The organism is Diaphorobacter caeni (assembly GCF_015354245.1).
GTDB classification, from domain to species: Bacteria; Pseudomonadota; Gammaproteobacteria; order Burkholderiales; family Burkholderiaceae_C; genus Diaphorobacter_A; species Diaphorobacter_A caeni.
Genome location: NZ_JADKYZ010000003.1, coordinates 114443 through 171012 on the forward strand (window position 1 = coordinate 114443; position 56570 = coordinate 171012).

Consider the following 56570-nt stretch of genomic DNA (forward strand, 5'->3'; position numbering starts at 1 on the left):
GACCACCCCGAGACTGCTCGGGCCGAGCAAGCGGATGCCGGTGTCTTCGGCGATCTGCCGCAGCGCTTCCTCGCGCGCCGCGCCCTCGGGGCCGGTCTCGGAAAAGCCGCTGGCCAGAATCACGACCAGCTTCACGCCGAGCCGCGCGCATTCGCGCACCGTGTCGACCACGGTGTCGGTGGGCGACAGCACGAAGACGGTGTCGGGCACTTCGGGCAGCGCCGCGAGCGAGGGCCACGCCTGCTCGCCCTGCACCTCGGCGCGGTTGGGGTTGATCGGATAGACCTTGCCCGCAAAACCCGCGCGGCGCAGGAATTGCTGGGGGCGGCCACCGGTCTTTTTGGTGTCGTCCGATGCACCGACCAGCGCGACGCTGGCCGGATACAGCAGCGCCTTGCACAGGTCGGAGTCCTTGGATCGGTTTGAATTTTTGCTGTTGCTCGACATTGAAATCAGTTCCCGATGTTGGCCTTCTTGAACTGGTCGGCCCAGAAGGCCACTTCCTCGTTCAGTTCAGCCTTGAATTCTTGCGGAGAATTGCCGATCAAAACCGAACCCTGCGGAATCAGCGTGTCCTTGAAGATCTTGGACTTCACCGCCTTCTGGACCACGGCGGCCAGCTTGTCGACGATGACCTTGGGCGTTCCCGCCGGCGCGAGCAGCGCGTTCCACGAGTCCGACTTCATCTCGGGCACGCCGAGCTCCTTGAACGTCGGCACGTTCGGCAGCCCCTGCAGACGCTGAGGCCCCGCGATGGCGATGGGGCGCACCTTGCCGGATTCCAGATTCGGCATCGCGCCAGTCGACGTCATGAAGGCCACGTCGATCACGCTGCCCATCAGGTCGTTGATCACCCCGGTCGTTCCGCCGTAGGGCACGTGGACCATCTTGATGCCGGTGAGCTGCTCCAGCCGCAGCATCGCCATGTGCTGCGTGCCGCCCTGCCCCGTGCTGCCGTAGGACAGACCATCGGCCTTCTTCTTGGCGAGCGCCTCGAATTCCTTCCAGTTCTTGGCCGCCAGATTGGGGCTCACCGCCAGAACGCCGGGCGCGGACGAGATCTTGGAGACCGGCTCGAAGCTCTTGATCGGATCAAAGCGCTGCTGCGGGAACACGAATTTGTTCATCGTCAGCGGAGACGCGGCGATCAGCAGCGTGTAGCCATCAGGCTTGGCGCCAGCCACCATTTCGGAGGCGATGTTGCTCGTCGCGCCAGGCTTGTTCTCGACGATGAAGGAGCCCTTGAGCTCCTCGGACAGCGCGCGCGCCACCAGCCGCGCGGCCACGTCGGTGGGGCCACCCGCCTGGAAGCCGACGATGATCTTCACCGGACGCGATGGGTAGCTGTCTGTCTCCGATGCGTGAGCGCCCGAGAAGCTCAGCGCGCACAGCGAAGCGATGGCAAGGGTTGCGATTCTGCGTTGCATGATGGTCTTGTCTCCGTCAAAAGTGAATGCGATGCGCTTATTGCGCCTTGGCTGCGCGCTGCGGGAAGGTGCGCTCGAACACGCCCTCGGCGATGCGGTTCTTGAGGATTTCGATGGAGCCGCCCGCGATCATCCAGCCGCGTGTGCGGCGCACGCAGTACTCGATCAGCGCTTCCTGGCTGAAGCCCATGCCGCCCATCACCTGCAGTGCGTCGTTGGAAACATCCCAACCCGCCATGTTGCAGGCGAGCTTGGCCATGGCCGTGCTCTGCGCGCTCGGCAGGCCGTGCTCGCCTTCCAGTGCGGCCTTGTAGAGCAGCAGCTGCGCCTGCTCGAGCTTCATCCACATCTCGGCGAACTTCCACTGCAGGCCCTGGAACTCGCAGAGTTCGCGGCCAAACTGCTTGCGGGTCAGCGCGTGCTCGCGGGCATGATTGAACGCGTAGCGGCCGAGCGCCAGCGCACGCGAAGAGTTGCCCAGGCGCTCGACATTGAAGCCCGAAATCTGCTTCTTGAATCCGCCTGCGCCGAGCAGCACGTTTTCCTTCGGAATGCGGCAGTTCTCGAAATACAGCTGCGACCACTGCTCGCCGTTCATGAAGTTCGACGGCTTGCCCACTTCAAAGCCGGGCGTGCCCTTTTCGATCAGCACCGAGCCGATGCCGCCCACGCCAGGGCCGAAGCGCACGTAGATCAGGAACAGCTCGGCTTCCGGACTGTGGGTGGAAAACACCTTGCTGCCGTTGATGATGAAATCGTCGCCATCGGCCGTCGCGCTGGTCTTCAGCTCGGTCACGGCAGAGCCCGCATCCGGTTCGGTCATGCCCAAAGAGATGAGTTTTTTTCCAGCCAGCAGATCGGGCAGAAAACGCTGCTTCTGCTCGGCGGAGGCGTACTCGACAAAGGTGCGGATCGGGCCGAAGTTGCCCGCCTGCACGATGTCCGCGCTCTTGGGGCAATGCAGCGCGACCTGCTGGATCGCCAGCACCGCGTGCATCAGCGTGCCGCCCTGGCCGCCGTCTTCTTCAGGGAAGGTGATGCCCAGCAGACCTTGCTCGGCCAGCAGTTGGGCCGTTTCCCATGGATAGTGCGGAGAATGGGCACGCTCCAGCGCGCCGGGCGCCAGCTTGTCCTTGGCGAAGCGCGCGACGCTGTCCGCGAATTCCTGATGTTCCTGGGAGAGTGTGAAATCCATTTTCGGTTGCCTCAAAGCGGTGTGTGGTTCGATGGCTGGATGATGCGGTCACCACACCGCTTCCAGTTCTTCCCGTTACGCCGCCAGAAATAACCAAATCACATATCTAAATGACAACTCGTCTTCCCGCTCGCGGGCGTTTCCCTTGATGATCGGGGCATTCCTGCAAACTGCAGAGACAAAAACTCCCACTCTTTTTCGGAACCAGACCATCATGTTCGTCAGCGAAAAGCTAGGCCAGTACACCGCCGATTTCCATACCGCCGCCGTGAGCGATGTCGTGCTGCACCATGCCAGACGCGCGCTGGTCGACTGGTACGGCGCGCTGCTCGCGGGCTACCCGATGGCACCCACGCCGATGGTGGAAAAGTCGCTCGCGCTCGAACTCGACCAGGGCAAGGCCCGCCTGCCGCTCGGCCGCGCCGCATCGACGCGCGCCGCCGCGCTCATCAACGGCACGGCCTCGCACACCGCCGAAGTCGACGACATCTACCGCGAGGCCATCTACCACCCCGGCGCACCCACGTTCTCGGCGGCGATGGCCGTCGGTCAGGCGCTGAACGTGAACGGTCTGGAGTTCCTCAAGGCCTCCATCGCCGGGTACGAAACCTCCACCCGCATCGGCCGCACCCTGGGCCGCACGCACTACAGGCATTGGCACAACACCGGCACCGTCGGCACCTTCGGCGCGGCCACCGCGGCGGCCTATCTGCTGGGTCTGGACGCCGCGCAGACCGCGAACGCCATCGCCCTCTCCGCCACCTTCGCGGCAGGACTTCAGCAGGCCTTCAAGATGGATTCGCTGGCCAAACCATTGCACTCGGGCCGCGCGGCGGAGGCCGGCGTCACCGCCGCGCTGATGGCGCAGCAGGGCGTGATTTCGTCGCTCGATGTGTTCGAAGGCGAAGTGGGATTGGGAGCAGCCATGAGCAACGCTCCCGACTGGACCCACGCGCTCGATGATCTGCACACGCAGTTCAACATCAACTCGATGACCTTCAAGAACCACGCCTGCTGCGGCCACACCTTCGCGCCCATCGACGGCGCGCTCACGCTGCAGCAGGAGCACGGCATCGCGGCACACGACATCGAACGCATCATCATCGCCACCTACTCGCCAGCCCTCGCCGTGGCCGGGAACGCCCATCCGACGACGGCTCCCGAAGCGCGCTTCAGCATCCCGTTCGTAGTGGCCACCGCGCTGATCCACGGCAGCGTGCGCCTCGCCGCCTTCGCGCCGGAGCGCCTCGCCTCCCCCGCCATCCGCGCGCTGATGTCACGCATCGAACTGCAGGTCGACCCGACGGCGGACAGCAAATTCCCCGGCCAGCGCTCGGCCCGCGTCACACTCATCACGCGCGACGGCAAGGAGCATTCGATGCTGCAACCCACCCGAAAGGGCGACCCTGACATGCCGCTCACCGATACGGAACTGAACGACAAGTTCATCGAACTGGCCGTGCCGGTGCTGGGCGGCGAGCGCAGCGCGGCGCTGTCTGCCGCACTGTGGCGGATCGATGGCGCGGGGGATCTGTCGGCGATGTGCTGAACTACGGAGTCGAGCGCGGGAACATCCGGCCAACGTGGGTGTATGCAAAGTCTGGCATTCCGCTCGGCTGCTTGTGCAACCGGTATTTGTTCGCATACTCCAGCGTATGCGAACCTTCGGCGGGTTTGAAATAGTCGATGGCATCCGCCCGCAGCAGTTGCCAAGGACCTGCATAGCTGAAGTCGTGAGCGCTTTTCCAGTCGATCTCCCCCTTGAACATCTCCTTGATGCCAAGGCTGAGTTCCTTCATGTTCGCGTTCTTCATCGGGTCTGTGCGATCCGGTTCGTCCCACCGCACTTCACGCACTCGTATGCATTCCTGCCGAGACTCGGGGCCCTGTTTCGCGCAACGCTGGCGAGCGGCCTCCACCTCGATCACCACCTGAGTCCTGTCATCGCCGTACTTGGTCCGCTCCGTTGGTGTTCCATCGAAGTTCCAGCGCGATCCGTCTTCAAAAGAGAGCGTCAACAACGGCGGCGTGGAGCCCTTTGCGAGACTCAGTGTGAAGCTCCGGACTTGCGGCAGCCTCGCCTTCACGCGCTGCTCCAGACTCATCACATCATTGCCCTCTGATGGCACTTTTCCGTCTGCACGACCGCATCCTTTCAGTGTGGAATGGAAATTGTCGAAGCGAATGCCGCTTTCACCCGTCAAGGTGTATTTCCAATTGATCGAATTGCAGACACTCATTCCGCGATGGCCCGCATCGGCAAAGCCCATTTCCAGTGTCACCGGCCAATCCTCAGGCTGGCGTATCTCATCAAGCGGCTGCCCCTGTGCCGTTTCAGCTTTGATGAAATTCCATCGATAGGCAGCCAACCTTTCCGGCACGGATAACGCTTCCGTGATCGAGATTTCAAGCACGCGCTCCGCTGCATGACCGCGCGCTCCCATCAGTGCCGCCAATGCCGCCGTTGCAAGCACGAGGCGAGACGCCGGAATGCGCAGAAGAAACGATCCAAAGTTCATGTCGACGAGTTCCTGAACGTGAACACCCAGAATTCTCGCCGATCATCACTTCACACCCTTACTGCGGCCATTTCATCTCGCCCTTGACGACCTTGGCACCGAGCACCAGACCATCCTCCCCGGACAGGCCGGGGTAGCGTTGCTTCATCGCGGCGATCAGTTCCTGCGAGTCATTTGTCTGTGCGGATGCGCGCTCGAAATGCGTGAGATAGTCGGCCGTGAAGCGCACCGACTCCAGCCCCTTCGGCGCCTTGCCGTCCTTGAGCAGATAGTGACCGGGAACCACGGTGCGCGGCTGCAGTGCTGCGATGTCGTCCAGCGTTTTCTGCCACTCTGCGCGTGATTCGGGCGTCTGCGTGTCGGCCATCCACACATGGGCATTGGCGCTCACCACCACACCGCCCACCACGGCGCGCAAGCCGGGAATCCAGACATAGCTGCGCTCGGGCTGCTGGCCTGTCAAACCCTTGATCGCAAGGCGCTGGCCCTCCAGCAGCAGATGGTCGGTGTTCAGCACCTTCGGCACCACGATCTTCTGCGGTGCGTTGTCCTTGAGCATCGGCCCCCAGAAGGCCAGCTTGCCGTCCTTGGATGCCTCGATGGCGGCCACGGTCTGCGGCGTGGCGACGATGCGGGCATCGGGAAAGGCCGCCTGCAATGTATCAAGTCCGAAGTAGAAATCCGGGTCGCTGTGGCTGATGTAGATGGTGGTGAGCTTCTTGCCGCTGGCCTTGATTAGCGCAACCAGTTTCTGCGCATCGTTCTTCTGAAACTGGGCATCGATCAGGATGGCCTCGCGCGCGCCAGTCACGAGCTCCGACGACACCGCGAACATCGATTGCGTGCCGGGGTTGTAGACCTGCAGCTTGAGCTGCGATGCAGCCTGTGCGCTGCCCCAGACGGTGCACAGGCCCGTGAGTGCTGCAATGGAGACTGCGGTGAAGGTGCGACGCTGCATGAAGTGATCCTTGAATGGTTGTATATGCTGAAAGCATCAGTCTAAGTTGCGTAAAATCACTTAAATAGCCATTCATGCGCAATGGATAGTTGCATGAATCGATTCAATGAAAGACACACCATGGACCGCATCAGAGCCGCCGAAGTGTTCGTGACCGTCGTAGAACGAGGCAGCATGGCCGCTGCCGCCGAAGTGCTGGACATGTCCCGCGCCATGGTCACCCGCTATCTCGCCGAAATGGAAGCCTGGGCCGGCGCCCGCCTGTTGCACCGCACGACACGACGCCTGAGCCTGACTACCGCCGGCGAAGCCACGCTCGCACGCAGCCAGCAGCTGCTCATGCTCTCAGCCCAGATGCACGGCGCGGCGGATCTGGAAATCGATGAGCCACGCGGCAGCCTGCGCCTGGCCTGCGCGCCATCACTCGCACAGGCCAGCGTGGCCGCTGCCGTGGCAGGCTACCTTCAGCAGCATCCCCACACCACCGTGGACCTGCATCTGAGCTACCGCGCTGTGAATCTGGTGGAGGAGCGCATCGATCTGGCGCTGCGCATCACCGGTGAGCTGGAAACATCGATGATCGCCCGCCCCCTCGCCACCTGTCAGTCAGTGGTCTGCGCCGCACCGAGCTATCTGCAACGCCGCGGCACGCCAAGCACAGTGGCGGAGCTGTCGCAGCACAACTGCCTTGCCTACTCCTATCACGACCGCAACTGGTGGCGCTTCGAAGCCCGCGCCGGACAGCCCGCACAGGCCGTCGCCGTATCGGGAAACCTGGTGGCCGACGACTCGCTGGCCCTGCTCCAGGCCACGCTGCACGGAGCCGGCATCAGCCTGCAACCACGCTACAGCGCCGCGCCGCACCTGCTAAGCGGCGCGCTGATCGAACTGCTTCCCATGCAGGTGCCACAGGACCTTGGCGTGTATGGCATCTACCTGTCCCGCGACCGACAACCGGCCACCCTGCGCACCATGCTGGATTTCCTGGTGCACTGGTTCCAGAACGATGGCGAATGGCTGGCAGCACAGCGGAAATAGGGTTGGAGTTCGGGTCATATGGTTTGAGTGGAGTGCCTCAAAAGTTAATAAATTTAGCCTTATGCAACATAAGGTATTGGCAAACCACCATTGATTGCGTGACACTATGCTGCGAATGGCCGAATTGATTGCAATTTGAAACTTTGGTTACTAAATTAGATAGATTGATATGTCTGAACCAGCAACCCGCCTTTTGGAGTCGTCTCAACAAGGATCGTCTGGTGCATCCAGTCGTCAGTCAGTGCGCAGAGTCTCGCCCGGAGCGCTGCTGGCTTTGGGCGTAATGGCTTCCAGTGGCTGGACTTCTGTCCATGCGTATCAGGCCAATCCCGATTGGGCCGTTGGTGAGTTTGGCAGTGTAGTCACCGGTAGCGTTGGCACGAACGACGACTTTACCGTCGGACAACAGAGCTTCGTATCAGACTCACCCGATCTCGTGTTCACAGATCCGGCCAAGGGTGATTTCAGGATCGACACATCTCAACTAGGCACCAACCCTCAGAACCATTTTGGGTACCACATTTTCCCATATCGACTGGTTGGAAACAGCGCTGATTCATCGGCTTCGGTTACGCTGTATGTGAACGCCCAGAACAACACTCAGGTCAATGCAATGGCTGACAGCTATTCGGGAATACCGGCAAGTCGGCCTTATGTGTTTCAGCCGCAACCCAACGACACCTTCTCAAACACCATCACTAGCTTCCAATTTCTGGAGCAACCCGCCAATGGTCGGGTCATCAATCTGAATCCACCGAACACGGTTATTGACCTCTCCACCGCGAGCTTTCTCTACGTTCCCAACCCCGGATTTACGGGCAAGGATTCAGCCGTCTACTCGCTTGGAACCACGACCCCGAATCCGCAGTACCCGCGGGCAAACTCCGCCGCCGTGGTGACGTTTCAGGTAGTCCCCGCCCCTGCGCCAGTCAAGCCTCCTGCACCCGCTGCACAACCCGGGCAGAGTGGACACGCATGGGACGACTCCTATGGCATCTATCCCGGCTCGCATGTGCTGGAGGACGTGACACTGAACGACGAGTACCTGGACCCGGCGCAGTACTCTGACCTGACCACGACGCTCACAGTTACCGTGGAGCCTAGCCATGCCCAGACTTTTGTGTTTGGCACCAACGCCAGTGGCAGCAACCTTGCTGGAGAGTTCTATTACACGCCTAAGCCGGGATTCTTCGGAATACCGGATTCGTTCACATACTGGCAGCGCCAACAGGGGCGCAACAGCGCCAACACCCTTGTGGTGGTGAATACGTTCGCTACGGTGACAATCACCCCCGTCTCGCGCCTGAAAGATGACTCAGCGTCCGCTGTTGCCGGTACGCCGCTCCGTGCGGTGGTGACTGCAAACGATGACTTGAACCAGATGGCCAAGGGCAGGTTCCTGCAAGTGAAAGCGCCGTTGCACGGAACACTGACGTTTAACCCGGATGGCAGCTACATCTACACGGCTGACTCAAGCTACTCCGGTCTGGATGAGTTCACTTACACCCTGACTGAATTTGACAGCAACGACAGCCCGCTGGGAACCTATCCGCCGGTTACTGTGCGCCTCAATGTGACGGCTGCACCGCCACCGCCACCGCCGCCACCTCCAGCTGGGCCACCGCCTCCACCACCGCCAGCTGGGCCAGCCGATGTACAAGCAGTGCCGACGATGGACGTTGCAGGCTTGGCCGGATTGTCAGCATTGGTGGCAGGAGTTGCCGCGCTGACCACGAGACGGCGCCGCCGCGATGTCAAGCCGCAAGACGAGCAGTAAGCGCTTTTGTGCCAGGCCCTGAACTCCGGTTCAGTGTCTGGTGATGTGCGGTCAGTATTGCTGCGCAATGAGCGGTAGCTGCGTATTTCCCGCGAGGAAGCTGTGGTAGGTCGGCAGATCTGCATATTCGGCAAGGCGCGCACGCCAGATTTTGGATTTGCCCACGACAAACGCCAGCGGCATGCGCTTGGCCTGCGATATGGCCTGATGGTGCCGCTCGTCCCACACATTGGAGCCATGGTAGTTGTAGATATAGCACCAGCCATGGTGCCGCAAGCGCGTGATGCGGTGCCCCGCCGCGAGAATATCAAGGCTCAGTCCCGTGTCTTCGCCACGCGCAATCTCCGGGTAGAGCGGCATCCTGGCGCGTTTGCCCAAGAGCGTCCCTTGCACAAAGTTGAGCGGATAGGTCTCCCGATCCCAATCGTCCCAGCACAGTGTTTTAGCTTTCACAAAGCCATGCAATTGGTCGCTGAGAAAGCAGAAGTCAGCATCCGCTGTACGCAGCTTGTCCGCCTGCAGCGCCAGGCGTTGGGGATGGTAGCGATCGTCGTCATCCCATTGGCAGATCAGCTCCCCCCTGGCCCGTTGCACGGACTGGTTGCGAAGCGCTCCGAGCGATTGCCCGCCAGGCAAGCGGTGCACGGCGATGCGCTGGCGTGCGGCAGAGCAGACTGGAGCCGTTGCGATCCATTGCGCCAGCGCGTTGTCAAAGACTTCATCGCCATCGTGAACGATCAGCAGATCGCACGTGGCGTAGGTTTGCGCACAAAAATCGGCCACTGCAAGTCGCACCGAATCAAAGCGGGACGCCTGGGTCACCATCAAGCAACTGATATGCATAAATCTCGCTCGTATAACTGACTATGGATAGTAATATCTTCCATCCACAGCGATTGTCGGCGAGCCTTTGCAAAAACAAGTACGACAGATGAATGCCACCATACTGATGACCTACCGGGAGAGCAGTCCCGAGCGACGCAAAAATCTGCTGACCACGGTGCAATGGCTGGCAGCTGAAGCTCCCGCGGCAAAATTGCTGGTCATCGAGCAAGACAGCTATCCGCGCCTTACGGGCACGTTGCCACATCCCGAGCATCAAGTGCAATTTGCGTACAACCCGCACGGCTTCAACAAAGCCTGGGGATTGAATGTGGTCGCATGCATGGCGCGCACGCCAGTACTGGTGTTTACCGATGCGGACCTGATCGTGCCCGGCAGCCTGCGCAGCATCATAGATGCCTGCGCGCAACAGGCGCCCATAGCCAAACCGTACGACGATGTACGCGATTTGACAGAGGCTGAAAGTGCACGGGTGCACCAGGGCCACTACGGCGTGGAGCCCCCGTCAAGCCCGTCTGGCAAGCCTGGGCGTGAGGCCATCGGAGAGCAATTGCCTTTGTGCGGTGGCATGTTTGCGATCCGCAGTGATGCGTTTTTCCATATTGGCGGTTGGGACGAGCGCTTTGTCGGCTGGGGGGGCGAAGATGACGCCATGTCGGTCAAACTGCAGCGCGCCCAGATGCAGGTCGTTGTGCAGGCGGGAACCGCATTGCATCTTTGGCACCCACGGGCGACTGCACACATCGATCAAGCGCAGTACCAGCGCAATGTGGCAGTGCTCCAGAGCATTCGCCAGTGCAGCGATGCGCAACTGGCCCGAATGGCCGAGGTTCAGCGCCAAGTCATGGGCTACTCGGAGAAATATCGTCCGCGGGAGTCCGCACAATGACCATCCAACGTCGCAGCAAATCCATCGCTACCCCAACGACACCTGCGCCGCGCCCGGTCGCCACTGCGCCACAGGCAAGCGAACCGCATGTGATGATCGGCACACCCGCCTATGGCGGCATGGTGCATGTGGATTACCTCAATTCGCTGCTGGCCTACCAGCGGGAAGGCATTGGCTACACACTGACCACCATCGGCAATGAAAGTTTGATTACTCGCGCCAGAAACACGGTGCTCTCGTTGTTCTGGATGAACGAGGCTTACACGCACCTGCTGTTTCTCGACGCCGATGTGAGCTTGCCGCCGGAGTCTCTCAAACACATGCTCGCACAGCAGCGCGATGTGATTGGTGCGCCCGTCGCGCTCAAAGGTCGCGATGAGCGGGGCCAGCGCATGTTCAATGTGGGGCGCTGCGTAGGCGAGGCAGGCGAGCAGATGCTGGTGGAACACATCGGCACCGCCGCGCTGCTGCTCAGCCGCAAGGCCGTGGCGGCACTGGTGAGCAAGGCCATTGAAGAAGGCGGCGTATACACACCCTCCAAAAAGACGCTGAGGGGCGATTTCGCGGATGACGCGCTGATGTATGACGTGTTCCAGGTCGGGGTGGTCAATGGCGTCTATCTGTCTGAGGACTATTGGGTCTGTCGCCAGTTGCGGGAGTTGGGCTTTGACATCCATGTGCAGCCGGACATCATCACCCACCACCATGGGGTGATGGCAGCATGATGACGCCTTCACAGACCCTGCGCATCATCAGCTTCCTGGATCCGCGCGAACCGTCGGTGCAGACGGATCTGTCATGGCTTGCCGTGCGCCAGGTGCGCGCGCTGGTGAACGCTGACATGCCGGTGCAATGGCAGATTCTGCAGGCCCCCACGTCGCTGCTCAGTGGTAGGCAGGCACAGGCACCGGTTGAGTTGACGATGTCGACCATCGAAAGCATGGCGCAGCACGATACGCGCCTTGCAGATTTGACTGCGCTCTTTCGCAGCACGCGCATTGACGACGGTGACGCCGACAACGCCGAAGTGATGCTTGCCATGACGCCGCCCGAGTGGTGGGCGCCGCTGCTTGTGGACGGCCCGCACCGGCGCATCGCGTATCTGGAGCGAAGTATCCACTGGCCGCTTTCAACACTGGCGCGCCTGTGCGCGACATGCGACGAAATCTGGTTGCCCGATGGGCATTGGGCTGAGGCATTGCATGAAGTCAACCCCGCCCTGAATCTGGCCGTGATGCCACCGATCCGCCTGCACCGTGCAAGCTGCAACATCGATCAGCAGAGGTTGGATGCATTTCAATCCTCGTTGGATGTGACGGCGGAAAGCTTCGTTTTTCTCTGCTCGCTCGATAGCCACGCAGTACAGGATTGCGGCCACATGCTTGGTGCGTGGGAACAGGCCTTCGGCAAGCGCTTGGATATTGATGTTTCGCTGATCCTGCACTGCCCGCCGCAGTTCAACACACCGACCGGATTCGTGGAGTCCGCAAGTTGGATCGAAGAGCAGCTAAAGGACGCCCAGCACACAGGCGTGATTCTGCTCAACCAGCACCTCAACGGCGATGGCGAAGACCTGTTGCGCGCCAGTGCGCAGGTGCTGCTCGTCGCGAACCACGGTGATGGATTGGGCCTGCGCGTGATGGACGCCGTTGACGCGGGCAATGCCGTCGTCGCGCCAGCCCGCAAAGACCTTGAAGAATGGTTTGGCATGGATTGGCAGGGATATGCATCGCCTGAAGCGCTGGCGCAAGCCTTGGCCGATGCCTACGACCACGTTTTCGACGAAAGCGCCAGGCGAACCATGATCCAGTGGCGTGCCACCAACCACCTGTCCGAAGCCGCGTTTGTGCAACGCGTGAATGAGCGACTGAAGATGCAGGAGTCGTTGGCATGAAACCTTTCAAACGCTTTCATTTCATCTTTGGCCTGCGCCCGCAGTTGGAGCCCTTCCATCTTGTGCACTACCTGTGCCTGGCGTCGTGTCTGGCGGTCAACCAGCCCGACGAGCTGATCGTTCATCTGCGCAATGAACCGCATGGCCCGCTGTGGGACCGCATCAAGACCCGCGTGACGCTGCGCAGCATTGACGAGGCCAACGCAGAAGGATTCACGCAGGCGCTCTACAGCAAGCACGACGAAGGCCGCCTGATTGCAAGACTGGGCCACAGCTATGCGCATGAGGCCGACTTCATCCGCTTGGCGATTCTGGCGCGCGAAGGTGGCGTGTATGCCGACATGGATACGCTCTTTGTCGAACCGTATCCTGATTTTCTCTACACCACGCCTTGCGTACTGGGCGAAGAAGACGCCACGCGGGCCGACAACGGCGTGCTACGGCCATCGCTGTGCAATGCGGTGATTTTCGCGCAACCGCAAAGTGCCTTTATCGAGCAATGGGCAAGCACAGCGAACCGGGTTTTCGATGGTACCTGGAGCAAGCATTCCTGCCAGTTGGCCGCAAGACTGTGGCAGCAGATGCCCGGGCAACTGCAAGTGGCGCCGCACCAGTGGTTCTATCACTTCGGCTTCAGTCAGACCGGCATCCGTGCGCTGTTCGAAAATGCAGCCCCCGTGCCCGAGCAGCTGATGAGCATTCATCTGTGGGCCCATCTGTGGTGGGACAAGGAGCGTACGGACTTTACGCATTTCCATGCGGGACTGCTGGATGAGCACTACGTGCGGCACAGTTCTGGCACCTACGCTTCGTTGGCTCGGCAGTTTTTGTAGCTGCACTGAATCCCGCCAGTTTTCATGGATCCAGTCTTTCCGGTGACGACCCGCGAGGCGGCGCAACGTAAGGGCCGGCGTCGGCTTCCACGCTGCGATCTTTGACGTCGAAGACGCAGTCAAAAAATTCGCTGACTTCCATCCAGCTCTTTTTCTCCTTCCACAGGGCCAGAAAAGCACGGCTGACGTCCACCGCGCTGGGGCTGATCTGCATGGTGTGCAGCGCAAGCGCCTTGGAGGTGTCTTCAGTGTCATGCGATGTGCTGGATTGTTGGGCGTAGCTGTGAAAGCGCTGGATCTGCCCCGGTTTGTCGAATCCCGTGTTGCCACATTGCGCGCCGCTTTCGAGCCCGCGTTCGGTGTGCGCCTGCGAGAAGCTGTCCTGCACCATGTGCAGCAGCGCCCCCATGGCGACCTGATCGAGGTCTTTGCGCACCTCGACGATGCCGGTGGCAAACAGATTGGTGGCGGTGAGGTCGCCTGGAAAATATGCGGCCAGATCAGGATGGTTGAGTTCGCGAATGAAAACGCCTGTCGGCGTCTTTCCCACGGCCACGCCCCACAGGAACTCGGCCCACATCTTCATGCGGTCCACGGTTTCGCCGGCTGTCTCTCCGTCGTAAGCGCCCATGGCGTGCATGAACTGCAGGTCGCCGTAGTGAGAGCGATAGAGCATGTAGGTACCCGGACCGAATGCCGGTGCCTTGGGATGCGATCGGGAACTGGTTTTGGCTTGCGCTCCCGCGTCCTTGAACAATCCCCACCAGCATGCGGGTTGCGATGTGGAGCGGCAACGTGATGTCGACGTCACAGCCCTTGATGCGGGGCGGCGAGCGGCGGTTGAGCAGGAACGGCGGATCATCAGGCCAGCGCACGCCGTACAGCAGGATGCGATGCGTCCTCACCGCGTCCACGGTCACGCAACTGGCTTCCGCACCGCTTGCGGCATTGCAACCCAGCGCTGCAAGCGTGATGGATTCGTGCACAGGTGCTTTCATAATGGGTATGGCCGATCCGACGAACCATTGGCCCAGATAGTCCAGCACGGGGTTGCTTCCCACGGCGGTGATCTTCCGGTCCACGTCGCTGACCTTGGGCAACACCTGAAAAGCCAACGCGCCACTGGCGAGCATCAGCGACAGCCCCAGACTGGCGGCAAGGCGGACTCTGGTGGGCAGCTTCGACAACTTCATGGAATTCCCCTTTGGCGCTCGCGCCGACATCATCACAGGTCGTCTGCCGCATTGTGATGCAGCCACGGCGGCAGCGGGCCCTGCAGTGAAGCACCTTCCGCTGCACGCGCCCGAAGCGGGCGATTTCCATCATCCGGAACCGCCGGACATTCGTCTTCGGAGATATACTCCACGTCTTGTCAGGAGAGAGCCCGCCATCAGCCGATTGCGCGGGCCGCCGAAGGCGCAGGCAGACACCGAACGCTCAGGCAAAAGGACTGGCAGCCGCCCGCAGGGATGCGGGCGTTCCCCCAGCTGGAGAGAGATCAGGACACGGTTTTCTGATCCACCGAAGGAGCAAGTCGCAGCGTTTCTTGCGCGCGATGAATCTCTCAGGTAAAGCGGACAGCAGGGCAAAACCACGATCGACGTCATGGCGTCGGTCGTCCGGATCATTTGCCTTGGAGTTTGAAAAACATGTCCGCGCCCTCGCCTGCCACGCCCCTGCTCACGACTCCACTCAACGCGCTGCACATCGAACTCGGTGCCAAGATGGTGCCGTTCGCCGGTTACTCGATGCCGGTGCAGTACCCCGCCGGTCTGATGGCCGAGCACAACCACACCCGCAGTGCGGCGGGCCTGTTTGACGTCTCGCACATGGGCCAGCTGCGTCTGGTCGGCGCGGATGCGGCAGCTGCCTTCGAAACCCTGATGCCCGTCGACGTGATCGGCCTCGGCGTGGGCAAGCAGCGCTATGGCCTGCTGCTCAATGACGACGGCGGCATCATCGACGACCTGATGTTCTTCAATCGCGGCAAGGACATCTTCGTGATCGTCAACGGCGCGTGCAAAGTGGGCGACATCGCGCACATCATCGAGCGCATTGGCTCGCGCTGCGAGGTCATTCCCATGCCCGAGCGCGGCCTGCTCGCGCTGCAGGGCCCGAAGGCGGCGGCCGTTCTGTCACGCCTGCTGCCCGGCGTCGAGAAACTGGTGTTCATGACGGGCGGCGAATTCAACTGGAACGGCGCTGACCTGTTCATCACCCGCAGCGGCTACACCGGCGAGGATGGCTTCGAAATCTCGGTACACGAAAGCCGCACCGATGAATTCGCCCGCGCCCTGCTCAAGCAGGAAGAGGTCAAGCCCATTGGCCTCGGCGCGCGCAATTCGCTGCGTCTGGAGGCGGGTCTATGCCTCTACGGCAACGACATCGACACCACCACCACGCCACCTGAAGCCGTGCTGAACTGGGCGATCCAGAAGGTGCGCCGCACCGGCGGCGAGCGCGCGGGTGGCTTCCCTGGCGCAACCAGAATCCTCTCGCAGATCGACCAGCCCGGCTCGCTGGCGCAAAAGCGCGTCGGCCTGATCGCCAAGGAGCGCATTCCGGTGCGCGAGCCCGCAGAGCTGCAGAACGCGGCCGGCGAAAAGATCGGCCACATCACCAGCGGACTGCTGAGCCCCACGCTGAACCAGCCGGTCGCGCTCGGCTACGTGAAGCCCGAATACGCGGCCAACGGCACCGAACTGTTCGCCATCGTGCGTGGCAAGCAGGTGCCGATGGTGGTGAGCGCCACGCCTTTCGTGCCCACCAACTACTTCCGCGGCTGAACACGGCAGCCTGCCGTGCCATGCCGTTGATCGACTGCCAGAGACCGTCGGTTCGCAAATCCGCCTCAATTCCCGGCTACATTGCGTGCTGACCAATCTCGAACCCCATTTTCAAACCTTTCCCCCGGAGCACCCATGAGCATCCACTTTTCCAAAGACCACGAATGGATCAACAGCGCTGACGCCAACGCGGCCGTCGTCGGCATCACCGTTCACGCGCAGGACGCGCTGGGCGACGTGGTGTTCGTCGACCTGCCCGAAGTCGGCAAGACCTTCGCCCAGGGCGAAGTCGCCGGTGTCGTCGAATCCGTGAAGGCCGCCGCTGACGTGTACATGCCCATCTCCGGCGAGATCGTCGAAGTCAACGAAGCGCTGCGCAACGACCCGTCGCTCGCCAACAGCGACCCGCTGGGCGCTGGCTGGTTCTTCAAGGTCAAGCTGAGCGAGCCCGCTCAACTGGGCGAACTGATGGACGAGACGAGCTACAACTCGTTCGCCGCGAACGCCTGATGTAGTCAACGGTCGCGCCTTGCAGCAACGATGCGAAGGCGCGGCCATTTTTGCTTTTGAGACTGGTCCCTCCATGCAAATGCCCGCCGCACTCCCCCTCTCCGCGCTGGAAAACGCCACCGAATTCCAACCGCGCCACATCGGCATCGACGCCGCCGACGAAGCCCACATGCTCTCCGTGATCGGCGAAGCCTCGCGCTCGGCGCTGATCGACTCCATCGTCCCGCGCTCCATCGCGCGCGCCAAGCCGATGGACATCCCCGCTGCCATCACCGAAGCGGCCGCGCTGGCCGAACTCAAGGCCGTGGCATCGAAGAACAAGATTCTCAAGAGCTTCATCGGTCAGGGCTACTACGGCACGCTGACGCCGGGCGTCATCCTGCGCAACGTGCTGGAGAACCCCGCTTGGTACACCGCCTACACGCCGTATCAGGCTGAAATTTCGCAGGGCCGCATGGAGGCGCTGGTCAACTTCCAGACCATGGTCTGTGACTTGACGGGTATGCCGATCGCCAACGCATCGATGCTCGACGAAGCCACCGCCGCTGCCGAAGCGATGACGCTGGCCAAGCGCTCAGTGAAGTCCAAGAGCAACACCTTCGTCGTCGCCGGTGACGCGCATCCGCAAACCATCGAAGTGGTGCAGACACGCGCGAAGCCGCTCGGCATCGAGGTGAAGATTGCCAATTCCAAGGAGGAATGGGAGACGCTGCTGGCCGGTGACTTCTTCGCCGTGCTGATCCAGTACCCCGCATCGAGCGGCTGGATTGCTGACTGGAAGGCCGACGTGGAAGCCATCCACGCCAAGCAAGCCGCAGCCATCGTCGCCACAGATCTGCTCGCGCTCACACTGCTGACGCCGCCCGGCGAATGGAATGCCGACATCGTCGTCGGCTCCACCCAACGCTTCGGCATGCCGATGGGCGCCGGTGGCCCGCACGCTGGCTTCATGGCTTGCCGCGATGAATACAAGCGCTCGCTGCCCGGTCGTCTCGTTGGCGTGAGCGTGGACGTGCACGGCAAGCCCGCGTATCGCCTCGCCCTGCAAACACGCGAACAGCACATCCGCCGCGAAAAGGCCACTTCCAACATCTGCACAGCGCAGGTGCTGCCCGCCGTGATCGCCAGCATGTACGCGGTCTATCACGGTCCTGAAGGACTCACGCGCATTGCCCGTCGCGTGGCGCGTTTCGCGGCCATCCTGAGCCGGGGTCTTGCCAAGCTGGGCTACACCAGCCGCCACCACGACACAGCTTTCGACACCCTCAGCCTGCACACCAAGGGCGAGACCGACGCCATCGTCGCGCGTGCCGTTGCCAAGGGCGCGAACGTGCGCAAGGCGTGGAACGAATACATCTGCATCTCGCTGGACGAAACCACCACGCGTGCCGATGTGGAACTGCTCTGGTCGATCTTTGCAGGCGAAGGCAAGGCACTGCCTACCATCGAAGCGATGGACGATGGCGCGCCGTCGCTGATTCCTGCGTTCGCAGAGCGCAAGAGCGGCTTCCTGACGCACCCCGTGTTCAACACGCACCATTCCGAAACCGGCATGCTGCGCTATCTGCGCGGCCTGTCTGACAAGGATCTGGCGCTGGATCGCAGCATGATTCCGCTGGGCTCGTGCACCATGAAGCTCAACGCCACGAGCGAGATGATCCCGATCACCTGGCCCGAATTCGCGAACATGCACCCGTTCGCGCCCAAGGACCAGCTCGCGGGTTACATCGAACTCGATCAGCAACTGCGCGACTGGCTCTGCCAAGCCACCGGCTACGCGGGCGTGAGCCTGCAACCCAACGCGGGCAGCCAAGGTGAATACGCCGGTCTGCTGGCCATCAAGGGCTGGCACGAATCGCGCGGCGAAGCGCATCGCAACGTCTGCCTGATCCCCAGCAGCGCGCACGGTACCAATCCAGCATCCGCGCAAATGGTCGGCATGCAAGTGGTGGTCACCGCCTGCGACGCCAACGGCAACGTGGACATGGACGACCTCAAGGCCAAGTGCGAAAAGCACAGCGCCAACCTCGCCTGCATCATGATCACCTACCCGTCCACGCACGGCGTGTTCGAGACGCAGGTGAAGGAGTTGTGCGAGCTGATCCACAGCCACGGCGGTCGCGTGTACGTGGACGGCGCGAACATGAACGCGCTGGTCGGCGTGGCGGCTCCCGGCGAATTCGGCGGCGACGTGAGTCACCTGAACCTGCACAAGACTTTCTGCATCCCCCACGGCGGTGGCGGCCCCGGTGTCGGCCCCGTTTGCGTGGTAGAAGACCTCGTTCCGTTCCTGCCTGGTCACAAGACTGCAGGCATCGAAAGCGGCACGGGCGCAGTCAGCGCGGCGCCGCTGGGCAATGCAGCCGTTTTGCCGATCAGCTGGATGTACATCCGCATGATGGGCCCGGACGGCCTCAAGCACGCCACGGAAGCCGCCATCCTGAGCGCCAACTACATCAGCGCGCGCCTGAAGGATCACTACCCGACGCTGTATTCCAGCGCCAACGGCCACGTTGCGCACGAGTGCATTCTGGATCTGCGCGACTTGAAGGACACCTCCGGCATCATGGCCGAAGACGTTGCCAAGCGCCTGATCGACTACGGTTTCCACGCGCCGACGCTCTCCTTCCCCGTACCCAACACGCTGATGGTGGAGCCGACGGAAAGCGAAACGCTGTACGAAATCGACCGCTTCATCGACGCGATGATCGCCATCCGCAACGAGATCCGCGAAGTCGAAGCCGGCAAGCTGCCGCGCGAGGACAACCCGCTCAAGAACGCGCCACACACCGCCGAGCAGGTCACCGCCGACGAGTGGAAGCATGCCTACGCACGCGAACTGGCGGCCTATCCTGTTGCCGCGCTGCGCAAGTCCAAGTACTGGTCCCCCGTGGGCCGCGTGGACAACGTCTACGGCGACCGCAACCTGTTCTGCAGCTGCGTGCCGATGGACGCATTTGAAGACAAGTGATGGGGCGGAGCCCGCCAGTTGCCTGATACTGGCGGTCCGTTTCAACGCAATGATGAAGGCGAGCGGCATGATGGCCGCTCGCCTTTTTCTTCGCCCGCTCGACGGCCCCTGCATTCATCCCGTCGTTCAGTCATTCAATCGTCCGGCATCCCCTCCTCGTCCCTGAGCACCGACATCACCGCCTCCCGCAGCCACCGGTGCGCCTGTGAGTCGTCCCAGCGGCTGTGCCAGGCGATGGAATAGGTCCGCTCGGGAATCTCCTTGGGCAGCTCGCGCAGGCACAGATCGAACTGCGCGGCGAGCAGTTTGCCGACGCGCATCGGCACGGTGATGACCGCGTCGCTGTCCCGCATCGCCAAAGGCGCCTGCGAGAGCGCGGTGACGAACATCGCGAACTTCCGCTTGCCCAGGCCGTGCTGGCGCAGCAGCGCGTCCATGTCGTTCTCTCGCCCGAGCATGATGGAGGTGCTGATGAAGCGCATCTCGGCCAGATCGCGCAGCTCCAGCGGCGTGCCCGAGAGCGGGTGTCCGGGCCGCATCAGGCAGACGCGGCGTTCGTCGAACAGTGGGACAAACACGGTACGCGGCGCTGTGCGGTCAAAGCGCCCCACTGCCATGTCGATGGCGCCGGTCTCCAGTTCCTCCACCGGCGTGATGTCGCCATAGGTCGGCATGAAATGAACCGATGCATGCGGCGCCTCGGCCTCCAGAAAGCGCAGCAGCCTCGGCGCGAGCAGCAACTCGACCGCGCTGGTGGTCGCCACCTTGAACACCTGCGTGGATTCGGCCGGGCGAAAGCCCGCGCCCTCCTCCAGCGCGCGGTCCACGGCTTCGAGCGCGTGGCGCACCGATTCGCGCAGCCGCCTGGCGAGCTCGGTCGGCTCCAGCCGCCCTCGCACACGCACGAAGAGCGGATCGGACAGCTCGTCGCGAAGCCGCGCCAGATCGCGGCTCACCGCGGGCTGGGTGCGTGCCAGGCGGTCGGCCGTGCGGGTGACGTTGCCGGTGTCCATCAAGGATTCGAAGACCAGCAGCAGATTCAGATCGAAGCGCCGCAGCGACAGAAGATTCATGAGGTTTGCGAACAGTTGGCGGATGGAGCGGGCCCACAAACTATACCGAATCTGGTATGCATATGGTCATATTCATGATTTCCCTTGGAGGCAGGCTGTCGACATACTTCACAAACACCTTGATCCACCCCGAAGCACCGACATGAAAAACCCCGCCGATCTGCTGAAGCGACTCACCGTCCTGTCCTTCGCCTGCCTGGCCGCGAGCGCCCAGGCGCAGCCAGCCTCCTATCCCACCAAGCCGATCCGGCTGGTGGTCTCCCTGCCGCCGGGTGGCGGAGCCGACGGGCTCGCGCGCATCTGGGGGGAATACGTGACCAAGACGCTGGGCACCGCCGTCGTGGTCGAGAACCGCGCGGGAGTCAACGGCTCGATGGCCGCGAGCTACGTGGCCACCCAGGCACCTGACGGCTACACCATCCTGCTCGGCACCCAGTCCAACCTGGCGCTCAATCGCTTTTCCTACGCCAAGCTGAGCTACGACCCGGAACAGAGCTTCACCGGAATCGGCATGCTGGCGACGACGCCGCAGATTCTGGTCGTCAACAGCGAGGTGCCGGCGAACAATGTGGCCGACTTCGTCAAGCTGGCCAAGGCCGCGCCCGGCAAGTACTCGTTCAGTTCGGCCGGCAAGGGCAACTCCACGCACCTGAACATGGAGATCTTCGCCAAGCATTTCCAGCTCGACATGCTGAGCGTGCCCTACAAGGGCAGCGCGGCGGCGGCGCTGGCCACCATCGCGGGCGAGACGCAGGTGATGAGCGGCGTGCCCTCCTCGGCGATGCCTTTCATCAAGGAGCACAAGCTCAAGCCGTTGATGGTGTTCTTCGACAAGCGCCTGCCCGAGATGCCCGGCGTGCCCACGGCCGCCGAGTCCGGCATCGCCAAGACGCTGGGCGGCGGCTGGTACGCGCTGACCGCACCCAAGGGCACGCCCGACGCGATCATCCAGAAGCTCAACGCCGTGACCGTCAAGATGTGGGCCGACAAGGAGGCCCGGCAGAAGCTGAACTCCGTCTTCATGATCCAGCCTCCCGACCTCACGCCGGGCCATGTCGCAGCCGCCTCGCGCCGCGACTCCGAGCAATGGGGCCCGCTCGTCAAGTCCTTCGGGCTGATGGACCAGTGACCCCTATTTGAGCGGAGCAAGCCATGACCCATCCACTGCATTTCCCGCTGGTCGACGTGACCGGCGACGCGCACCAGCGCGGACTCCAGCACGGCCGCGCCGTTCCCGAACGCATCGCCGCCGGTGCCGCGCTCTACCGCACCCAGCTCGGCCACCGCGGCCTTGACGAGGCCACCATCATTCGCCTGGCCCGCGCGATGATCCCCGACATCGAGGCCTTCGACGAACGCTATCTCGAAGAAATGCGCGGCATCGCCGAGGGCGCACAGTTGCCGCTCGAGGACATTCTGCTGATCAACTGCCGCACCGAGATGCTCTACGGCTACTCCCGGCTGCAGCGCGAGGCCATGCTCCACGAAGCCACCGAAGACGGCGACTGCACCGGCCTCGTGGTGCTGCCTGCGCGCTCGGCCAGCGGTCGGCTCATGCATGCGCACAACTGGGACTGGCGCGAGGAATGCGTGGACACCTGCATCGTGCTGCGCATCCGCAGCGCGGGCGCGGGGCCGGACATGCTTTGCTTCACCGAAGCCGGCGCCCTCGCCCGGCACGGGCTCAACAGCAATGGCGTCTCGCTGACCGGCAACGCCATGTCGAGCCACGAGGACTTCCAGCACGGAGCGGGAGCGCCCGTGGTGCTGCTGCGCAGACGCCTGCTGGAGTCCGCCAATCTGGCCCAGGCCATGCGCACGGTCTGGGTGGCCAAGCGCTATTGCTCGAGCAACATGATCCTCGCGCAGAGCAGCGCGACGGACGGCTGCTGCATCAGCCTCGAGGCGGCGCCCAACGACATCTTCTGGGTCCAGCCGCAGAACGACACGCTGGTCCACGCCAACCATTGGCTTTCGCCGACCGCGCTGAACCGCCTGCGCGACCCCGGCCTTGCCGCCCGGCCCGACAGCCTCTACCGACAGCAGCGCGTGGAAAGCGCCGTGCGTTCGGGGGATGGTCAAAAGCTCGACTGGGATCAGATCCGCGCGGCGCTGGCAGACGACTTCGGCTTTCCGGACGGCGTGCTGCGCAGCCCCAAGCCGGGCGATTTCAGCAGCATCTCGGCAACCGTAGCGACCACGCTGATGGACCCCGCCGAGGGCCGGATGTGGATCGCGCGCAAGCCCTACGAGAGCCGCACGTTCCACGAATATGCCCTTTGATATTCCTTTTGACGCGCTGACCGCTGCAATTTGCACACCGCACCATGTACCTGAGCGTCTTTGACATCTTCAAGGTGGGCATTGGCCCGTCGAGCTCCCATACCGTCGGCCCGATGCGCGCCGCCCGCAGCTTCGCCGAATCGCTGCGTGCCGAAGGGCTCCTGTCCGAAGTGGCACGCGTGCGCTGCGAACTGTATGGCTCGCTTGGCGCGACCGGCAAGGGCCACGCCTCCGATACCGCAACGCTGCTCGGCCTTGCGGGGCATGACCCGGAAAGCGTGGACGTGGATCTCGCGCCCGGACTGGTGCAGGACATCCTCTCTCAGCGCGAACTGCTCCTGGCGGGCGTGCACACCATCGCCTTCGACTGCGCCACCGACCTCCTGCTGCTTGGCGACCGCACACTGCCGCTGCATGTGAACGGCATGCGCTTTCTGGCGATCGACGCTTCAGGGCGGGAGCTGCTTCGCAAAGTCTATTACTCGGTGGGCGGCGGTTTCGTGGTCGAGGAGTCGCAGGCGCTGGCACCGGCCGAAGTGATCCAGCCGCCGATTCCCTTCGACTCCGGCGAATCCCTGCTGGCCGCCACGGCGCGCCTTGGGTGCAGCATCGCCGACGTGATGCGCCGCAACGAGGCCGGTCTGCGCCCCGCGCAGGAAACTGATGAGCGGCTGCGCCACATCTGGTCCGTCATGCAGGCCTGCATCGCGCGCGGGCTGCGCGCCGGTGGGCACCTGCCTGGAGCGTTCCGCGTGCGGCGCCGGGCGGCGGATCTGCACCGGCTGCTCGACGGCGGCGACCGCAGCGATCCGCTGGTGCTGATGGACTGGGTGAACCTCTTCGCGCTGGCCGTCAACGAGGAAAACGCCGCCGGAGGTCGCGTGGTGACCGCCCCCACCAACGGCGCCGCGGGCATCATCCCCGCCGTGCTGGCCTACCACATGCGTTTCGCCCCGAACGCGCGCGAGCAGGATGTGGGCGAATTCCTGCTTACCGCAGCCGCCATCGCGATTCTCTACAAGAAGAACGCGTCGATTTCGGGCGCCGAGGTCGGCTGCCAGGGCGAAGTGGGCGTGGCCTGCTCAATGGCGGCGGGCGCGCTCTGCGCCGTCATGGGCGGCACGCCGGCGCAGGTGGAGAACGCCGCCGAGATCGGCATGGAACACCATTTGGGGCTGACCTGTGACCCCGTCGGCGGGCTGGTGCAGATTCCCTGCATCGAGCGCAATGCGCTGGCCTCCGTCAAGGCGATCAACGCCGCGCGCATGGCGCTGCGCGGTGATGGCTCGCACCACGTGAGTCTGGACAAGGTGATCCGCACGATGCGCGAGACCGGTGCAGACATGATGAGCAAGTACAAGGAAACCGCGCTCGGCGGACTGGCGCTGCACGTCGTGGCCTGTTGATGCGCGGGCGGGGCTACACTCGCGCTCGCCATGCAGCTTCCTACCGCTCCCGTCATCCCCCACCTGCCCCTCACTCCTCTGCATGAAGACGCGCACCTGCTCGCCTTCGACAAGCCTTCCGGCCTGCTTTGCGTACCGGGGCGCGGCGAGGACAAGCAGGACTGCCTGATCCACCGGGTACAGCAGCAATGGCCCGAGACGCTGCTCATCCACCGGCTGGACATGTCCACCTCGGGCATCGTTCTGTTCGCCCGCAGCCCGGAGATGCAGCGGGCCATGAGCGCGGCCTTCGCCGAGCGGCGGGTGCACAAGATCTACGAGGCGCTGGTCGCGGGCTCGCCCGCCGAGCCGGGGGAGACTTGGCACGAGATCGACGCTCCGATTCATCCGGATTGGCCAAGGCGGCCGATTCACATCGTGGATCCGGCGGGCAAGCCCAGCCTCACGCGCTGGCGGGTCCTTGCGAGCGCGAACGGCGTCTCGCGCGTCGAGCTGCAGCCGATCACCGGCCGGACGCACCAATTGCGGGTGCATCTGCAGCACCTGGGTTTCCCCATACTTGGCGACCCGCTTTACGCGCCCGAGTCAGTGCAAAAATCCACACCGCGATTGATGCTTCATGCACGTTTTCTGCAGCTTTCCCACCCCACAAGCGGGCAGCAAGTGTGTATTGCCAGCAACGTGCCGTTTTAAATTTGTATCAAAGAAAACGCGGCTCCTACAGAGGATAATCAGCATAAGCTTATGCACCCCTCCTAGGGAAACCCCCCGTTGTGAGGCCATGTCCCCTCGATAAGCTGGGCGACTTGCTGTGCGACGCTCCCCAAAAAGGGGCGCACGACTGCATACAATTTACCTTTGTTGAATTAATTAGTGATAGGAATAACTATGCAAACGACCTTCCGTGCGCGTACGTTGATTGCAGCCATGGGACTGGCTGGTGCAGCATTCATTGGAACCGCGGCTCACGCCCAGATCAAGATCGCCATGGTGATCCCGACGACTGGCGCTCTGACTCAGTACGGCGACATGGTCAAGGAAGGTGCTACGACTGCGGTTGAAATGACCAACGCGGCTGGTGGCATCAATGGCAAGAAGATCGAACTGGTCGCGGTGGACGACGCCTGCGAACCCAAGCAAGGTCCCGTGGCCGCGAACCGCGTGGTCAACGGCAAGATCGGCTACGTGATCGGCCCAGTGTGCTCCGGCGCTTCGATCGCCGCCGCGCCCATCTACAACAACGAAGGCGTGGTCGTCGCCACTCCTTCCGCTACTTCCCCCGCCCTGACGGACGGCAAGAACTACAGCTTCATCTTCCGCACCATCGGCCGTGACGACCAGCAAGGCCCCTCGGCTGCAAAGTTCATCATCGAGCACGCCAAGCCCAAGAAGGTCGCGGTGCTGCACGACAAGCAGTCCTACGGTCAGGGCATCGCCACCGCCGTGCGTGACGACCTGAAGAAGGCCAAGGTCGAGGTGGCTCTGTTCGAAGGCATCAACGCCGGCGACTCCGACTACTCCGCCGTGATCACCAAGCTCAAGGGCGCCGGTGTCGACTTCGTCTACTTCGGCGGCTACCACCCCGAAATGGGCCTGCTGCTGCGCCAGGCCGCCGAGCAAGGCCTGAAGGTCAAGATGATGGGTCCGGAAGGCGTGGGCAATCCTGAAGTGAACGCCATCGCCGGCGCCGCCGTGGAAGGCATGCTGGTGACCCTGCCGGCCGACTTCTCCGCCAACCCCAAGAACGCGGCCGTCGTGAAGGCGTTCAAGGACGCCAAGCGCAACCCATCGGGCGCCTTCCAGCTGACCTCGTTCGCGGCTGCACAATCGCTGATCGCCGCCATCAAGGCCGCTGGCGACAATCCAGCCAAGGTTTCGGAATGGCTGCACGCCAACACCGTGGACACCGTGATCGGCCCGATCTCGTGGAACAAGCAGGGTGACCTGAAGTCCTTCGACTTCCAGGTGTTCCAGTGGCACAAGGATGGTTCCAAGACTCCCGCAGTCAAGTAACCACTGACGCTCTCCCTTCGGGGCAGGACGTTCGCAAACCGGGTTTGCGACGTACCTGCCCCGTTCGTTTAACTGGTGCCGAGGTTTTGACGGATGCCCCCATCAATGGGTGCAGTCCCGATGACAAGCGCGCCAGGGCCGTGCAAGATTCATCGCACTGCCCTCACAGTGGACGACCAAGCAATGTCTGACTTATTGCCACAGCTGATACAGCAGCTTTTCAACGGGCTCTCACTAGGAGCCATCTACGCCCTGATCGCCATCGGCTACACCATGGTCTACGGCATTATCGGGATGATCAATTTCGCCCACGGCGACATCTACATGATCGGAGCCTATGTGGGCCTGGTCACTCTGTCCGCCGTCGGCACGACCAGCGGTCTGCCGATCTGGTTCGTCATCGCGCTGATGCTCGTGGTGGCCGTCGTCATCACCGGCGTCTACGGTTTCGCCGTCGAGCAGGTGGCCTACAAGCCGCTGCGCTCCAGTCCCCGCCTCGTGGCGCTGATCTCCGCGATCGGCATGTCCATCTTCCTGCAGAACTGGGTGGCCCTCGGTCAAGGCGCGCGCGACATGGCGGTTCCCGCCCTGCTGCCCGGCGCATTCACCTTCCATCTGGGCAACTTCGAAGTCTTCATTCCCTACGCCCGCATCCTGATCATCGTGGTCGCCGTGGCGCTGATGATCGCGCTCACGCTGTACATCAAGCACTCCCGCATGGGCCGCGCCTCGCGTGCCTGCGCGCAGGACATGCACATGGCGAACCTGCTGGGCATCGACACCAACCGCGTCGTCTCGTTCACCTTCATCCTCGGCGCCGTGCTGGCCGCCGTCGGTGGCGTGCTGATCGCGCTGGCGGTGGGCAAGCTCAACCCGTTCATCGGCTTCATCGCCGGCATCAAGGCCTTCACGGCGGCGGTGCTCGGCGGCATCGGCAGCATTCCGGGCGCAATGCTCGGCGGCGTGGTCCTCGGCGTGGCCGAAACCTTCGCCGCCGCCTACATCTCTTCGGAATACAAGGACATCGTGGCCTTCGGCCTGCTGGTGCTGATTCTGCTGTTCCGCCCGACCGGCCTGCTCGGCAAACCTGAAGTGGAGAAGGTGTGATGAACAAGATCCGCTCCCAACTCGGCAACGCCATCTTCGCCACCGTCATCGCCGCGCTGCTGATCATCCCGATCTTCGGCCTGCACCTGGAACGCGCCGGGATCCGCACCTATCTGGTTCCGCAGTGGAACTACGTGATCTGGGGCTGCGTCATCGTGTTCCTCTGGCAGCTGCTGCGCCCGGCGGTGAAGACCGCCACCAAAGGCTTGCGCCTGCCCGCGCTGCCCAGCGTCTCGGACAAGGCCCGCCCCGTGGTCTACCTCGTGGTCGCGCTGATCGCCGTATCCTGGCCCTTCATGGCCGGTCGCAATGCGGTGGACATCGCCACGCTCGCGATGATCTACGTGATGCTCGGCCTCGGCCTGAACATCGTGGTTGGCTTCGCAGGTCTGCTCGATCTGGGCTTCGTCGGCTTCTACGCCGTGGGCGCCTACACCTACGCCCTGCTCTACCACTGGGCCGGCTGGAGCTTCTGGGAAGCGCTGCCGCTGGCCGGTTGCGCATCGGCGCTGTTCGGCTTCCTGCTGGGCTTTCCGGTGCTGCGCCTGCGCGGTGACTACCTCGCCATCGTGACGCTGGGCTTCGGCGAAATCATCCGCCTGCTGCTGGTGAACCTCAACGACTGGACCGGCGGCCCGGACGGCATCTCCAGCATTCCCAAGCCCACGTTCTTCGGCCTGCCGCTCACGCGCTCGCCCACGACCGAGGGCGGCACGACCTTCGCGCAGTTCTTCAACATCGAGTTCAGCACCATGCACATGGTGATCTTCCTGTACCTGATGGCGCTGCTGCTGGCCGTGGTCACGCTGTTCGTCAGCAACCGCCTGATCCGCATGCCGATCGGCCGTGCATGGGAGGCGCTGCGCGAGGACGAGATCGCCTGCCGTTCGCTCGGCCTGAATCCCACGAAGATCAAGCTCTCGGCGTTCACGCTGGGCGCCATGTTCGCCGGTTTCGGTGGCGCGTTCTTCGCGGCGCGTCAGGGCATCGTGAACCCCGAGTCGTTCACCTTCATCGAGTCCGCTCTGATCCTCGCCATCGTGGTGCTGGGCGGCATGGGCTCGCAACTCGGCGTGATCATCGCGGCGATCCTGATCACCGTGCTGCCCGAGCTCGCGCGCGAGTTCTCCGAATACCGCATGCTGATTTTTGGTCTGGTGATGATTCTGATGATGATCTGGCGTCCGCAGGGCCTCCTGCCCATGAAGCGCCACCACGTGGAAGTTCCTTCCTCCGGCAACCACAAGGATGGAGCGCACGCATGAGCCATCTACTCGAAGTCAAGGACCTGAGCATGCGCTTCGGCGGCCTGCTGGCCGTCGATGGCGTGCAGATGTCCATCCACCCCAAGGAAATCTTCGCCATCATCGGCCCCAACGGTGCCGGCAAGACCACGGTGTTCAACTGCATCAGCGGCTTCTACAAACCCACCACCGGCGTGATCACGCTGGCGGGCGAGTCGATCGCCGGCCTCGGCAGCCACAGCGTCGCCCAGCGCGGCGTGGTGCGCACCTTCCAGAACGTGCGCCTGTTCAAGAGCATGACCGCCGTCGAGAACCTCCTGGTCGCGCAACACCGCCGCACCAGCAGGTCGGTGCTGGGCGGGCTGTTCAACACGCGCGGCTACCGAGAGAGTGAGAATGCCGCCATCGCCAACGCGATGAAGTGGCTGGAGTTCATGGGCATCGCCGAATTCGCCAATCGCGAAGCCGGCAACCTCGCCTATGGCCACCAGCGGCGCCTCGAGATCGCGCGCTGCATGATCACCGAGCCCAAGCTGCTGATGCTCGACGAACCGGCTGCCGGTCTGAATCCGCAGGAAAAAGTCGAGCTGCAGCACCTGATCGAGCGCCTGCGCACCGAATTCGGCGTGACGGTGCTGCTGATCGAGCACGACATGGGTCTGGTGATGGGCGTGTCCGAGCGCATTCTGTGCATGGAATACGGCAAGCCGATCGCCATGGGAACGCCCGACGAGGTGCGCAACAACGAGCGGGTCATCAAGGCCTATCTGGGAGAGGCCTGAGATGAGCGCCAAACACATGCTGCAACTGGAGCAGGTCTCCACGCACTACGGCGCGATCTGCGCCGTCAACAAGGTGAGCCTGCACGTCAATCAGGGCGAGATCGTCACGCTGATCGGCAGCAACGGTGCGGGCAAGACATCTCTGCTCATGACCGTCTGCGGCAACCCGCGCGCGAGCGGCGGCAAGATCCTGTTCGAGGGCGAGGACATCACCCAGATGTCCACGCACCACATCATGCGCCGGGGCATCGCCATCTCGCCGGAAGGCCGCCGCGTGTTCAAGGACCTGACCGTCGAGGAAAACCTCAAGATGGGCGGCTTCTTTCTGAGCAGCTCGGAAATCGCCGACGGCATCAAGCATGTCTTCCAGCTGTTTCCGCGCCTGCGCGAACGCTCGGGCCAGCGCTCAGGCACCATGTCCGGCGGCGAGCAGCAGATGCTCGCCATCGGCCGCGCGCTCATGAGCAAGCCGCGCCTGCTGCTGCTCGATGAGCCGACGCTGGGCCTCGCTCCGCTGATCATCGCGCAGATCTTCGAGATCATCCAGACCATCCGCGCCAACGGCGTGACCGTGTTCCTCGTCGAGCAGAACGCCAACCGAGCCCTGCAGATCGCCGATCGCGGCTACGTGCTGGAAACCGGCAAGGTCGTGCTGGAAGACTCGGGACAGGCCCTGCTGACCAACGCCGACGTGCGCAAGGCCTATCTGGGCGCTTGATTTGGGCGCTTGATTTGGGCACTTGATTCGCTCCGAAGCGTCAATTGCCAATGAGAGAGTGTCGAGAGACACTCTCTTTTTTTATGTGCATTCCGTGCCCGGACGATCTCCACACGGTCTTGCGGGCGCGGCCTGGGACTGAGATCGCAAACACGCTCTAAGATATTCGGATGACCCCAAAGCACCTCACCATCCTCACCGGCGGCTCGCGCGGCATGGGCCTGGCCATAGGCCAGCAACTGCTCGGCGAAGGCCACACGCTCATCAGCATCGCGCGCAAGACGAGCGACGCTCTCGCGGAATCCTCCACCAGCGACGGGCAACTGCAGCAATGGGAGCAGGATCTCGCCAACCCGGAAGAAGCGGCACAGCGTCTGACCACCCTCCTCTCGTCGCTCAACGCCGATGACTGGGCCAGCGTCACGCTGATCAACAATGCGGGCGTGATTCCGCGCATCGCCCCGCTCGGTCACATCGCCGCCGCCGATCTGCAGAACGCCATGCGCGTGGGGCTCGAGGCGCCGATGGCGCTGACCGGCGCGTTCCTCGTCGCGACCGAGCGCTGGGGCGGCCCGCGCAAGGTGCTCAACATTTCATCGGGACTGGGACGCAGGCCCATGGCGTCGCAGGCGGCATACTGCACGGCCAAGGCCGGCATGGACATGTTCACCCGCTGCGCCGCTCTCGAAGAAGCGCTCAGGCCCAACGGAGCCAAGCTCTGCTCGCTCGCGCCTGGCGTGATCGACACCGACATGCAGGTTCAATTGCGCGGAGCGAACCCCGAGGATTTCCCCGACATCGGCAATTTCGAGGCGCTCAAGGCAGGCAGCAAACTCACCTCCCCCGCCGATGCGGCGGCGCGTGTGCTCGCCTACCTGAATCGCGCGGACTTTGGGGAAAACCCTGTCGCGGATGTGCGCGACATTTGAAATGATGCACTGCACAATACGTAGCTGATTACGTAGTTTCCGGTCGTTCGCGGCCGGCCAGTTTTCATCTTGCCCTTATTCGATCAAACCATCAGGAGACCTCTCATGTCCCGTGAAGTAGTTGTTGTCAGCGCCGTCCGTACCGCCATCGGCACCTTCGGCGGAAGCCTCAAGGACGTTCCACCCACCGAACTCGGCGCCACCGTGGTGCGTGAATCGCTGGCACGCGCCAACGTGGACGGCAAGGACGTCGGCCACGTCGTGTTCGGCCATGTGGTGAACACGGAACCAAAGGACATGTACCTCTCGCGCGTGGCAGCCATCAACGGTGGTTGCGGCGAGGGCACGCCCGCCTACAACGTGAACCGCCTGTGCGGCTCGGGCCTGCAGGCCATCGTGAGCGCGAGCCAGTCCATCCTGCTGGGCGACGCCGACATCGCCATCGGCGCCGGTGCCGAGAACATGAGCCGCGCGCCCTACGCTTCGCTGACCAGCCGCTGGGGCGCACGCATGGGCGACTTCAAGATGATCGACATGATGACCGGCGCCCTGCACGACCCGTTCCACAACATCCACATGGGCGTGACGGCCGAGAACATCGCCGCCAAGTGGGGCATCACCCGCGAAGACCAGGATGCGCTGGCGGTCGAGAGCCACAACCGCGCCGAGCGCGCCACCGCCGCCGGCTACTTCAAGGACCAGATCGTGCCCGTCACGCTCAAGTCCAAGAAGGGTGACGTGCAGTACGTGACCGACGAGCACTTCCGCACTGGCGCCACCGCTGCCGACTTTGCCAAGCTCAAGCCCGTGTTCACCAAGGAAAACGGCACCGTGACCGCAGGCAATGCCTCGGGCATCAACGACGCGGCCGCCGCCGTGGTGCTGATGGACTCCAAGGCCGCCGCCGCCCGTGGCCTCAAGCCCATGGCGCGTCTGGTGGCCTACGCGCACGCCGGCGTCGATCCCAAGTACATGGGCATCGGCCCCGTGCCCGCGACCAAGCTGGCGCTGGAAAAGGCGGGCCTCACGATCAACGATCTGGACGTGATCGAAGCCAACGAAGCCTTCGCCGCACAGGCCTGTGCCGTGACGCGCGATCTGGGCCTCGACCCCGCCAAGGTGAACCCGAACGGCTCCGGCATCTCGCTGGGCCACCCCATCGGCGCGACCGGCGCGGTGATCACGGTGAAGGCGCTGCACGAACTCGAGCGCATCCAGGGCAAGTACGCTCTGGTGACGATGTGCATCGGCGGCGGCCAAGGCATTGCCGCCATCTTCGAACGCATGTGAGACTCGTGAAACCACGAGTACTATTGCGCCTGGACAGGCGTTAAGATCCTCGCTGGTGTCCGACAACAAGGCCCCGCTGGCTCGCCAGAAGGGGCCTTTTTCCATCTGCAGGAGAGACTTTCACATCATGATGATGCGCCGCACTTTCACAAACGCAATCGCGGCAACGACCGCACTGGCCGCCTTGGCCGCAGGCGGCCTTGCCCACGCGCAGACAGCCCCCGCCGCGTATCCGACCAAGCCCGTTCGTCTGGTCATCCCCTTCCCGCCGGGCGGCGGCACGGACATTCTGGCGCGCCTCGTTGCCAACGAACTGAGCAAGACCAACAAGTGGACCGTCGTGGCCGACAACAAGCCCGGCGCGGGCGGCACCATCGGCATCGGCGAAGTGGCCAAGGCCCAGCCCACCGGCTATGACATCGTCATGGGTCAAAAGGACAATCTGGTCATCGGCCCCTGGCTCTACAAGAGCCTCCCCTGGAACCCCACCAAGGACCTGACCGCCGTCGCGCACGTGGCCTACACGCCCGTGATCATCGCCACCTCGGCGAACTCCAAGTACAAGTCACTGGCCGACGTGATCGCCGCCGCCAAGGCCAGCCCCGGCACGGTGACCTACGGCTCGCCGGGCAACGGCACCTCGATCCACCTCGCCGGCGAGCTGTTCGAGAAGGCCGCAGGCGTCAAGCTGAGCCACGTGCCCTACAAGGGCTCGAACCCCGCGATGATGGATGCGCTGGCTGGAAACGTCGACCTGCTCGTGTCCTCGGTGCCCTCCGCCATGGGTCAGATCCAGTCCGGCAAGCTGCGTCCGCTCGCCGTCACGTCCGCCAAGCGCAGCTCGTCGCTGCCCGATGTGCCGACGATCGCCGAGTCCGGCTACAAGGGCTTTGACGTGAGCACCTGGTACGGCGTGATGGCGCCCGCCGGCACGCCCGCCAACGTCGTGACCACACTCAACACCGAGATCAACAAGCTGCTCGCCACGCCCGAGATGAAGGCCGCGATCCACGCCCAGGGCGCGGAGCCGCTCGCCATGTCGCCCGCCGATTTCAGCAAGCTGCTGAACACCGAATACACGCAATGGAAGGGCATTGTCGAAGCCTCCGGCGTAAAAATCGAGTAGCAGCCCCCTGAGTCGCTTCGCGCCTTCCCCCGCGCTCGAATTGCTGCGCAATTCGGGCGGGGGACGCAGCGAGCGCGGCGGCGCGGCCCTTGCGCGGCTGCCCTCGCCTGGACCGCGCCAGCTTCATGCCCCATGGGTCACTGAAAAGCCAACGACCCCAATGGGGCCGTTGCTGTTTGAAGTGTTCCGTCAGAGGGAACGACTCACTCGCGCACCACCAGCACGGGGATGTCGGAGACGCCCAGCACGCGCTGCGTCACGCTGCCCAGCACCAGCTTTTCCAGCCCCTTGCGACCATGCGAGCCCATGACGATCAGGTCGGAGCCGACATCCTTGGCCGCGCGAATGATGCCTTCATGGATCGCGTGCCCCTCACCCACCTTGGTGATGACCTTGTCGATGCCTGCCTGGTTCAACGCCAGCTTGGCGGCGTCCAGCGCCGCGTTGGCTTCAGCGCTGGCCGCGGTGAGGTACTGCGACTGACCATAGGCGAAATCCGCACCGACGCCGGTGAACGGATAGGGATCGACGACATAGAGCACGGTCACGTTGCTGCCATAGGTCTTGGCGAGGCCAGCCGCCTTGGACACCGCGCTGAGCGCTGTCGTGGAACCGTCGACGGGAATCAGAATATTGGTGAACATGAGTCTCTCCTGTGCTGACGGCTGAACCGCCCAATCAAAGTATCTAACCTGTTAGTGAGTTTGCGCCGATCACGTCTCCGGGCAATTGACTCACATCAACCGCCATCCCTTCCCTTGGCGTTCTGAAAATCTCCCGCACGGCATGTGACGACCAGCGTATCACGCCAGCCGCCCGGCAGCTCGGGCTGAATGGGGGTGGTCTCGTGGATCATGCGGGCATCATCCAGCAGCATCACCGACCAGGGCTCGGTCAATGTGAAGCGCTGACCGTTCGGGCCGCGTGCCTCGAAGATGCGGGTTTCGCCCCCCTTCACATCCTGCCGGTCAACGAGAAACACGGCCACCAGATCCACGCCGTCACGATGCGCACCCTCGGGCGTGGGACGACCGATGCCGTCCGAGGTGTCGATGCGGAACTGGTGCGCCTCGATGAACCAGGGCTGGGGCCGGGCCTCGCGGGCGATGGCATCCTGCGTCAGCCCGGCGAGCGCGCGCATCATCTTGGGCCAGACGGGATGAGCCACGGTCGCATCCAGCATGGGCGCGAACCACCGCTGCATGCCGCCGTGCAGCGCGTTGTACTCCACCGGCTGCCAATGTGCACGATGCGGCACCTGTTCGTAGTGCTCGCCTTCGACCACAAAGCAGGAATGACGGCGACGGCGATAGCGCCCACCGTCCTTCAGAAATTCATCCGGCGGCAAATCCGCCCAGTCGCCTGAAAGGGCCAGCAGCTCCTGCGGCGCGCAGCCTATCCAGCTCGCGACATCGCTGGGCTGCAGAATGGCAAACCCGCGGTCACGCAGCTGATTGGCTACCTGATCCGCGGGTGAATAAGGAGGAGAAAAAGTGACGTGGGCCATGAGCGCCAAGCTTAAACCCTGTGGCGCAAGCCGGCAGGCTCCGCGAGCTCAATTCCACACTCCGGTCAATGCTCCAAGAGAGAAAAAGGCGCGCTCTCAGTCACGCCCGTGGCCCCGGCCATGCCCGTGACCGTTGCCGTGACCATGGCCATTTCCATGTCCCCGGCGATCATCACGGTAGTGGTCCCGTTCATGGCGATCGCGTCGTTCGTGACGATCCCAGCGATCATCCCGATCGCGTCCATGGTAGCGGGGAGGCGGCGTATGGTGGAACTGCGGCGGCGGGTTTCGCAGAAAGTACACGTTCTGACCGCAAGCACCGTAGCGCGCGCAATGCTTGCCCCAGTGCTTGGCGTGTCCCGGCGGCACGTACATGTAGACCGGGGGCGCTGGAACCACCACGCGCGGCGGCGCGATGATCACGGGCTGCTGGTAGATCAGCGGAGGGGGTGGCGCGCCGCCGATGTCCACCCGCCCGTAGACCCCGGGAGCTATCTGGCCGCTCACCGAGCCGCCGATGGTCACCTGCGCCGATGCGGCGACGCCGAGCGTTGCCAGCATCAGGCCCATGATGCCCGCGCGCATCCTGCTGCCGAGGCCGCTGCGTGGCTGTGGATCGAGCGATTGGGACGAAGCAATGTGTTCTGTCATGGGTCTCTTCTGGTCCTTCTTGATGAAACGTCACACCGTTCGAATCGGGGAGCGGATGTGGCCAGTAAGCATGCGCCCTGCCCCTCCGTCCGTCCTTGGTGTGAAAGCGCGCTATGGTAAGCACCGGCAGTGGTCTTGACCTGCATCACTCAACAACAGCTGTAAGCGCCGGTATTGATTGCCGTCAGGCTATTTACCCTTGTTCAACGTCCGTACATTGGGTAGCGTTGACGGTGCAAGCGCCAGAGAGGGCGTCCATCGCTGTAAGCTTGTGTTTGAATTTGCCCCAATTGAGGCGTTTCTCTGGTGTTCTTACGTCTTCATCAACGACAATGACTGATACGTGTGCGATTCGCATCGCACCGACCCGAACGATTTGATTTTCCCAGCGCGCAGCCCGCTCCAATCCGGGCTCGCCATGCAGTTGCAATAAACGACATGAACATTGTAATTTTGGACGACTATCAAGACGCCGTACGCAAGCTCCACTGCGCCGAACGTCTCGAACGATATTCCGCCAAGGTATACACCAACACGGTCAAGGGCCTCGGCCAGTTGTCGGTCCGGCTCAAGGACGCGGACGTCATCGTGCTGATCCGCGAGCGCACGCAGATCACCCGCCAGTTGGTGGAGAAACTCCCGCGCCTCAAGCTCATCGCGCAGACTGGCAAGGTCGGCTCGCACATCGATGTGGCGGCGTGCACCGAAAAGGGCATCGCCATCGCCGAGGGCGTGGGCTCGCCCGTCGCTCCGGCCGAGCTGACCTGGGCACTCATCATGGCGGCCATGCGCCGTCTGCCGCAATACATCGCCAATCTCAAGCACGGCGCCTGGCAGCAGTCCGGCATGCGCTCGGCATCGATGCCGCCGAACTTCGGACTCGGCATGGTGCTGCGCGGCAAGACGCTCGGCATCTGGGGCTACGGCAAGATCGGCCGCATCGTCGCGAGCTACGCCAAAGCCTTCGGCATGAACGTGCGCATCTGGGGCCGCGAGGCCTCACGCGCGCAGGCACTGAGCGACGGCTTTCAGGTGGCATCCACGCGCGCCGAATTCTTCTCGCAGTGCGACGTGATCTCGCTGCACCTGCGCCTCAACGAAGAGACCCGCAACATCGTGACGCTCGAAGACCTGAGCCAGATGAAACCCACCTCGCTGATCGTCAACACCTCGCGCGCTGAACTGATCGAGCCCGACTCGCTGATTGCCGCACTCAACCGTGGCCGCCCCGGCATGGCGGCGGTCGATGTGTTCGAAAGCGAACCCATCCTGCAGGGCCATGCCCTGCTGCGTCTCGAGAACTGCGTCTGCACGCCCCATATCGGCTATGTGGAGCAGGACAGCTACGAGCTGTATTTCGGTGCGGCGTTCGACAACGTGATCAACTACATCAAGGGTACGCCGACCAACATCGTGAACCCGGGCGCGCTGCAGGTGCGCCGCTGAACTGACGACGGGTGCAGCGGCAAAGATCGATCACCGCACCCTCACCCACTCCAAAAACAAAAAGGGCCTCGAAGGCCCTTTTTGCATTGCAGTTTCGCTGATCAATTCAGTGGCACCTTCTCGCCATTCTTGTAGGCGAACAGGGTCACGGCGGGGTTCTTCATCTCGCCGTTGGCTTCGAAGGAGATCTTCGCGGTCACGCCCTGATAGTTGGACTTCTTGAGCTCGGGAATGTACTTCTTGGGGTCGGCCGAACCGGCACGGACCATGGCGTCTGCCAGCAGCATCGTCGCGTCGTACTTGTACGGGCTGTAGACTTGGAACTGACCTGGGAACTTGGCGTCGTAGCGAGCCTTCCAGTCCTTGCCGCCGGGCATCTTCTCGATCGAAGCACCGCCCACCGCGCAGACCACGTTGCCCAGAGTTGGCGCTCCGGCAGACAGCTTGGCCAGCTCCGTCGTGCAGAAGCCATCACCACCGAAATACTTCTGTTTGGTCATGCCCAGTTGCTGCATCTGGCGCAGCATCGGGCCTGCCTGTGCGTCCATGCCGCCGTAGAACACCGCGTCGGGGTTCTTGGCCTTGATGGCGGTCAAAATCGCCATGAAGTCGGTGGACTTGTCGGTCGTGAACTGCTCTTCGACGACCTTGATGCCCTTTTCGGCAGCGACCTTCTTGAACACGCTGGCCAGACCCTGACCGTAGGCGGTGCGGTCGTCGATGACGGCGACGGTCTTGAGCTTGAGCGTGTCCGCAGCGTATGCGGCCAGAGCGGCACCCAGCGCATTGTCATTGGCGATGATGCGGTAGGTGGTGTCGTAACCTGGCTTGGTCAGGTTCGGATTGGTGGCGGCGCCGGTGACCATCGGCACGCCGCAGTCGTTGTAGATCTTGGACGCAGGAATCGTCACGCCCGAGTTCAGATGGCCCACCACGCCAGCGACCTTGGCATCGCAGAGCTTTTGCGCCGCAGCCGTGCCTTGCTTGGGATCCGCCGCGTCATCTTCGGCCATCAGCTCGAATTTGACCTTCTTGCCACCGATCGTCACGCCCTTGGCATTCAGATCGTCCACGGCCATGCGGGCGCCGTTTTCGTTGTCCTTGCCATAGTGACCCTGTGGCCCGGATACGGGACCCACGTGACCGATCTTCACCACCTCTTGAGCGGATGCCATGCCGGCCACTGCCGCAATTGCAGCAGCGATAGTCAACTTCAACTTCAATTGCATACGAATCTCCAGATTAGAAAAACGCTGAGATATTTGGTTTTTGTCCCAACGCGGTGAAACATATCGCAATTCATAATCTGAAACACTAGGGAATCTCAGAATAACGGACTGCGTCGAGACGCGTTGGTTATGCAATTTGCAGGCCAGTCAGTGCGTGCCCCATTTGCGTGCCTACTGCGGCAAGGACAGGGGGTTGGAAACGCCGGATTTCCCGCGCTTCCAGGGCATGGTCAGGGCTCGAAAAAAGTGGGCTCAGGAATCACTGAACGTACGCGCCGCACCACATTCGGGAAATCCCCGGTGGTGCGGCCAGTTCGATGCCGACAATGCGCAGCCTTTTTGCGAAGGCCCGTCCGGTCACTTCTGCGTGGACGCAAGCTCGTCGGCCACGGCCTCGTAGACCGACTGGCGGACCACCGACTCCACCTCTTCACGCAGACGCGGAACGATGGAGCGGGTCTGCTCCTGGATCACCAGCGCGATGGCCTCGCGCAGGCGCTGCTCGAGCAGGACGTCCACGCGCTGCATGACACGATGGACCACATACTCCTCGTAGCCATCGGGCAGCACGGCGGATGGGGATGGGGATGGGGACTGAGCCACCGGCACGGGCTCCGCTTCCTGCGGAACGGACGGTGGCTCCTCGATCTGGGCCTCATCGGCCACCTCCGTCATCTCCATGACCTCCACCACCTCGCTGACTTCGGGGATCGTCTCAAGGTCGCGGTGGATTTCCTCCACATGCACGACGGACACCAGTTCCGGAATGGCGTCCACATCCAGCGGCTGCCCGGGGGCCGCTTGGCCCGTGGCGGCAACATCGTCCTCCTCGTCCGGCACGCCCGCCGGCAATTCATAGCCGCCGGGGACTTCCACGGGATCCGCCAGCGCGTTCAGCTCCTGCGCATCACGCTCAGCATGCTCATCGACGGGCAGTTCCACCTCTTCGGTCAACGTGGGAACAAACTTCGGAGGAAAGGAGGAAGGAGCGGATGCCATGGTCAGGCATTTTCTTTCAAAACCAGATCATGGCGAACGATCTCGTAACCATCTGCAGCGTACTGGCGCCAGCGCGTGCGCGCGAGCTGACGATCGCGTTCGTCGCTTGAGCTCACGACCTCGATCACCTTCTCGAACTGATCGAATCCGGACGGTCTCTGCCCACCCAGATTGAGCAGCATGTCGCGCGGCGCGACCGACAGCGGCTCCTGCGCCAGCAGCACCGGCGACACCGCCACGACATCCGGATCGCCATCGGCGAGCGCATGGGCCACGAAATCGGTGGGGCCCAGCGACCACATCATGCGGTCCAGCGCCTGCAGATCAGCCGCGTCCGCAGTCACCACCACGCGCACGCCGCGATTGAACGCCTTGCGCGCAAAACGGCAGGCATAGGCCAGCTTGTCGGGCGCGTTGAAATGAAAAGCTACTTCCGTCATGTGACCTCGGGGCTGATGTGCATCACGCCGGTTCACGCTGTCTTGCGGGCCACGGGTTTCTTGCGCGCCGGCTTGGGTGCCGCCTTGGCGCTGTCCGCCACAGTGGCCAGATAGTGCATCAACAGACCCACCGGGCGACCCGTGGCGCCCTTGGCCGCCCCGCTCTTCCATGCGGTTCCGGCGATGTCCAGATGCGCCCAAGGCAGGCTGCCGGTGAAGCGCTGCAGGAACTTGGCGGCCGTGATCGCCCCGCCCGCGCGACCGGCCACATTGGCCACATCAGCGAAGTTGCTGCGCAGGCCCTCGCCATATTCTTCGTCGAGCGGCATGCGCCAGCACAGATCCTGCGCCGCATCGCCCGCCGCCTGCAGTTGGGCCGCGAGCGTGTCGTCGGACGCGAACAGGCCGCTGCGCTGGTTGCCAAGCGCGATCACGCAGGCACCCGTCAGCGTGGCGATGTCCACCAGCGCTTTCGGCTTGAAGCGCGCGGCATAGGTGATCGCGTCGCAGAGCACCAGACGGCCTTCGGCATCGGTGTTGAGAATTTCGATGGTCTGGCCGTTCATGCTGGTCACCACGTCGCCGGGCTTGACCGCCTTGCCGTCGGGCATGTTCTCGCAGGCGGGAATCAGGCCGACCACGTTGACGGCGGGACGCAGTTCCGCAAGCGCGGTGAACACGCCGAGCACGCTGGCCGCGCCGCCCATGTCGAACTTCATCTCGTCCATCTCGGCCGCTGGCTTGAGCGAGATGCCGCCGGTGTCAAAGGTGATGCCCTTGCCGACCAGCACCACCGGCGCTTCGGACTTGGCCGCGCCGTTGTAGCGCAGCTCGATGAAGCGCAACTGCTCCGCCGAACCCTGGGCCACGGCCATGAAGGCGCCCATCCCGAGCTTGGCGACCTCCGCCGGGCCATGCACCTTGCAGGTGATGCCGGTCGTCGTCAGGCCCTTGGCGGCGTTGGCCAGCATGGTGGGCGTCGCGTGATTGGCGGGGCGATTGGCCCATTCGCGCGCAAAACCCACGCCCTTGGCGACGGCGCAGGCCATGTCGAAGGCCGACTTGACCTTGGCCGGCTCATCCACGCCCACCACCAGGCGGGCCAGTGCCACCGGCTCGGCCTTGGACTTGGTCGTCGTGTAGACGTAGCTCAGATCGGCGCAGCACTGCACGGCCGCAGCGATCGCATCGCCCGACGCCTTGCCCGCGAAGACCACAACGGCCTTCTTGACCTTGGGGGATTTCAGGACATTGGCGACCCCGGCAAGCGCCAGACGCACGCCGCGCGCGCTACCATCACCGGTTCCGGCCAGAATCACCCGACGCGCCGCCAGCAGTGGCGAGGCGTAAATCTGCAAGTTCTTGCCCGCCTTGAGTTCGAGATCACCCGATTTGAGTGCCTGCGCCAGAATGGCGGACACCGCATCCTTGCCGGGCTTCACGCCCTCGGGCACCAGCACGATAAGAGCATCGCATTTCTGGCTGGAGGCTGCAGATAAGGTGAGAGTGGTCAGTTCGAAGTTCATAATTGACGTTTTCCTTCGACACAATGTTATTCGATTCATCCATCCGCAAGGAGCTGGCACGCAGTTTTGGCGCGACGCTGGTGGTGCTTGTCACCATCGTCATGACCATGATGCTGATCCGCACCCTTGGTCAAGCTTCGCGCGGCAGCGTCAATCCGCAGGACGTCATGCTGGTCATGGGCTATACCGTCCTCGGCCAGTTGCCCACCATTCTGAGCCTTTGCCTGTTCGTTGCCATCGTGGGGGTTCTCTCGCGCATGTACCGCGACAGCGAAATGGTCATCTGGTTCGCCAGCGGCCGCGGCCTCATGAGCCTGCTGCCGCCGCTGCTGCGCTTCGCCTGGCCGGTGATGCTGGCGATCGCCGCGCTGTCGCTCGTCGTCTGGCCCTGGGCGAACCAGCAGATCCAGGAACTCAAATCCCAATACGAGCAGCGCAGCGACGTCGACCGCATCGCGCCCGGCCAGTTCCAGGAGTCGTCCAACGGCTCGCGCGTGTTCTTCATCGACCGCGATTCACCCGATGCGACCTCGGCGAGCAACGTCTTCATCGCGACCAACGAGCCCACCAAGGAGACCGTGACCTCCGCCGAGAGCGCACGCCTCGAGGTGCGCAACGGTGACCGCATGGCCCTGCTGTTCAACGGTCAGCGTCTGGAGATGCCCTTGGGCAAGCCCGGCCTGCGGGTGAGCGAGTTCAAGGAATACGGCACCCGCGTGGGCGACGCCAAGTCCGGCGGCATCGATGATGTGGCGCTCAAGACGCGCGGCACGCTCGAGCTGGTCGGCTCCAGCATTCCCGCGTTCCGGGGCGAGCTGGGCTGGCGCATCGGCCTCGCGTTCGCGGCGCTCAATTTCGTGGTGCTGGGCCTCGCCGTCGCGGTGGTCAATCCACGCGCCGGGCGCAGCAGCAGCATGGCGTTCGCGCTGTTCGCCTTCGTCGTCTACTACAACCTCATGACCGTGGGCCAGAGCTGGGTGGCGGCGCAGCGCATCGGCATGGTGCCGTTCATGCTGCTTCTGCACGGCGGCGCGTTCGCACTGGCGCTGCTGCTGCTCGCCGCGCGCCACAACCAATGGTCGATCCGCTCGCTGTTCTCGGGCGGCCACCGTGCAAAGACTGCAGCAAAGGGAGCGGCATGAAGACCATCCGCCGTTTCATCTACCGCGAAGTCATCGCGGGCGTGGGCTTCGTCACGCTGGCGTTTCTCGCACTGTTCTTCTTCTTCGATCTGGTCGACGAGCTGCGCTGGATCAGCAAAAGCTACCAGCTGATGCACGCCCTGCTCTACGTGGCCCTGCGCGTGCCCCAGCATCTGTATGAACTGCTGCCGATCACCGTGCTCATCGGCACCATCTTCGTGATGGCGCGACTGGCGCAGACCTCCGAATTCACCATCATGCGCACCAGCGGACTCGGGCCCTGGCGAGCGCTCAGCACGCTGCTGATTCTCGGCGGCGCCTTCGTCGCGTTCACCTTCGTGATGGGCGACTACATCGCGCCGGTCAGCGAAAAGGCCGCCGAGCTGGTGAAGGCGCGGCGCATGGGGCAGATCACCACCGGAGTCACCGGCGCGTGGCTCAAGGAGCGTCAGGCCGATCACAGCTTTGCCGTGAACGTGCGCGCCATCGATACCCAGGGCGAGATGCGCAATGTGCGCATCTTCGAATTCGACGCCGATGGCTACACCGCATCGACCACACAGGCCGAGCGCGGACATTTTGACGCCAACAACGATGGCTGGGTGCTCGAGAACGTGCATCGCAGCGTGTTCCAGCGCAGCGCCAACGGCGACATGAGCGTGGAGCGCACTGAAAAGCCCGAGTTCACCTGGAAGACCCGCATCACCTCGAGCATGGTCGCCGCCGCCGTGCTCAAGCCGGACAAGATGTCCACGCTCGAGCTGTTCCAGTACACCCGCCACCTGGAGGCCAACGGCCAGTCCACCCAGCGCTACGACATCGAGTTCTGGCGCAAGGTCTTCTATCCGCTGAGCTGTCTGGTGATGGTGGTGCTGTCGCTGCCGTTCGCCTATCTGCACTTCCGCTCGGGCGGCATCGCCGGCTATGTGTTCGGCGGCGTGATGGCAGGCATCAGTTTCTTCCTGCTCAACAACGTGTTCGGCTTCGCGGGGAATCTGCAGAACTGGTCACCGATGCTGACCGCCGCCGCGCCGGGGCTGATCTATTCGCTTCTGTCGCTTGCCGCCTTTGGCTGGCTGGTGCTCAGGCGTTAGCGGATGAATCGCATGCCCGATACCGGTGTCATCCTGTTCGCGCACGGCTCGCGCGATCCGCAATGGCGGCTGCCGATCGAGGCGGTCGCCAGCCTGATCGCCGCGCAGCGCGACGATGTGGCCGTCGCCTGTGCCTATCTCGAACTGACCGAACCCGACCTGCCCTCCGTCGTCGCGCGCTGGGCAGAAACGGGGATCCACAGAATCAGCGTGATGCCGATGTTTCTCGGCGCGGGGCGCCACGCGCGCGAGGACCTGCCGCGCATGGTCCATGCCCTGCAGGCGCAATACCCGGCCCTTGAATTCCGTCTTCAGACACCGATTGGCGAAGACCCGCGCATCACCTCGCTGATGGCGCTGATCGCGGCGGATTCAGCGGCTGACTGAGCCGCGCTCCGCGCTCCACTTCATTTCAATAGACGTCGCGGCGATAGCGCCCCGACTGCGTGAGCGCCTGCACGCACTCGTCTCCAAGCACCTGCTTGAGCGCCGCATGCACCCCCTGCCCCATGCCCTGCAGACTGCCGCAGACGTAGATCGTCGCGCCGCGCTCGATCCAGCGCCTGAGCTCGTCGGCCTGCGCGAGCAGCACATCCTGCACATAGGTCCTGCGTCCGCCATCGCGTGACCACGCACGGTCGAGCCGCTCGATCTGCCCCGCACGCAGCCATTGCTCCAGCTGCTCGCCGCAGATCGCATCCTGCGCGGGACTGCGCTCGCCATAGACCAGCCACTGGTCACCGCGCCCCGCCTCTATCCGCGCGCGGATGTGGCTCAGCAGCCCTGCAAGACCCGAGCCGTTGCCGATCAAAACCAGTGGACGCCGCGCGTTGTCGCCCAGCCGGAAACTGCTGTGCTGCCTCACCGTCAAGGCGCATTGTTCGCCGATCTGCACACCCGTGCAAAGCCAGCCCGAGGCCACGCCAGGCGTGCCATCCTCGCGCGTGCTTTGGCGCACCAGCATCTGCAGGTAGCCATCGGCCATGATGGAGGCGATCGAGTAGTCACGCGCATGCTCCGGGTCAGCAGGCACGCTGAGCGATACAAGATCGCCCGATTGCCACTCCGGCAGTTCGCCATTCGCCGCGACCCAGTCCAGACCGTACAGCGCACCGCCCTCGCTGCCGGGATTGAGCAGGCGGCGGGCTTGCAAGGTGAACATCCGGCTCGCGGGCGCAAGCAGCCAATCCTCGCGCAGGGCCGGCAGCGGCTGAGATTCACCAGCATCCCCCTGGCACTCCCTCGCCAACGCATTGACGCGCGACTGCCACGTCTGCAGCGTCGCGCGGTCCATGTTGTCGACGCAAAGCAGCTCACTGTTGGCGCCCTGGGCCACCAGCCATTGCTGAATCTGCTCGCCAAACGCACAGAACTGCTGGTACTCGCGGTCGCCCAACGCCAGCACCTGCGCATGGTGCCCCCTGAGATCAGCATTCGTCGGCAACACCTGCTGCACAAAGCGCAAAGCGTGATCGGGCGCATCACCCTCGCCAGTGGTCGAGACGATCCACAGGCTGCGCTCATGCCCCGCCAAATGCGCTTTGTTCAGTCCGTCGATGGGCAGCAGCGTCACCCGCAGCCCACACTCGCGCAGCATGCGTGCGGACTCGCGGGCGATGCCCTCGGCCTGTCCCGTCTGGCTGGCGTAGACCACCAGCACGGCCGGTCCTTGCGCCTGATTCCCAGGCACGTCGTTGTCGCGCGCGATGTCGATGCGCTTTTGCCGCGCAACCCAAGCGACACGCGCGCACAGCGCCGCGTAGGCGAACACCAGCCCCGCAGCGCCGGCCAGCCGCGCCGGAGAAACCACCCAATCAAGCGTCATGATGCGAATCGAGCCTTCCATGCCGCCGACATGCACGGCGCGGCGTCATGTTCCTGAAACACCGCAGCCACGTTGTTCGCATCGGCAAAAGCCATGCCCTGATCCGGCCCCAGCACCGTGAGCACGGTCGCGAGCGCGTCGGCATGCATGCACTCGTCGTGATGCACCGTGACACTCGCGAGCGCATGCGTGACCGGCCAGCCGGTGCGCGGATCGAGCGTGTGCGAATAGCGTCGGCCATCCGCAAAAAAATGATGCCACCAATCGCCCGAGGTGGCGAAGGCCCCGTTTTTCACGGCGACGACCAGCGGCTCGGACGTTGCGTCGCCCTGGCTTCCCAGCTGGATCTGCCACGCGCCGCCGCCGGGCTTTCCGCCCCAGCTTCGCAGCTCACCGCCAATCTCGAAGAGCCCGCCACTCCAGCCCGCGTCTTGAAGTTTTCGGGCAACCTGGTCCACCGCAAACCCCTTGGCAATCCCGCAAAGATCAAGCCGCAAACCGCCGGGTTGCCTCAGCCGCGTGTCGCCGTCCCGCCACGCAATGCGCCCATGACCCGACGTGGCACGCAGCGCCTCGATGCGTTCCGCCGAAGGACGCTCTCCTGAGTGCGGCGCCAGCGGCTCGGTTCGCGGGCCAAAGCCCCAGAGCGACACCAGCGCACCCATCGTCGGATCGAGCGCGCCGCCCGAGCGCTCGGCCCAATGCATCGCCGCACCCAGCACCTGCACGAACTCTGCCGGCAAATCATGCCAACTGCCCGCTGCGGCATCATTGAAGCGGGAGATCACCGAGCCGCGCTCCCAATTGCTCATCTGCGCGATGACCTCGTCCAGTGCGGACTCGATCAGCACCTGTACAGGCCCGAGCGGGAGAAATTCGGTGTTGGGCAGCTGAAGCGACCACGTGGTGCCCATCGTCTGCCCACCAAGCCGCTGAACACGCGCGTCCTGCTGGCGCTGGATCGCGGGCGCACGCCAGCGGCGCGCTGCAAAATCAGCACGCGGGGCGCTGCCGCCCGCCACTTCGGTGGCTTGGGGCAGTCGCCAGACGCTGGCGTCAAAACGGACTTGCGGCGCAGTGCTCATGGATCAGGGCAGCACTTCCAAGGTCGCGACGTAGCCAAGACGGCGTTCGGTGGCCTTGGCGACCGTGGTCTTGCTGTCCTTGGCGTCAGCGCTCAGCCAGAACAGGCCCGCGCGCGGAAACTTCACCTTGAGCACGCCGTTCGCGTCGGTCCTGAGCTTGATCGCATCCACACCGTCACGGTAGCGGATGCCGTCAGCCACCAGTTCCACCTCCAGCTCCGCTGCAGGCTTGCCGTCGAGCTGGAATTCAAACGTCGCTTCCTCGCTCGCCACCAGATCGTTGGGATGGGTCACGGCCTTCATCTCGAGGCCCTTGCCGGAAACCGCCAGCGCGGACGGCTTGCCCACCGACACGAAGGTCTCCATGCGGCGCACGTTCTCGGTGATGCGCACCTCCTTGGCATCCGCCGGAATCTGCTTGACGATTTCCTCGGCCGAGCCGCGCACGCGCTTGGGTTGGCCGTTGGCATCCTTGTAGCCGCCCATCACGCCGTTCATCAGCATGGTCACGCGGTAAGTGCCGGGCTTTTCGGGCTTGAAGTCGAACACGCTGCGCAACTCGCCCTTGTGGGCGTTCTTCATCTCGACGGCTTCGCCATCGGGTCCCGTGACCTTCACGTTCTCGAGGCCGAGCGGACGGTGATTGAAGAAGAACACATCGTTGGAAACCGCTGCGTCGATGGTCACCCAATCGGACTTGGAGAGCACCGTGCTCGACGGCTTGAACCAGAGGTCATGGGCCTGAGCGGACAGCGCGGCGAGCGCCAGAGTGGCGGCCACGAGGGCGTGCTTCTTGAACATCATTGGTGGAGGTCCCTTCTTTGCTTTTTGAGACTGGTTTGAAATGAGATTGAGGCTGCGAAACGCCATCAGGGCTTGAGATCGAGCTTGATCTGCCCCAGCTCGGTGCTGCCCTTGGCGCTGAGGCTGGTGGCCTGTTTGGCCGGCCATTCGAACGGGATCGAGACCAGCTCGCGGCCGCCCACTTCGCGCGCGGCTTCGACCATCAGCTTGTACTGACCGGGTGCGAGCTTCGGCAGCGGGTTCTTGCCTTCGGCGAACGACAGCGCATGGTTGCCCGCAGGCTTGGTCGGCTGGGTCACGCCGTCGATGGGGAGCGTGAGTTCTCGGCCCGTGCGGCGCCACCACTGGCGCATGTCCTTGAGCCATTTCGTGCCCTCGGCATCCTTCATCTTCGCGTCATACCAGACCGACAGATTGGCGGCCACGCCGCCGTCGGCCTTCTCCAGCCACACGGCCACGTAGGGCTTGTGGTACTCGGCCACCTGCAACTGCGGAATGCCCACGGTCACATCGAGTCCGCCAGCGATCGCGGGCAAGCCCACCACCGCACCCAGCGCCACCGAGCACTTGAAAATCATCTTCGCCATCTCTGTATTTCCTTCAACAAAATTCGGGGAGTGGGCTGCGCCTTCGAGACCAGATCAATGGATCAGCAGCAGCGCGAGCAGCGCCGGGATTACCAAGCCCAGCCCGACCATCGGCCAGGTCAGCGGGCGCCGCTCGGAATGCATCTTCAGGATCAGCAGGCCGGTGATGCAGAACACCAGACAGCCCACCGCGAACACGTCTAGGAACAGACTCCAGGCGCCCCCCGTGTTGCGGCCCTTGTGCAGATCGTTGATGTAGGAGATCCAGCCCCGGTCGGTGGATTCGTACTCCACCGCGCCGTCCTTCAGGTCCACGCGCAGCCATGCGTCGCCGCCGGGACGCGGCATCGCCACATAGGCTTCATCGTCGCTCCACTCGACCGTGCGGCCCGCGACATCAACATTGATTTCGCTGCGGATGAAGGCCGCCACCGACGCGGGAATGGGGGGGCTCGCAGCAGACTTGCCCTGCTCCTTGAGGTTCACCTGCAGTTCCTGCAGCACCTGCAATTGGGCCAGCAGCGGTGCGGGCATCGCGCCCTCGCGCGTTTGCACGCGCGGCCGGGACTCGATCTGCCCGGCGTGATTCAGAGTGATGCCCGTGAAGGCAAAAAGCAGCATGCCGATCAGGCAGATGGCCGAGCTGATCCAGTGCCACTCATGTAATTTTTTCAGCCAGTACGCTCGTTGCGAGCCACCGGAAACAGCCGACTTCATGGAAAACCTTGGATGGACGTTCGCCGCGATGCATTGTTTGTTCTTGTGCGCATCGGGATGGGTGAATTTTAGAAGTGAGATCGTGCAAATGCATCTCATTTTTATTTACTTTACCAAAGCGACACATGCCCCAGCGCTGCATTCAGAGTGCAATCGATCTTTTGGGCATAAAAACCGCCGCCCATATGCAACAAAAGAAGAATGAAGCATAATAAAGACAGTCTTTAGCTGTATTCAGTTATGAACCTGCACCAATTCCGCTTCGTCCAGGAAGCCGCCCGCCGCAATCTCAACCTAACCGAAGCCGCCAAGGCGCTGCACACCTCGCAGCCCGGCGTGTCCAAAGCCATCATCGAGCTCGAGGATGAGCTTGGCGTGGACATCTTCGCGCGCCACGGCAAGCGCCTCAAGCGCGTGACCGAGCCCGGACAGCACGTGCTCAAGAGCATCGAGCTCATCATGCGCGAGGTCACCAACCTCAAGCGCATCGGCGAACAGTACAGCGCGCAGGACAGCGGCACGCTCTCCATCGCCACCACCCACACGCAGGCTCGCTACGTGCTGCCGATGCCCGTCGCCAAACTGCGCGAGTCCTACCCCAAGGTCAACATCAGCCTGCATCAGGCCACGCCACACGAAGTGGCGCGCATGGTGATCGACGAAGTGGCCGAGATCGGCATGGCGACCGAGTCGCTCGCCGACTACCCGGACCTCGTGACCCTGCCCTGCTATGAATGGCAGCACGTGCTGGTCATGCCAAGCAACCATCCGCTCGCCCAGCGCGAGCGCATCGGCCTTGAGGACATCGCCCACGAGCCGCTCGTGACCTACCACCCCTCCTTCACCGGACGCGGCAAGATCGACGCCGCCTTCGCCACCCGCAAGCTGCAGCCGCGCATCGTGCTCGAAGCCATCGACTCCGACGTGATCAAGACCTACGTGCGTCTGGGCATGGGCATCGGCATCGTTGCCGAGATGGCCATGCGTGACGACCCCGTCGGCGACCTCGTCGTGCGCCCCATGGGCCACCTGTTCGGACAGAACGTGGCGCGCGTCGCGTTCAAGCGCGGCGCCTATCTGCGCAACTTCATCTACAAGTTCTCCGAACTGCTGAGCGACCGCCTGAGCCGCGATCTCGTGATGCGCGCCATGGTCGGGAACGTCAACGACTACGAGTTGTGAAACGCATTTCCCGCCGAGCCAGATCTACGAGCGTGTCGGCGATCTCCACACGGTCTTGCAGGCGCGGCCTCGGGCTGAGATCGTAATCACGCTCTAAAATTCGAACGTCATGACAAGCCACAACAGCGCGCCGCGCACCCCCACCTTCCCAAGCCGTCTGCCCAACGTGGGCACCACGATCTTCACCGTGATGTCGGCGCTCGCCACCGAGCACAAGGCCGTCAATCTCGGTCAGGGCTTTCCGGATTTCGCCTGTGATCCCAAGCTCGTCGACGCCGTCAACGACGCCATGCGCGCCGGGCACAACCAGTACCCGCCCATGCCCGGTGTGCCCGCCTTGCGCGAGGCCATGTCGCAAAAATACCAGGCGCTGCACAACCGCCACTACGACGCCAACACTGAAATCACGGTGACGGCGGGCGCAACCCAGGCCATCCTCACCGCCGTGCTCGCCTGCGTGCAACCGGGCGACGAAGCCATCGTGCTCGAGCCCTGCTACGACAGCTACGTGCCCAATATCGAGACCGCCGGCGGCAAGGTCGTGCGCGTGCCGCTCACGCCCGGCACGTTCCGGCCGGACTTCGACAAGATCGCGGCCGCCATCACGCCACGCACTCGCCTCATGATCATCAACTCGCCGCACAACCCGAGCGGCACGATCTGGACCGATGGTGAAATGCGCCAGCTGGAAGAGCTGCTCGCGCCCACCGACATCCTGCTGATCAGCGACGAGGTCTACGAACACATGGTGTTTGACGGCCAGCAGCACCAGAGCGCCGCGCGCTTTGCGGGACTTGCCGCGCGAGCCTTCATCGTCTCGAGCTTCGGCAAGACCTATCACGTCACCGGCTGGAAGATCGGCACCGTGGCCGCGCCCGCGGCGCTCACCGCCGAGTTCCGCAAGGTCCACCAGTTCAACGTGTTCACCGTGAACACCCCCATGCAGTACGGCATCGCGAGCTACATGCAGGATCCGGCGCCGTACCTGCAGCTCTCCGCCTTCTACCAAGCCAAGCGCGATCTGTTCCGCGAAGGCCTGAAGGGCTCGCGCTTCAAGCTCCTGCCCAGCCAGGGCAGCTATTTCCAGTGCGTGGACATCTCGGACATCAGCGACCTGAGCGAAGCCGACTTCTGCCAATGGCTCACCCGCGAGATCGGCGTCGCGGCCATTCCACTGTCGGCCTTCTACGTGGAAAAGTTCGATCAGCGCGTCGTGCGCTTCTGCTTCGCCAAGAAGGACGAGACCCTGCGCGCAGCGCTCGAGCGGCTGCGCAAGCTGTAAACCGGACAACGACAGCCGTTGGTACCACCGTCCACCGCGCTTCGGCGCGGTTGCTTTTTCCGGGCACGACCGTCGTCACTCAAAACAGATTCGCGTTCAGGCAGAACTCCATGAGCAACTGATCCGTCGCGATGTCGAGCTTGCGCATGACGGAGCGCTTCTGCGTGCTCACGGTCTTGATGCTGCGGTTCAGATCGGCCGCGATCGTCTTGAGCGGCAGGCCGCGCGAAAACTGGCGCAGCACCTCCAGCTCGCGCGGCGAGATGGAATGCAGATTCTTCGTGAACATGCGCAAATCCTCGCGATTGATGCCCGGCGGGTAATACACCCCGCCATCGACAAGGCGGTTGAGCGCCTGCCCCAACTCCGCGAGCTCATGGTTCTTGAGCACCACCGCCGCGACGCCGTAGTCGTAGAGAGAAAACACCATCGATGCATTGACGCAGTCCGAATAGACGACAAAGCGCCTGCCCGGAAAATTGCGCAGCAGATATTTGATGTAGCGAACCCCGTCGCCATACATACCATCATCGGGCATGGTGAAATCGGTGATGACAATATCCACCTCCGCATCGTCCCGCAGAAATCGAATCAACTCAGTGGAGCTTTTGAGCGTGGCCACCACCATGAATCTCGAATCCTGCTGAATCAGATTGCCCAAGGCGTAGAGCACGGTGGGGTGATCGTCCGCAATGGCCACGCGTATTTTGTTCATATCGACAGCATTTGAATTAAATTACAAACAGACAGCAACCATTAACGTTTCATACGTCAATTTACCGTTGCAGCCAAAAGCAACAAAGAATAGCGATGCCAATTTTCAAATTCAGTTAACCAACGCACAAAAGCGGCTCGATTGATTTTTATCTAATCAAATCAAGAGTTATATTCCATCGAACGATTCAGCCAATAGTAAGACGAGTCCAGAATTGCGGATACGCCGATCACAGGCAAGCGTCCCCGCCACTCACCCGATCAACGCACTGCTGTCCAGCCTTCAGCAGCACGCTCCTACGGTCGAGTAGAATATTTGGAAAACCTATCAAGCCAATAGATAAATATTCCACAAGAAACAACAACAATAAATGACGCACACCTACTTAATCCATTAATACAAAAGACATAACTTCAATCAATATACTAATCAGACACTTACACGACAGAAACCTTTTTTCACAAATTTATCATCCTCAATGGCTCTCAAGCGCGAATTCAAAAACAGGAACCCAGAGCAGCGCGCTTGAATGCAATCAAATTCTTGCAAACCAGATGCGCGGACGAATGTGCACAACGCACTTTCATTTGCACCGAATGCTTTCTGCAATGCCGATCCACTCAACATCATGCGTTCTTCAATCATGAAGAAGGTCAAGACTTCACGCACTCATCTTCACACACTCATTTGCGAGCAGAAATGCGGTGTTAATCACATCGTATTTACCTGTGAGAGGACTGATTCATTGCCAGAAAAGCCAATCAATTTTCATCGGAGGTGAGCGAGCGCGCAGTGCGACTCGCACGGGAATGTCGGCCCGATCATTCGCGTTGTATGCAGCATGCGGATCCGTCGCGCCCAAGATGGACTGGCGCGTCACGACAATGAACCTCTGGGTTCAGCGTGCGGCAATCGATGCGGAGCACCTCAGTGGGTGCATGGGTTCAACCGCGACTCACTGCGGGAGTCCACTCACGATGATGCTCTTGTTCCCATGGTGGTGCCTCAGTCACCCAAACTGGTCCGCCAGCACCATGAACCACAACAGGGCCGCACACCCCCAGAGCACAACGGCATATGCCGTCCGGCGGCGTGCAGCCGAGACGTTTCTTGCCAGAAGAATCTGATTGAGGTATCCCGCCGCCAGAAAACCGACTGGCCAGACCATGGCCACGCCGGTGATGGCGCCCCAGACCCAGTCTCCGCTCCAGTCGTCCATTGGAGGAAACCACACGCCAACGACCGGCCAAGTGGCCCAGTAGAGAAGCATCGAATATGCGCCGAGCGACAGGAAGGCCAATGCGAGCGCGATCCCGAATGCCCACCTCGATCGTCGCATCGCTGCGAAACGACTGACCAAGGGTGACCTGAAGAATCTTTGGATGATGTCCGGGGCGCTCATGTCGGTGTGTATATCACATCAACAGGAGCGAAAGACGCGCTGTCCCTGGTCTACCCCCGCGCTTCAGGCTCTCACTCACCCGCCCTCAACTGCGACGACAGAAAGTGCATCAGTACACTGTGCGAGGCGCTCTTCACCTCGTCGTCGCGGCCGCTCACGTAGCCGATCTTCACGCAGTCGCCCAGCAGTTTGCCGCTTTGTGCGCGCAGTTTGATGCGGGTTTCGCGGTCGGGTTTGGCGTTGGCGGGGATGAGGGCATGGCCGCGCACGCTGGGGATGGCGTTGGCGTCAAACTTCACGGTGCAGCCACGCAGATAGGGTCGCTCGGCCATGGTGCGTGGTTCGCTGCTGTCCCAGTCGTGTCCAGCCTTCGCGAAGACCACGGCGTTGACCAACGATCCGGCCTTGCGCAGGCGGGATTCGGCGGCGGCGCAGGCGACGAGGTCGTTCGAGGCATCTTCGCCAGAGCGGAAGCTCAGCAGCGGCGCACCGGTGGTCTTTCGGGTGCGCAGTTCTTCAAAACAGGGACCATAGAAATCTACGTGCAGCGCGAATGGCGGCACGCGTGGCGCGAGCTGGGCACGCATTCGCTCGTCCATGCTCATGCGGGCGACCATGCCACCGCGCGAGTAACCGATGAGGCCGATGCGGCGCGCGTCGATGGCGGGATGGCGGTTGAGCGCACGCAGTGCGGCGTAGGCATCGGTCATCACGTCGAACTCCGACGCGCCGAGCAGCTTGATGCGGTATGGCGTGTCGTCATTGATGCCGCGCGGCTGGTAGTAGTCGATCACCAATGCGGCGATGCCGTTGCGGATGAGCATCTGCGCCATCTCGCCCTCGCGGCCGGGCATGACACCAGAGCCGCCGGGAAGAATCACCATCGCGGGCACGGGTGTGGCGTCGCTGGCCTGCGGTGGCAGCAACAGCCGGCCCATACCTGCGGTGGGTGCGGCCTTGTTGGACTGGTGCAGCAGCACGTCGAGATCGTAGGGACTGCTGCTGTTGAATCGGATGTTGCCCTGGGTGTCACTGTGCAGAACGGTGGGCGCCGCCATCGGAGCCATTGGCGGCATGGCGGGCAGTGACGGAAACAGGTCGGCGGCGCTTTGAGCGTTTGCAGCGCCGACGTTCGCCAGGACGCCTGCGCAGACCAGAAGGACCGGCGCGAAAAGCCGGTTGAGATGAGTGCGCAGCATGGCGTGTCTCCCGAAAAAGTCCCTGCGCACACCACTCGCATCGCGCCAAACGCAGTGCAAAGCGGTGTACGTCTTGGGGTTGGCCGCGGCGGCTCAGCGTGGCGTAATCAATTCAGCCAAATCAAAAAATGAGGAAATGATGAAATGAACACGCTTCGTCGCCGCGCAAGCTTCGTCAGAACGAATACTTGAGGTTGACCGACAGCTGATCGCGGTCGACCATGGCGCGGTACTTCTTGGTATCGAGCGACGCATCACCCAGATAGCCAAGGTAGGTCACGCCGATCGTGAGCGCGCCCTTGCGTACGAAGTTCACGCCAAGGCTGAAGCGCGAGTCGCCCTCGCCGCCCACACCGCCGGACAGCGTGCGGCCGCGCAGTTGGCGCGAGTAGCTCAGCGGCACCGTCAAATCCCAGCCTTCGACGAAGCCGGGATAGCTCAGCACCCAAGTGCCCGAGAACGCGAGACCGTTGCGGGTCTTGAAGCTCAGGTCATCGGTGCTGTAGCCGTCCACGCTGGTGATGCGCACGGCGGAGAGCTCGGCGAGGAACTGCATGTCGTCGGCGATCGGTGTGCGGCCCACGTTGTAGAAGCCGCCGATATTGCCCTGCATGATGTTCGAGCGAACGGCGGTGGACGAAGCCCCCACAAGCGACGGAGCACCCTTGCGGTAGCTGAATTCGCCGTAGGCAGAGACCTTGCCGAACGAGGTGCTGACCGTCGTGCCGAGCAGCTTGATGTCGTCGAAGTAGCGGATGTTGTAGGCCTTGTAGTCCGGGCGCACGACGACCATCGGGGAGCGGTCGTTGTAGTTCAGGTAGTACAGGCCGACTTCGGTCTCGTTGGTCAAGCGGTAGCGCGATCCGATACCCCACTGGCCGGTCTTGCCGGGACGAATGTCGTGGCCCTTGTTCACGCCCTTGCAGACGCCGTTGGCGAGATAAGGACCAAGGCAGCTCGAGCCGGGACCGGTCACATCGCTGGTGCTCAGGAACGAACCGGAGCCGGGAGCGATCGTTTCATGAAAGCCGAACTGCGCATGGCCGAGCAGCGTGAGATCGGGCGTGACTTCCAGCGAGGCCGAGATCTGGTCTTCCGGCAGGATGGACTCCTTCACTTCGGTGCCCGGAATGCCGGTCTTTGTGCCATCGAATGGACCCTGAGCAGCCGAAATGTTGGCAAAGAAGGACGACTCGCCCCAATTCACCACATGGCGACCCAGACGCACGGTAGCGCGGGTCTGTCCAATGTCGAAGCCCGTGTAGGCATAGGTGTCCAGCAGACGGGTGTAGCCGCCATGGTAGCGCTCGGTCCAGCTGTTGAAGTGGTTGAACGGCGCCTGCGAGTTCACCGCATTGGGATTGCTCGATGCAGGGTTGTTGTCGTTGGCGCCATGGTAGGCGTCGTCATAGAACGATGACGCCGTGAACACCAGACCCGAGCTGCCCTTGGAGAGTTTGCTCTCGAACAGCGCGGCCAGGCGGTTGGCCGTGATCGCACCCTTCTTGAAGTTGTTGGTGCCGTCGTTGCCGTTGGCGTTGGTCGCGGCGCTCGAAAGCAGCGCATCCGGGCTTTTGACGCGAGTGCCCAACGTGTAGTTGGCATTCAGGCGCCAGTCGAACTTGAGGCCATCGCCCAAGTCCACGGTCTCCCCCGCCTGTGCGATTCCCGCGCCCATCGACAGCAGTGCGGCGACTGCAACCGGTGTGAGGCTTGTAGTAATTTTGCGCATTTTTTGTGTGACTCGTCTGGTTGAATCAGGAAATGAATCGATCAATCAGTTGCCCAGCTCGCGGGCGGCCTGAGGTGTGTACATGGCAGGCGTGAGGTTGCCCTTGTTCAGAACGGGGCCGGTCTGGCGCTCCTGAAACATGTTGTAGGCCATGTAGCTGCCGGAGTTCAGGTCGTGATAGAACGACGTGCCTGCGTGCCAGGCGTTGGTATCCGGCGAGAAGTAGTAGTTGATCAGCGCGAACTGCCAGAGCTGGCCGCGTGCGTCGTACATGTCGCCCATGACGGCGTGGCCGGTGTCCTCGTCGAGGAACATCACGCGCTTGCCGTAGAGATGGCGGTAGCCTTCCTTGAGCGTGCCTTCGACCACCCAGACGCGGCGCAGTTCATAGCGCA

General features: G+C 62.9%; 54 protein-coding genes and 2 riboswitches (2 of these 56 running past the window's edge). Of the genes, 28 read left to right on the top strand and 26 right to left on the bottom strand.

Annotation, left to right across the window (positions count from 1 at the left end):
* The 3 genes in view from ISG32_RS08215 to ISG32_RS08225 are tightly spaced (at most 37 nt apart) and all read right to left on the bottom strand, a layout consistent with a single transcriptional unit that may run on beyond the window.
* Positions 1-447: the 5' end (the start) of an acetate--CoA ligase family protein gene (locus ISG32_RS08215; protein WP_194770537.1), read on the bottom strand. The gene continues 1662 nt to the left of window position 1, outside the view; the window shows 447 of its 2109 coding nt (coding positions 1-447); it begins with the start codon at positions 445-447; its stop codon lies beyond the left edge, outside the window.
* Between the two features lie 5 nt (positions 448-452).
* A complete protein-coding gene (locus tag ISG32_RS08220) occupies positions 453-1427 on the bottom strand; it encodes a Bug family tripartite tricarboxylate transporter substrate binding protein (RefSeq protein WP_194770538.1) in 975 nt (324 codons plus the stop codon).
* Positions 1428-1464: 37 nt separating this feature from the next.
* Positions 1465-2622, bottom strand: coding sequence for an acyl-CoA dehydrogenase family protein (locus ISG32_RS08225; protein WP_194770539.1), 1158 nt, complete (start codon positions 2620-2622; stop codon positions 1465-1467).
* A gap of 214 nt (positions 2623-2836) precedes the next feature.
* On the opposite strand from ISG32_RS08225, the gene ISG32_RS08230 reads away from it, so the two are divergent.
* A complete protein-coding gene (locus tag ISG32_RS08230; protein WP_194770540.1) occupies positions 2837-4171 on the top strand; it encodes an MmgE/PrpD family protein in 1335 nt (444 codons plus the stop codon).
* Position 4172: 1 nt separating this feature from the next.
* Here ISG32_RS08230 and ISG32_RS08235 read toward each other — a convergent pair whose 3' ends face one another.
* Positions 4173-5141: an META domain-containing protein gene (locus ISG32_RS08235; protein ID WP_194770541.1), complete on the bottom strand. Its 969-nt coding sequence runs from the start codon at positions 5139-5141 to the stop codon at positions 4173-4175.
* A gap of 58 nt (positions 5142-5199) precedes the next feature.
* Entirely contained in the window at positions 5200-6099 is a 900-nt protein-coding gene (locus tag ISG32_RS08240) for an MBL fold metallo-hydrolase (RefSeq protein ID WP_194770542.1), read from the bottom strand.
* A 120-nt stretch (positions 6100-6219) separates the two neighbouring features.
* Here ISG32_RS08240 and ISG32_RS08245 point away from each other — a divergent pair, with 120 nt between their 5' ends.
* Both ISG32_RS08245 and ISG32_RS08250 read left to right on the top strand, forming a co-directional pair.
* The gene (locus tag ISG32_RS08245) at positions 6220-7137 is read left to right on the top strand and encodes a LysR family transcriptional regulator (protein WP_194770543.1); all 918 of its coding nucleotides are present in this window, start codon (positions 6220-6222) and stop codon (positions 7135-7137) included.
* Between the two features lie 169 nt (positions 7138-7306).
* A complete protein-coding gene (locus ISG32_RS08250; protein WP_194770995.1) occupies positions 7307-8914 on the top strand; it encodes an Ig-like domain-containing protein in 1608 nt (535 codons plus the stop codon).
* A gap of 51 nt (positions 8915-8965) precedes the next feature.
* On the opposite strand, the gene ISG32_RS08255 is transcribed toward ISG32_RS08250, so the two are convergent.
* Entirely contained in the window at positions 8966-9757 is a 792-nt protein-coding gene (locus tag ISG32_RS08255; RefSeq protein ID WP_194770544.1) for a glycosyltransferase family 2 protein, read from the bottom strand.
* A gap of 88 nt (positions 9758-9845) precedes the next feature.
* Here ISG32_RS08255 and ISG32_RS08260 point away from each other — a divergent pair, with 88 nt between their 5' ends.
* The 4 genes from ISG32_RS08260 to ISG32_RS08275 are packed head-to-tail and all read left to right on the top strand — an operon-like array spanning position 9846 to position 13373.
* Positions 9846-10646 (top strand): galactosyltransferase-related protein, encoded by an 801-nt coding sequence (locus ISG32_RS08260; RefSeq protein ID WP_194770545.1) that lies wholly within the window; start codon positions 9846-9848, stop codon positions 10644-10646.
* The gene (locus ISG32_RS08265; protein ID WP_194770546.1) at positions 10643-11371 is read left to right on the top strand and encodes a hypothetical protein; all 729 of its coding nucleotides are present in this window, start codon (positions 10643-10645) and stop codon (positions 11369-11371) included. Before ISG32_RS08260 ends, ISG32_RS08265 begins: the two co-directional genes overlap by 4 nt.
* The gene (locus ISG32_RS08270; protein WP_194770547.1) at positions 11368-12540 is read left to right on the top strand and encodes a glycosyltransferase; all 1173 of its coding nucleotides are present in this window, start codon (positions 11368-11370) and stop codon (positions 12538-12540) included. The genes ISG32_RS08265 and ISG32_RS08270 overlap by 4 nt, the downstream gene beginning before the upstream one ends.
* Complete coding sequence (locus tag ISG32_RS08275; RefSeq protein ID WP_194770548.1) at positions 12537-13373, top strand: glycosyltransferase; 837 nt, start codon at positions 12537-12539, stop codon at positions 13371-13373. The genes ISG32_RS08270 and ISG32_RS08275 overlap by 4 nt, the downstream gene beginning before the upstream one ends.
* Before the next feature lie 22 nt (positions 13374-13395).
* Here ISG32_RS08275 and ISG32_RS08280 read toward each other — a convergent pair whose 3' ends face one another.
* Complete coding sequence (locus ISG32_RS08280) at positions 13396-14049, bottom strand: hypothetical protein (RefSeq protein WP_194770549.1); 654 nt, start codon at positions 14047-14049, stop codon at positions 13396-13398.
* A gap of 687 nt (positions 14050-14736) precedes the next feature.
* A riboswitch (glycine riboswitch) is annotated at positions 14737-14836 on the top strand.
* A 14-nt stretch (positions 14837-14850) separates the two neighbouring features.
* Positions 14851-14964, top strand: a riboswitch (glycine riboswitch).
* A 58-nt stretch (positions 14965-15022) separates the two neighbouring features.
* Here ISG32_RS08280 and gcvT point away from each other — a divergent pair.
* From gcvT to gcvP, 3 genes are all read left to right on the top strand, one after another.
* Positions 15023-16159 (top strand): glycine cleavage system aminomethyltransferase GcvT, encoded by a 1137-nt coding sequence (gene gcvT, locus ISG32_RS08285; RefSeq protein WP_194770550.1) that lies wholly within the window; start codon positions 15023-15025, stop codon positions 16157-16159.
* Positions 16160-16294: 135 nt separating this feature from the next.
* A complete protein-coding gene (gcvH, locus tag ISG32_RS08290) occupies positions 16295-16669 on the top strand; it encodes a glycine cleavage system protein GcvH (RefSeq protein WP_194770551.1) in 375 nt (124 codons plus the stop codon).
* A gap of 73 nt (positions 16670-16742) precedes the next feature.
* Positions 16743-19640, top strand: coding sequence for an aminomethyl-transferring glycine dehydrogenase (gene gcvP, locus ISG32_RS08295; RefSeq protein WP_194770552.1), 2898 nt, complete (start codon positions 16743-16745; stop codon positions 19638-19640).
* A gap of 134 nt (positions 19641-19774) precedes the next feature.
* Here the strand turns inward: gcvP and ISG32_RS08300 are convergent, their stop codons facing one another.
* Positions 19775-20713: a LysR family transcriptional regulator gene (locus ISG32_RS08300; RefSeq protein WP_194770553.1), complete on the bottom strand. Its 939-nt coding sequence runs from the start codon at positions 20711-20713 to the stop codon at positions 19775-19777.
* A 142-nt stretch (positions 20714-20855) separates the two neighbouring features.
* Between ISG32_RS08300 and ISG32_RS08305 the strand changes: the two genes are divergently transcribed.
* The 12 genes from ISG32_RS08305 (at position 20856) to ISG32_RS08360 (ending at position 33611) form a co-directional block, all read left to right on the top strand.
* A complete protein-coding gene (locus ISG32_RS08305; RefSeq protein ID WP_194770554.1) occupies positions 20856-21842 on the top strand; it encodes a Bug family tripartite tricarboxylate transporter substrate binding protein in 987 nt (328 codons plus the stop codon).
* 23 nt (positions 21843-21865) lie between these two features.
* Complete coding sequence (locus ISG32_RS08310; RefSeq protein WP_194770555.1) at positions 21866-22996, top strand: C45 family autoproteolytic acyltransferase/hydolase; 1131 nt, start codon at positions 21866-21868, stop codon at positions 22994-22996.
* 44 nt (positions 22997-23040) lie between these two features.
* Positions 23041-24402: an L-serine ammonia-lyase gene (locus ISG32_RS08315; RefSeq protein ID WP_194770556.1), complete on the top strand. Its 1362-nt coding sequence runs from the start codon at positions 23041-23043 to the stop codon at positions 24400-24402.
* A gap of 30 nt (positions 24403-24432) precedes the next feature.
* Positions 24433-25095, top strand: coding sequence for an RluA family pseudouridine synthase (locus tag ISG32_RS08320; RefSeq protein ID WP_194770557.1), 663 nt, complete (start codon positions 24433-24435; stop codon positions 25093-25095).
* Between the two features lie 195 nt (positions 25096-25290).
* The gene (locus tag ISG32_RS08325) at positions 25291-26415 is read left to right on the top strand and encodes a branched-chain amino acid ABC transporter substrate-binding protein (RefSeq protein ID WP_194770558.1); all 1125 of its coding nucleotides are present in this window, start codon (positions 25291-25293) and stop codon (positions 26413-26415) included.
* Positions 26416-26598: 183 nt separating this feature from the next.
* Entirely contained in the window at positions 26599-27522 is a 924-nt protein-coding gene (gene livH / locus ISG32_RS08330; RefSeq protein WP_194770559.1) for a high-affinity branched-chain amino acid ABC transporter permease LivH, read from the top strand.
* Positions 27522-28787: a high-affinity branched-chain amino acid ABC transporter permease LivM gene (locus ISG32_RS08335; RefSeq protein WP_194770560.1), complete on the top strand. Its 1266-nt coding sequence runs from the start codon at positions 27522-27524 to the stop codon at positions 28785-28787. Before livH ends, ISG32_RS08335 begins: the two co-directional genes overlap by 1 nt.
* Complete coding sequence (gene livG, locus ISG32_RS08340; protein WP_194770561.1) at positions 28784-29548, top strand: high-affinity branched-chain amino acid ABC transporter ATP-binding protein LivG; 765 nt, start codon at positions 28784-28786, stop codon at positions 29546-29548. The genes ISG32_RS08335 and livG overlap by 4 nt, the downstream gene beginning before the upstream one ends.
* Before the next feature lie 16 nt (positions 29549-29564).
* Positions 29565-30266, top strand: a complete 702-nt coding sequence (locus ISG32_RS08345) for an ABC transporter ATP-binding protein (protein ID WP_194770996.1) — start codon at positions 29565-29567, stop codon at positions 30264-30266.
* Between the two features lie 170 nt (positions 30267-30436).
* Entirely contained in the window at positions 30437-31195 is a 759-nt protein-coding gene (locus tag ISG32_RS08350; RefSeq protein WP_194770562.1) for an SDR family NAD(P)-dependent oxidoreductase, read from the top strand.
* Between the two features lie 105 nt (positions 31196-31300).
* Complete coding sequence (gene bktB / locus ISG32_RS08355) at positions 31301-32485, top strand: beta-ketothiolase BktB (RefSeq protein ID WP_194770563.1); 1185 nt, start codon at positions 31301-31303, stop codon at positions 32483-32485.
* A gap of 127 nt (positions 32486-32612) precedes the next feature.
* Entirely contained in the window at positions 32613-33611 is a 999-nt protein-coding gene (locus tag ISG32_RS08360) for a Bug family tripartite tricarboxylate transporter substrate binding protein (RefSeq protein ID WP_228529683.1), read from the top strand.
* 203 nt (positions 33612-33814) lie between these two features.
* Here ISG32_RS08360 and ISG32_RS08365 read toward each other — a convergent pair whose 3' ends face one another.
* From ISG32_RS08365 to ISG32_RS08375, 3 genes are all read right to left on the bottom strand, one after another.
* The gene (locus ISG32_RS08365) at positions 33815-34255 is read right to left on the bottom strand and encodes a universal stress protein (protein WP_194770564.1); all 441 of its coding nucleotides are present in this window, start codon (positions 34253-34255) and stop codon (positions 33815-33817) included.
* Positions 34256-34350: 95 nt separating this feature from the next.
* Positions 34351-35118 carry a 2OG-Fe dioxygenase family protein gene (locus tag ISG32_RS08370; RefSeq protein WP_194770565.1) on the bottom strand — a complete coding sequence of 256 codons (768 nt, stop codon included), beginning with the start codon at positions 35116-35118 and terminating at the stop codon, positions 34351-34353.
* A gap of 96 nt (positions 35119-35214) precedes the next feature.
* Positions 35215-35769, bottom strand: coding sequence for a hypothetical protein (locus tag ISG32_RS08375; protein WP_407645039.1), 555 nt, complete (start codon positions 35767-35769; stop codon positions 35215-35217).
* A 438-nt stretch (positions 35770-36207) separates the two neighbouring features.
* Here ISG32_RS08375 and ISG32_RS08380 point away from each other — a divergent pair, with 438 nt between their 5' ends.
* Positions 36208-37215 carry a D-2-hydroxyacid dehydrogenase family protein gene (locus ISG32_RS08380; protein WP_194770566.1) on the top strand — a complete coding sequence of 336 codons (1008 nt, stop codon included), beginning with the start codon at positions 36208-36210 and terminating at the stop codon, positions 37213-37215.
* A 101-nt stretch (positions 37216-37316) separates the two neighbouring features.
* On the opposite strand, the gene ISG32_RS08385 is transcribed toward ISG32_RS08380, so the two are convergent.
* From ISG32_RS08385 to ISG32_RS08400, 4 genes are all read right to left on the bottom strand, one after another.
* Complete coding sequence (locus ISG32_RS08385) at positions 37317-38444, bottom strand: branched-chain amino acid ABC transporter substrate-binding protein (protein ID WP_194770567.1); 1128 nt, start codon at positions 38442-38444, stop codon at positions 37317-37319.
* A gap of 357 nt (positions 38445-38801) precedes the next feature.
* Complete coding sequence (locus ISG32_RS08390) at positions 38802-39443, bottom strand: hypothetical protein (RefSeq protein WP_194770568.1); 642 nt, start codon at positions 39441-39443, stop codon at positions 38802-38804.
* A gap of 2 nt (positions 39444-39445) precedes the next feature.
* Positions 39446-39883: a DNA polymerase III subunit chi gene (locus tag ISG32_RS08395; protein ID WP_194770569.1), complete on the bottom strand. Its 438-nt coding sequence runs from the start codon at positions 39881-39883 to the stop codon at positions 39446-39448.
* Positions 39884-39915: 32 nt separating this feature from the next.
* A complete protein-coding gene (locus ISG32_RS08400; RefSeq protein WP_194770570.1) occupies positions 39916-41409 on the bottom strand; it encodes a leucyl aminopeptidase in 1494 nt (497 codons plus the stop codon).
* A 23-nt stretch (positions 41410-41432) separates the two neighbouring features.
* Between ISG32_RS08400 and lptF the strand changes: the two genes are divergently transcribed.
* The 3 genes from lptF to ISG32_RS08415 are packed head-to-tail and all read left to right on the top strand — an operon-like array spanning position 41433 to position 44032.
* Positions 41433-42551: an LPS export ABC transporter permease LptF gene (lptF, locus tag ISG32_RS08405; RefSeq protein WP_194770571.1), complete on the top strand. Its 1119-nt coding sequence runs from the start codon at positions 41433-41435 to the stop codon at positions 42549-42551.
* Positions 42548-43645 carry an LPS export ABC transporter permease LptG gene (gene lptG, locus ISG32_RS08410; RefSeq protein ID WP_194770572.1) on the top strand — a complete coding sequence of 366 codons (1098 nt, stop codon included), beginning with the start codon at positions 42548-42550 and terminating at the stop codon, positions 43643-43645. Before lptF ends, lptG begins: the two co-directional genes overlap by 4 nt.
* 12 nt (positions 43646-43657) lie before the next feature.
* Complete coding sequence (locus ISG32_RS08415; RefSeq protein ID WP_194770573.1) at positions 43658-44032, top strand: sirohydrochlorin chelatase; 375 nt, start codon at positions 43658-43660, stop codon at positions 44030-44032.
* 25 nt (positions 44033-44057) lie between these two features.
* Here ISG32_RS08415 and ISG32_RS08420 read toward each other — a convergent pair whose 3' ends face one another.
* From ISG32_RS08420 to ISG32_RS08440, 5 genes are all read right to left on the bottom strand, one after another.
* Positions 44058-45470: a sulfite reductase subunit alpha gene (locus tag ISG32_RS08420; RefSeq protein WP_194770574.1), complete on the bottom strand. Its 1413-nt coding sequence runs from the start codon at positions 45468-45470 to the stop codon at positions 44058-44060.
* Complete coding sequence (locus tag ISG32_RS08425) at positions 45467-46555, bottom strand: FAD:protein FMN transferase (protein WP_194770575.1); 1089 nt, start codon at positions 46553-46555, stop codon at positions 45467-45469. The genes ISG32_RS08420 and ISG32_RS08425 overlap by 4 nt, the downstream gene beginning before the upstream one ends.
* A 3-nt stretch (positions 46556-46558) precedes the next feature.
* Positions 46559-47359 (bottom strand): DUF4198 domain-containing protein, encoded by an 801-nt coding sequence (locus tag ISG32_RS08430; protein ID WP_194770576.1) that lies wholly within the window; start codon positions 47357-47359, stop codon positions 46559-46561.
* 65 nt (positions 47360-47424) lie between these two features.
* Entirely contained in the window at positions 47425-47946 is a 522-nt protein-coding gene (locus ISG32_RS08435) for a DUF2271 domain-containing protein (protein WP_194770577.1), read from the bottom strand.
* 54 nt (positions 47947-48000) lie between these two features.
* Positions 48001-48663 (bottom strand): PepSY-associated TM helix domain-containing protein, encoded by a 663-nt coding sequence (locus ISG32_RS08440; protein ID WP_194770578.1) that lies wholly within the window; start codon positions 48661-48663, stop codon positions 48001-48003.
* A 240-nt stretch (positions 48664-48903) separates the two neighbouring features.
* On the opposite strand from ISG32_RS08440, the gene ISG32_RS08445 reads away from it, so the two are divergent.
* Together ISG32_RS08445 and ISG32_RS08450 are read left to right on the top strand one after the other, a co-directional pair.
* A complete protein-coding gene (locus ISG32_RS08445) occupies positions 48904-49845 on the top strand; it encodes a CysB family HTH-type transcriptional regulator (RefSeq protein WP_194770579.1) in 942 nt (313 codons plus the stop codon).
* 109 nt (positions 49846-49954) lie between these two features.
* Positions 49955-51127 (top strand): pyridoxal phosphate-dependent aminotransferase, encoded by a 1173-nt coding sequence (locus ISG32_RS08450; protein WP_194770580.1) that lies wholly within the window; start codon positions 49955-49957, stop codon positions 51125-51127.
* 79 nt (positions 51128-51206) lie between these two features.
* Here ISG32_RS08450 and ISG32_RS08455 read toward each other — a convergent pair whose 3' ends face one another.
* The 6 genes from ISG32_RS08455 to ISG32_RS08480 form a co-directional block, all read right to left on the bottom strand.
* Complete coding sequence (locus ISG32_RS08455) at positions 51207-51842, bottom strand: response regulator transcription factor (protein ID WP_194770581.1); 636 nt, start codon at positions 51840-51842, stop codon at positions 51207-51209.
* Between the two features lie 429 nt (positions 51843-52271).
* Positions 52272-52487, bottom strand: a complete 216-nt coding sequence (locus ISG32_RS08460) for a hypothetical protein (protein ID WP_194770582.1) — start codon at positions 52485-52487, stop codon at positions 52272-52274.
* A gap of 364 nt (positions 52488-52851) precedes the next feature.
* Complete coding sequence (locus ISG32_RS08465) at positions 52852-53142, bottom strand: hypothetical protein (protein WP_194770583.1); 291 nt, start codon at positions 53140-53142, stop codon at positions 52852-52854.
* A 173-nt stretch (positions 53143-53315) separates the two neighbouring features.
* Positions 53316-54443 carry a dienelactone hydrolase family protein gene (locus ISG32_RS08470; RefSeq protein ID WP_194770584.1) on the bottom strand — a complete coding sequence of 376 codons (1128 nt, stop codon included), beginning with the start codon at positions 54441-54443 and terminating at the stop codon, positions 53316-53318.
* Between the two features lie 175 nt (positions 54444-54618).
* Positions 54619-56175, bottom strand: a complete 1557-nt coding sequence (locus tag ISG32_RS08475) for a DUF1302 domain-containing protein (protein WP_194770585.1) — start codon at positions 56173-56175, stop codon at positions 54619-54621.
* A gap of 45 nt (positions 56176-56220) precedes the next feature.
* Positions 56221-56570 carry the 3' portion of a DUF1329 domain-containing protein gene (locus tag ISG32_RS08480; RefSeq protein WP_194770586.1) on the bottom strand. It continues 1030 nt past the right edge of the window, so only the last 350 of its 1380 coding nucleotides appear in the window; its start codon lies off the right edge, out of view — the gene reads right to left on this strand; it ends in the stop codon at positions 56221-56223.

Coding starts and splice junctions, on each gene's coding strand:
- ISG32_RS08220 (WP_194770538.1), bottom strand. CDS start 1,427: ATGCAACGCAGAATCGCAACCCTTGCCATCGCTTCGCTGTGCGCGCTG.
- ISG32_RS08225 (WP_194770539.1), bottom strand. CDS start 2,622: ATGGATTTCACACTCTCCCAGGAACATCAGGAATTCGCGGACAGCGTC.
- ISG32_RS08230 (WP_194770540.1), top strand. CDS start 2,837: ATGTTCGTCAGCGAAAAGCTAGGCCAGTACACCGCCGATTTCCATACC.
- ISG32_RS08235 (WP_194770541.1), bottom strand. CDS start 5,141: ATGAACTTTGGATCGTTTCTTCTGCGCATTCCGGCGTCTCGCCTCGTG.
- ISG32_RS08240 (WP_194770542.1), bottom strand. CDS start 6,099: ATGCAGCGTCGCACCTTCACCGCAGTCTCCATTGCAGCACTCACGGGC.
- ISG32_RS08245 (WP_194770543.1), top strand. CDS start 6,220: ATGGACCGCATCAGAGCCGCCGAAGTGTTCGTGACCGTCGTAGAACGA.
- ISG32_RS08250 (WP_194770995.1), top strand. CDS start 7,307: ATGTCTGAACCAGCAACCCGCCTTTTGGAGTCGTCTCAACAAGGATCG.
- ISG32_RS08255 (WP_194770544.1), bottom strand. CDS start 9,757: ATGCATATCAGTTGCTTGATGGTGACCCAGGCGTCCCGCTTTGATTCG.
- ISG32_RS08260 (WP_194770545.1), top strand. CDS start 9,846: ATGAATGCCACCATACTGATGACCTACCGGGAGAGCAGTCCCGAGCGA.
- ISG32_RS08265 (WP_194770546.1), top strand. CDS start 10,643: ATGACCATCCAACGTCGCAGCAAATCCATCGCTACCCCAACGACACCT.
- ISG32_RS08270 (WP_194770547.1), top strand. CDS start 11,368: ATGATGACGCCTTCACAGACCCTGCGCATCATCAGCTTCCTGGATCCG.
- ISG32_RS08275 (WP_194770548.1), top strand. CDS start 12,537: ATGAAACCTTTCAAACGCTTTCATTTCATCTTTGGCCTGCGCCCGCAG.
- ISG32_RS08280 (WP_194770549.1), bottom strand. CDS start 14,049: ATGCTCTATCGCTCTCACTACGGCGACCTGCAGTTCATGCACGCCATG.
- gcvT (WP_194770550.1), top strand. CDS start 15,023: ATGTCCGCGCCCTCGCCTGCCACGCCCCTGCTCACGACTCCACTCAAC.
- gcvH (WP_194770551.1), top strand. CDS start 16,295: ATGAGCATCCACTTTTCCAAAGACCACGAATGGATCAACAGCGCTGAC.
- gcvP (WP_194770552.1), top strand. CDS start 16,743: ATGCAAATGCCCGCCGCACTCCCCCTCTCCGCGCTGGAAAACGCCACC.
- ISG32_RS08300 (WP_194770553.1), bottom strand. CDS start 20,713: ATGAATCTTCTGTCGCTGCGGCGCTTCGATCTGAATCTGCTGCTGGTC.
- ISG32_RS08305 (WP_194770554.1), top strand. CDS start 20,856: ATGAAAAACCCCGCCGATCTGCTGAAGCGACTCACCGTCCTGTCCTTC.
- ISG32_RS08310 (WP_194770555.1), top strand. CDS start 21,866: ATGACCCATCCACTGCATTTCCCGCTGGTCGACGTGACCGGCGACGCG.
- ISG32_RS08315 (WP_194770556.1), top strand. CDS start 23,041: ATGTACCTGAGCGTCTTTGACATCTTCAAGGTGGGCATTGGCCCGTCG.
- ISG32_RS08320 (WP_194770557.1), top strand. CDS start 24,433: ATGCAGCTTCCTACCGCTCCCGTCATCCCCCACCTGCCCCTCACTCCT.
- ISG32_RS08325 (WP_194770558.1), top strand. CDS start 25,291: ATGCAAACGACCTTCCGTGCGCGTACGTTGATTGCAGCCATGGGACTG.
- livH (WP_194770559.1), top strand. CDS start 26,599: ATGTCTGACTTATTGCCACAGCTGATACAGCAGCTTTTCAACGGGCTC.
- ISG32_RS08335 (WP_194770560.1), top strand. CDS start 27,522: ATGAACAAGATCCGCTCCCAACTCGGCAACGCCATCTTCGCCACCGTC.
- livG (WP_194770561.1), top strand. CDS start 28,784: ATGAGCCATCTACTCGAAGTCAAGGACCTGAGCATGCGCTTCGGCGGC.
- ISG32_RS08345 (WP_194770996.1), top strand. CDS start 29,565: ATGCTGCAACTGGAGCAGGTCTCCACGCACTACGGCGCGATCTGCGCC.
- ISG32_RS08350 (WP_194770562.1), top strand. CDS start 30,437: ATGACCCCAAAGCACCTCACCATCCTCACCGGCGGCTCGCGCGGCATG.
- bktB (WP_194770563.1), top strand. CDS start 31,301: ATGTCCCGTGAAGTAGTTGTTGTCAGCGCCGTCCGTACCGCCATCGGC.
- ISG32_RS08360 (WP_228529683.1), top strand. CDS start 32,613: ATGATGATGCGCCGCACTTTCACAAACGCAATCGCGGCAACGACCGCA.
- ISG32_RS08365 (WP_194770564.1), bottom strand. CDS start 34,255: ATGTTCACCAATATTCTGATTCCCGTCGACGGTTCCACGACAGCGCTC.
- ISG32_RS08370 (WP_194770565.1), bottom strand. CDS start 35,118: ATGGCCCACGTCACTTTTTCTCCTCCTTATTCACCCGCGGATCAGGTA.
- ISG32_RS08375 (WP_407645039.1), bottom strand. CDS start 35,769: ATGACAGAACACATTGCTTCGTCCCAATCGCTCGATCCACAGCCACGC.
- ISG32_RS08380 (WP_194770566.1), top strand. CDS start 36,208: ATGAACATTGTAATTTTGGACGACTATCAAGACGCCGTACGCAAGCTC.
- ISG32_RS08385 (WP_194770567.1), bottom strand. CDS start 38,444: ATGCAATTGAAGTTGAAGTTGACTATCGCTGCTGCAATTGCGGCAGTG.
- ISG32_RS08390 (WP_194770568.1), bottom strand. CDS start 39,443: ATGGCATCCGCTCCTTCCTCCTTTCCTCCGAAGTTTGTTCCCACGTTG.
- ISG32_RS08395 (WP_194770569.1), bottom strand. CDS start 39,883: ATGACGGAAGTAGCTTTTCATTTCAACGCGCCCGACAAGCTGGCCTAT.
- ISG32_RS08400 (WP_194770570.1), bottom strand. CDS start 41,409: ATGAACTTCGAACTGACCACTCTCACCTTATCTGCAGCCTCCAGCCAG.
- lptF (WP_194770571.1), top strand. CDS start 41,433: ATGTTATTCGATTCATCCATCCGCAAGGAGCTGGCACGCAGTTTTGGC.
- lptG (WP_194770572.1), top strand. CDS start 42,548: ATGAAGACCATCCGCCGTTTCATCTACCGCGAAGTCATCGCGGGCGTG.
- ISG32_RS08415 (WP_194770573.1), top strand. CDS start 43,658: ATGCCCGATACCGGTGTCATCCTGTTCGCGCACGGCTCGCGCGATCCG.
- ISG32_RS08420 (WP_194770574.1), bottom strand. CDS start 45,470: ATGACGCTTGATTGGGTGGTTTCTCCGGCGCGGCTGGCCGGCGCTGCG.
- ISG32_RS08425 (WP_194770575.1), bottom strand. CDS start 46,555: ATGAGCACTGCGCCGCAAGTCCGTTTTGACGCCAGCGTCTGGCGACTG.
- ISG32_RS08430 (WP_194770576.1), bottom strand. CDS start 47,359: ATGATGTTCAAGAAGCACGCCCTCGTGGCCGCCACTCTGGCGCTCGCC.
- ISG32_RS08435 (WP_194770577.1), bottom strand. CDS start 47,946: ATGGCGAAGATGATTTTCAAGTGCTCGGTGGCGCTGGGTGCGGTGGTG.
- ISG32_RS08440 (WP_194770578.1), bottom strand. CDS start 48,663: ATGAAGTCGGCTGTTTCCGGTGGCTCGCAACGAGCGTACTGGCTGAAA.
- ISG32_RS08445 (WP_194770579.1), top strand. CDS start 48,904: ATGAACCTGCACCAATTCCGCTTCGTCCAGGAAGCCGCCCGCCGCAAT.
- ISG32_RS08450 (WP_194770580.1), top strand. CDS start 49,955: ATGACAAGCCACAACAGCGCGCCGCGCACCCCCACCTTCCCAAGCCGT.
- ISG32_RS08455 (WP_194770581.1), bottom strand. CDS start 51,842: ATGAACAAAATACGCGTGGCCATTGCGGACGATCACCCCACCGTGCTC.
- ISG32_RS08460 (WP_194770582.1), bottom strand. CDS start 52,487: ATGATTGAAGAACGCATGATGTTGAGTGGATCGGCATTGCAGAAAGCA.
- ISG32_RS08470 (WP_194770584.1), bottom strand. CDS start 54,443: ATGCTGCGCACTCATCTCAACCGGCTTTTCGCGCCGGTCCTTCTGGTC.
- ISG32_RS08475 (WP_194770585.1), bottom strand. CDS start 56,175: ATGCGCAAAATTACTACAAGCCTCACACCGGTTGCAGTCGCCGCACTG.